At 61.0% G+C, this 57,671-nt stretch carries 47 protein-coding genes; 26 read left to right on the top strand and 21 right to left on the bottom strand.

Annotated features, from left to right (window positions below; genetic code table 11):
• Positions 1 to 17 precede the first annotated feature (17 nt).
• Entirely contained in the window at positions 18 to 614 is a 597-nt protein-coding gene (locus ASD00_RS10450; RefSeq protein ID WP_025425315.1) for a nitroreductase family protein, read from the top strand.
• A 166-nt stretch (positions 615 to 780) separates the two neighbouring features.
• Here the strand turns inward: ASD00_RS10450 and gyrB are convergent, their stop codons facing one another.
• The 5 genes from gyrB to ASD00_RS10425 form a co-directional block, all read right to left on the bottom strand.
• On the bottom strand, positions 781 to 3,216 hold the full coding sequence (gene gyrB / locus ASD00_RS10445; RefSeq protein WP_057206475.1) for a DNA topoisomerase (ATP-hydrolyzing) subunit B: 2,436 nt from the start codon (positions 3,214 to 3,216) through the stop codon (positions 781 to 783).
• Between the two features lie 135 nt (positions 3,217 to 3,351).
• A complete protein-coding gene (locus tag ASD00_RS10440; protein WP_025425313.1) occupies positions 3,352 to 3,729 on the bottom strand; it encodes a helix-turn-helix transcriptional regulator in 378 nt (125 codons plus the stop codon).
• Positions 3,726 to 4,295: a Smr/MutS family protein gene (locus tag ASD00_RS10435; protein ID WP_057206471.1), complete on the bottom strand. Its 570-nt coding sequence runs from the start codon at positions 4,293 to 4,295 to the stop codon at positions 3,726 to 3,728. Before ASD00_RS10435 ends, ASD00_RS10440 begins: the two co-directional genes overlap by 4 nt.
• On the bottom strand, positions 4,288 to 5,394 hold the full coding sequence (locus ASD00_RS10430; protein ID WP_025425311.1) for a murein transglycosylase A: 1,107 nt from the start codon (positions 5,392 to 5,394) through the stop codon (positions 4,288 to 4,290). The genes ASD00_RS10435 and ASD00_RS10430 overlap by 8 nt, the downstream gene beginning before the upstream one ends.
• A 15-nt stretch (positions 5,395 to 5,409) precedes the next feature.
• Positions 5,410 to 6,114 carry a Tim44/TimA family putative adaptor protein gene (locus ASD00_RS10425; protein WP_025425310.1) on the bottom strand — a complete coding sequence of 235 codons (705 nt, stop codon included), beginning with the start codon at positions 6,112 to 6,114 and terminating at the stop codon, positions 5,410 to 5,412.
• A gap of 130 nt (positions 6,115 to 6,244) precedes the next feature.
• On the opposite strand from ASD00_RS10425, the gene ASD00_RS10420 reads away from it, so the two are divergent.
• Both ASD00_RS10420 and secB read left to right on the top strand, forming a co-directional pair.
• The gene (locus tag ASD00_RS10420) at positions 6,245 to 6,751 is read left to right on the top strand and encodes an FxsA family protein (protein WP_025425309.1); all 507 of its coding nucleotides are present in this window, start codon (positions 6,245 to 6,247) and stop codon (positions 6,749 to 6,751) included.
• 80 nt (positions 6,752 to 6,831) lie between these two features.
• A complete protein-coding gene (gene secB / locus ASD00_RS10415) occupies positions 6,832 to 7,335 on the top strand; it encodes a protein-export chaperone SecB (protein ID WP_025425308.1) in 504 nt (167 codons plus the stop codon).
• A 57-nt stretch (positions 7,336 to 7,392) separates the two neighbouring features.
• On the opposite strand, the gene dnaQ is transcribed toward secB, so the two are convergent.
• The 5 genes from dnaQ to ASD00_RS10390 are packed head-to-tail and all read right to left on the bottom strand — an operon-like array spanning position 7,393 to position 10,994.
• Positions 7,393 to 8,100 (bottom strand): DNA polymerase III subunit epsilon, encoded by a 708-nt coding sequence (dnaQ, locus tag ASD00_RS10410; RefSeq protein WP_025425307.1) that lies wholly within the window; start codon positions 8,098 to 8,100, stop codon positions 7,393 to 7,395.
• Positions 8,093 to 8,692 carry a dephospho-CoA kinase gene (gene coaE, locus ASD00_RS10405; protein ID WP_025425306.1) on the bottom strand — a complete coding sequence of 200 codons (600 nt, stop codon included), beginning with the start codon at positions 8,690 to 8,692 and terminating at the stop codon, positions 8,093 to 8,095. Before coaE ends, dnaQ begins: the two co-directional genes overlap by 8 nt.
• Complete coding sequence (locus ASD00_RS10400) at positions 8,689 to 9,549, bottom strand: shikimate dehydrogenase (RefSeq protein ID WP_025425305.1); 861 nt, start codon at positions 9,547 to 9,549, stop codon at positions 8,689 to 8,691. Before ASD00_RS10400 ends, coaE begins: the two co-directional genes overlap by 4 nt.
• Positions 9,542 to 10,141, bottom strand: a complete 600-nt coding sequence (locus tag ASD00_RS10395; RefSeq protein WP_025425304.1) for a Maf-like protein — start codon at positions 10,139 to 10,141, stop codon at positions 9,542 to 9,544. The genes ASD00_RS10400 and ASD00_RS10395 overlap by 8 nt, the downstream gene beginning before the upstream one ends.
• Positions 10,142 to 10,172: 31 nt before the next feature.
• Positions 10,173 to 10,994, bottom strand: a complete 822-nt coding sequence (locus ASD00_RS10390; RefSeq protein WP_025425303.1) for a pyruvate, water dikinase regulatory protein — start codon at positions 10,992 to 10,994, stop codon at positions 10,173 to 10,175.
• A 406-nt stretch (positions 10,995 to 11,400) separates the two neighbouring features.
• Here ASD00_RS10390 and hemE point away from each other — a divergent pair, with 406 nt between their 5' ends.
• From hemE to ASD00_RS10350, 8 genes are all read left to right on the top strand, one after another.
• Positions 11,401 to 12,432: a uroporphyrinogen decarboxylase gene (hemE, locus tag ASD00_RS10385; protein WP_025425302.1), complete on the top strand. Its 1,032-nt coding sequence runs from the start codon at positions 11,401 to 11,403 to the stop codon at positions 12,430 to 12,432.
• Positions 12,429 to 12,971, top strand: coding sequence for a protoporphyrinogen oxidase HemJ (gene hemJ / locus ASD00_RS10380; RefSeq protein ID WP_107028047.1), 543 nt, complete (start codon positions 12,429 to 12,431; stop codon positions 12,969 to 12,971). The genes hemE and hemJ overlap by 4 nt, the downstream gene beginning before the upstream one ends.
• Positions 12,972 to 13,162: 191 nt before the next feature.
• Positions 13,163 to 14,428: a transcription termination factor Rho gene (rho, locus tag ASD00_RS10375; protein ID WP_025425300.1), complete on the top strand. Its 1,266-nt coding sequence runs from the start codon at positions 13,163 to 13,165 to the stop codon at positions 14,426 to 14,428.
• 404 nt (positions 14,429 to 14,832) lie between these two features.
• Positions 14,833 to 16,158 carry a tRNA uridine-5-carboxymethylaminomethyl(34) synthesis GTPase MnmE gene (gene mnmE, locus ASD00_RS10370; protein ID WP_025425299.1) on the top strand — a complete coding sequence of 442 codons (1,326 nt, stop codon included), beginning with the start codon at positions 14,833 to 14,835 and terminating at the stop codon, positions 16,156 to 16,158.
• Positions 16,159 to 16,253: 95 nt separating this feature from the next.
• On the top strand, positions 16,254 to 18,137 hold the full coding sequence (gene mnmG, locus ASD00_RS10365; protein ID WP_057206469.1) for a tRNA uridine-5-carboxymethylaminomethyl(34) synthesis enzyme MnmG: 1,884 nt from the start codon (positions 16,254 to 16,256) through the stop codon (positions 18,135 to 18,137).
• Entirely contained in the window at positions 18,134 to 18,775 is a 642-nt protein-coding gene (gene rsmG, locus ASD00_RS10360) for a 16S rRNA (guanine(527)-N(7))-methyltransferase RsmG (protein WP_025425297.1), read from the top strand. The genes mnmG and rsmG overlap by 4 nt, the downstream gene beginning before the upstream one ends.
• Positions 18,776 to 18,790: 15 nt before the next feature.
• Positions 18,791 to 19,585, top strand: a complete 795-nt coding sequence (locus ASD00_RS10355) for a ParA family protein (protein ID WP_025425296.1) — start codon at positions 18,791 to 18,793, stop codon at positions 19,583 to 19,585.
• A gap of 35 nt (positions 19,586 to 19,620) precedes the next feature.
• Positions 19,621 to 20,508: a ParB/RepB/Spo0J family partition protein gene (locus ASD00_RS10350; RefSeq protein ID WP_025425295.1), complete on the top strand. Its 888-nt coding sequence runs from the start codon at positions 19,621 to 19,623 to the stop codon at positions 20,506 to 20,508.
• A 153-nt stretch (positions 20,509 to 20,661) separates the two neighbouring features.
• Here the strand turns inward: ASD00_RS10350 and holA are convergent, their stop codons facing one another.
• From holA to leuS, 3 genes are all read right to left on the bottom strand, one after another.
• Positions 20,662 to 21,696, bottom strand: coding sequence for a DNA polymerase III subunit delta (gene holA, locus ASD00_RS10345; RefSeq protein ID WP_025425294.1), 1,035 nt, complete (start codon positions 21,694 to 21,696; stop codon positions 20,662 to 20,664).
• Between the two features lie 113 nt (positions 21,697 to 21,809).
• Positions 21,810 to 22,334, bottom strand: a complete 525-nt coding sequence (lptE, locus tag ASD00_RS10340; protein WP_025425293.1) for an LPS assembly lipoprotein LptE — start codon at positions 22,332 to 22,334, stop codon at positions 21,810 to 21,812.
• Positions 22,321 to 24,951: a leucine--tRNA ligase gene (gene leuS, locus ASD00_RS10335; protein ID WP_057206468.1), complete on the bottom strand. Its 2,631-nt coding sequence runs from the start codon at positions 24,949 to 24,951 to the stop codon at positions 22,321 to 22,323. The genes lptE and leuS overlap by 14 nt, the downstream gene beginning before the upstream one ends.
• Positions 24,952 to 25,175: 224 nt before the next feature.
• Here leuS and ASD00_RS10330 point away from each other — a divergent pair, with 224 nt between their 5' ends.
• Both ASD00_RS10330 and ASD00_RS10325 read left to right on the top strand, forming a co-directional pair.
• On the top strand, positions 25,176 to 25,835 hold the full coding sequence (locus ASD00_RS10330) for a YggS family pyridoxal phosphate-dependent enzyme (RefSeq protein WP_025425291.1): 660 nt from the start codon (positions 25,176 to 25,178) through the stop codon (positions 25,833 to 25,835).
• 113 nt (positions 25,836 to 25,948) lie between these two features.
• Positions 25,949 to 27,856 (top strand): AMP-binding protein, encoded by a 1,908-nt coding sequence (locus ASD00_RS10325; protein ID WP_025425290.1) that lies wholly within the window; start codon positions 25,949 to 25,951, stop codon positions 27,854 to 27,856.
• 122 nt (positions 27,857 to 27,978) lie between these two features.
• Here the strand turns inward: ASD00_RS10325 and ASD00_RS10320 are convergent, their stop codons facing one another.
• A complete protein-coding gene (locus tag ASD00_RS10320; protein ID WP_025425289.1) occupies positions 27,979 to 28,848 on the bottom strand; it encodes a LysR substrate-binding domain-containing protein in 870 nt (289 codons plus the stop codon).
• A gap of 137 nt (positions 28,849 to 28,985) precedes the next feature.
• Here ASD00_RS10320 and ASD00_RS10315 point away from each other — a divergent pair, with 137 nt between their 5' ends.
• A complete protein-coding gene (locus ASD00_RS10315; RefSeq protein WP_057206465.1) occupies positions 28,986 to 29,372 on the top strand; it encodes an ectoine synthase in 387 nt (128 codons plus the stop codon).
• Positions 29,373 to 29,435: 63 nt separating this feature from the next.
• On the opposite strand, the gene ASD00_RS10310 is transcribed toward ASD00_RS10315, so the two are convergent.
• On the bottom strand, positions 29,436 to 30,137 hold the full coding sequence (locus ASD00_RS10310) for a DUF1013 domain-containing protein (protein WP_025425287.1): 702 nt from the start codon (positions 30,135 to 30,137) through the stop codon (positions 29,436 to 29,438).
• A gap of 223 nt (positions 30,138 to 30,360) precedes the next feature.
• On the opposite strand from ASD00_RS10310, the gene acs reads away from it, so the two are divergent.
• Positions 30,361 to 32,310 carry an acetate--CoA ligase gene (acs, locus tag ASD00_RS10305; RefSeq protein ID WP_025425286.1) on the top strand — a complete coding sequence of 650 codons (1,950 nt, stop codon included), beginning with the start codon at positions 30,361 to 30,363 and terminating at the stop codon, positions 32,308 to 32,310.
• A gap of 237 nt (positions 32,311 to 32,547) precedes the next feature.
• Here the strand turns inward: acs and ASD00_RS10300 are convergent, their stop codons facing one another.
• A complete protein-coding gene (locus ASD00_RS10300; RefSeq protein WP_038575773.1) occupies positions 32,548 to 32,748 on the bottom strand; it encodes a DUF1674 domain-containing protein in 201 nt (66 codons plus the stop codon).
• 125 nt (positions 32,749 to 32,873) lie between these two features.
• Here ASD00_RS10300 and htpX point away from each other — a divergent pair, with 125 nt between their 5' ends.
• From htpX to purH, 4 genes are all read left to right on the top strand, one after another.
• Complete coding sequence (htpX, locus tag ASD00_RS10295) at positions 32,874 to 33,842, top strand: zinc metalloprotease HtpX (protein ID WP_057206463.1); 969 nt, start codon at positions 32,874 to 32,876, stop codon at positions 33,840 to 33,842.
• Complete coding sequence (locus ASD00_RS10290) at positions 33,842 to 35,254, top strand: RsmB/NOP family class I SAM-dependent RNA methyltransferase (RefSeq protein WP_025425284.1); 1,413 nt, start codon at positions 33,842 to 33,844, stop codon at positions 35,252 to 35,254. The genes htpX and ASD00_RS10290 overlap by 1 nt, the downstream gene beginning before the upstream one ends.
• A 334-nt stretch (positions 35,255 to 35,588) precedes the next feature.
• The gene (locus ASD00_RS10285; protein WP_025425283.1) at positions 35,589 to 37,274 is read left to right on the top strand and encodes a heparinase II/III family protein; all 1,686 of its coding nucleotides are present in this window, start codon (positions 35,589 to 35,591) and stop codon (positions 37,272 to 37,274) included.
• Between the two features lie 134 nt (positions 37,275 to 37,408).
• Positions 37,409 to 39,019, top strand: coding sequence for a bifunctional phosphoribosylaminoimidazolecarboxamide formyltransferase/IMP cyclohydrolase (gene purH / locus ASD00_RS10280; RefSeq protein WP_025425282.1), 1,611 nt, complete (start codon positions 37,409 to 37,411; stop codon positions 39,017 to 39,019).
• Between the two features lie 144 nt (positions 39,020 to 39,163).
• Here purH and ASD00_RS10275 read toward each other — a convergent pair whose 3' ends face one another.
• Both ASD00_RS10275 and ASD00_RS10270 read right to left on the bottom strand, forming a co-directional pair.
• Positions 39,164 to 40,597, bottom strand: coding sequence for an MFS transporter (locus ASD00_RS10275; protein WP_025425281.1), 1,434 nt, complete (start codon positions 40,595 to 40,597; stop codon positions 39,164 to 39,166).
• 239 nt (positions 40,598 to 40,836) lie between these two features.
• Positions 40,837 to 45,630: an NAD-glutamate dehydrogenase gene (locus tag ASD00_RS10270; RefSeq protein ID WP_025425280.1), complete on the bottom strand. Its 4,794-nt coding sequence runs from the start codon at positions 45,628 to 45,630 to the stop codon at positions 40,837 to 40,839.
• 282 nt (positions 45,631 to 45,912) lie between these two features.
• Here ASD00_RS10270 and pdxY point away from each other — a divergent pair, with 282 nt between their 5' ends.
• Together pdxY and ASD00_RS10260 are read left to right on the top strand one after the other, a co-directional pair.
• Positions 45,913 to 46,794: a pyridoxal kinase PdxY gene (pdxY, locus tag ASD00_RS10265; RefSeq protein WP_025425279.1), complete on the top strand. Its 882-nt coding sequence runs from the start codon at positions 45,913 to 45,915 to the stop codon at positions 46,792 to 46,794.
• A 69-nt stretch (positions 46,795 to 46,863) separates the two neighbouring features.
• Entirely contained in the window at positions 46,864 to 47,511 is a 648-nt protein-coding gene (locus tag ASD00_RS10260; protein ID WP_025425278.1) for a carbonic anhydrase, read from the top strand.
• Positions 47,512 to 47,734: 223 nt separating this feature from the next.
• Here the strand turns inward: ASD00_RS10260 and ASD00_RS10255 are convergent, their stop codons facing one another.
• Positions 47,735 to 48,556 carry a lytic transglycosylase domain-containing protein gene (locus tag ASD00_RS10255; RefSeq protein ID WP_025425277.1) on the bottom strand — a complete coding sequence of 274 codons (822 nt, stop codon included), beginning with the start codon at positions 48,554 to 48,556 and terminating at the stop codon, positions 47,735 to 47,737.
• 207 nt (positions 48,557 to 48,763) lie between these two features.
• Entirely contained in the window at positions 48,764 to 49,798 is a 1,035-nt protein-coding gene (locus tag ASD00_RS10250; protein ID WP_025425276.1) for an aspartate-semialdehyde dehydrogenase, read from the bottom strand.
• Positions 49,799 to 50,186: 388 nt separating this feature from the next.
• Here ASD00_RS10250 and ASD00_RS10245 point away from each other — a divergent pair, with 388 nt between their 5' ends.
• The 5 genes from ASD00_RS10245 to ASD00_RS10225 all read left to right on the top strand — a co-directional run bounded on the left by ASD00_RS10245 (position 50,187) and on the right by ASD00_RS10225 (position 56,516).
• Entirely contained in the window at positions 50,187 to 51,938 is a 1,752-nt protein-coding gene (locus ASD00_RS10245) for an alkaline phosphatase (protein ID WP_025425275.1), read from the top strand.
• A 109-nt stretch (positions 51,939 to 52,047) separates the two neighbouring features.
• A complete protein-coding gene (locus ASD00_RS10240) occupies positions 52,048 to 52,512 on the top strand; it encodes a hypothetical protein (RefSeq protein WP_025425274.1) in 465 nt (154 codons plus the stop codon).
• A 3-nt stretch (positions 52,513 to 52,515) separates the two neighbouring features.
• Positions 52,516 to 53,205, top strand: a complete 690-nt coding sequence (locus tag ASD00_RS10235; protein ID WP_025425273.1) for an ATP-binding cassette domain-containing protein — start codon at positions 52,516 to 52,518, stop codon at positions 53,203 to 53,205.
• Positions 53,202 to 54,455, top strand: coding sequence for an ABC transporter permease (locus ASD00_RS10230; protein WP_057206461.1), 1,254 nt, complete (start codon positions 53,202 to 53,204; stop codon positions 54,453 to 54,455). Before ASD00_RS10235 ends, ASD00_RS10230 begins: the two co-directional genes overlap by 4 nt.
• Positions 54,456 to 54,626: 171 nt before the next feature.
• Positions 54,627 to 56,516: an MFS transporter gene (locus ASD00_RS10225; protein ID WP_025425271.1), complete on the top strand. Its 1,890-nt coding sequence runs from the start codon at positions 54,627 to 54,629 to the stop codon at positions 56,514 to 56,516.
• Positions 56,517 to 56,578: 62 nt separating this feature from the next.
• Here the strand turns inward: ASD00_RS10225 and ASD00_RS10220 are convergent, their stop codons facing one another.
• Positions 56,579 to 57,268: a phosphatase PAP2 family protein gene (locus ASD00_RS10220; RefSeq protein ID WP_025425270.1), complete on the bottom strand. Its 690-nt coding sequence runs from the start codon at positions 57,266 to 57,268 to the stop codon at positions 56,579 to 56,581.
• Positions 57,269 to 57,671 lie beyond the last annotated feature (403 nt).

Below are 57,671 nucleotides of genomic sequence, written 5' to 3'. Positions count from 1 at the left end.
ATAAAAGAGGTATGTTCATGACGGAAAGCAATCACAGAACCGCCGACCACCCGATCGACACCATGTTCCTGAAACGCTGGTCGCCACGTGCGTTCACCCAGGAGGAGATCAGCGAAGAAGAACTGCTCTCACTGCTCGAAGCCGCCCGCTGGGCACCCTCGGCGAGCAACAGCCAACCCTGGCGGTTCGTCTATGCCCGCCGCGGCACCGAGCATTTCGCGCGCCTGCTGGATATTCTCAACGAGAGCAATCAGCGCTGGGCGAAGCATGCCGCAGCCCTGGTGATCGTTATCTCCAAGACGCACACGCAGGCAGCCACCGGCGAGATGCGGGCCGCCTACACCCATGCCTTCGACACCGGCGCCGCCTGGTTCAGCCTTGCGCTCCAGACAACCGCTGCCGGCTGGCACGCGCATGCAATGGCGGGCATTGATCGCGACAAGGCGATGACGAGCCTTGGCGTGCCCGCGCACTACCGGGTCGAGGCGGCGGTAGCAATCGGCCGGCTTGCCGACCCCTCGACGCTTCCGGACGATCTGCGTGAGCGGGAAAAGCCGAGCCAACGCAAGCCGCTTGCCGAACTGGCCTTCGAAGGCCGGTTCAAGGGGGAATAGAGCCTTTCCAAGAAAGGTGCGGAACGGTCTTCCGCCAGGAAGTGCGCAAAAACAAAGAGATAGAGCGTTTCTGCGTCTCAGTTTAAGCCGGAGACACTCCAGACAAAAAAGATCCCGGTGCCTTGCGGCACCGGGATCATTAGAAGTGCGGCTGATCGTATTGCGATCAGATATCGAGGTTGGCGACGCTCAGCGCGTTTTCCTGGATGAAGTCGCGGCGCGGCTCGACCTCGTCGCCCATCAGGCGCGAGAACAGGCCATCCGCGTCCGTCGCGTCGTTCACCCGAACCTGCAGCAGCGAACGCACGTTCGGATCGAGCGTCGTCTCCCAGAGCTGCTCGGCATTCATCTCGCCAAGACCCTTGTAACGCTGCATCGACAGACCCTTGCGGCCTGCTGCGAAGATTGCATCCAGAAGCGCGCGCGGGCCGCTGATATCTTGCCCACCATCGCGGCGGCGAAGCACCGGAGGCGCGGAATAGATCTCCTTGAGCTTCGATGTCAGCTGGTCGATGTGGCGGGCGTCGGACGAGCCGATCAGCGCCATATCGAGGATGGCGACTTCCTTGACGCCACGAACCATGCGTTCAAGCTTGAGACCGCCTTCGGCGGTGACCGCTCCGGTCCAGCCGCGTTCAGTCTCTTCGGCGATCACATCAAGCCTGCGCGCCACTTCGATCGCGACCTGCTCGTATTGTTCGCGCTGGCCGTTGAGTTCGACATTCAAGGCGCCGGCAATGGCTGCCTGTTCGACAATCGAACGATTGTAGCGCGAGTGAAGACCATCCATCAGGTTACGCACGCGCAACGCATCGTTGATGACTTCGCGCAGGTCCTGACCGGCGCGAACCTCACCGGAAGCAAGCTCCAGCGTAGCTTCCTCGAGGCCCATCGAGATCAGGTAATCTTCCAGCGCCTGCTCGTTTTTCAGGTACTGGGCGGACTTGCCGCGCGTCACCTTATAAAGCGGTGGCTGGGCAATATAGAGGTGGCCGCGCTCGATCAGCTCCGGCATCTGCCGGAAGAAGAAGGTGAGCAGCAGGGTGCGGATGTGGGCGCCGTCGACGTCGGCGTCCGTCATGATGATGATCTTGTGGTAGCGCAGCTTGTCGGCGTTGAACTCGTCTTTACCGATCGATGTGCCGAGCGCGGTGATCAGCGTGCCGATTTCCTGGCTCGAAAGCATCTTGTCGAAACGCGCGCGTTCGACGTTCAGGATCTTGCCACGCAGCGGCAGGATCGCCTGGTTTTCGCGCGAGCGTCCCTGCTTGGCCGAACCGCCTGCCGAATCACCCTCCACCAGGAAGACTTCGGATTTTGCCGGATCGCGTTCGGAGCAGTCCGCCAACTTGCCCGGCAGCGAGGAGATGTCGAGCGCGCCCTTGCGGCGCGTCAGTTCGCGTGCCTTGCGCGCCGCCTCGCGTGCGGCGGCCGCTTCGACGACCTTGCCGACAAGGATCTTGGCGTCGGAGGGATGCTCCTCCAGCCAGGTGCTCAAGGCTTCGTTGACGAGGCTTTCGACCACCGGACGAACTTCCGAGGAAACCAGCTTGTCCTTGGTCTGCGATGAGAACTTCGGATCCGGCACCTTGACCGAGAGAACGGCGGTCAGGCCTTCGCGGCAGTCGTCGCCGGTCAGCGTGACCTTTTCCTTCTTGGTGATACCAGAGCTTTCGCCATAGGAGGTGATCTGCCGGGTCAGCGCACCGCGGAAACCGGCCATGTGCGTGCCGCCGTCGCGTTGCGGAATGTTGTTGGTGAAGCAGAGCACGTTCTCGTGGTAGCTGTCGTTCCACCACATCGCGACTTCGACGGTGATACCGTCCTTTTCGCCGCGGATCGAAACCGGCTTCTGCACGAGCGGCTTCTTGGCCCGGTCGAGATAGGCAACGAAGGCTTCAAGGCCGCCGTCATACATCATCTCGTCCTGGCGCACGTCCGAATGGCGCTTGTCGGTCAGGACGATGCGCACGCCGGAATTCAGGAAGGCGAGTTCGCGCAGGCGATGCTCGAGCGTGCCGTAGTCGAAGTCCGTCTTGGTAAAGGTGTCTGTGCTCGGCAGGAACGTCACTTCGGTGCCGGTATCGGTGCCGGCGTCGCCGATCACCTTCAGCGGGCTGTCAGCCACGCCGTGGGTGAAGCTCATCTCATGGATCTTGCCCGCACGGCGGATCTTCAACCGCAGCATGACGGACAGCGCGTTGACCACCGAAACGCCAACGCCGTGCAGACCGCCGGAAACCTTGTAGGAATTCTGGTCGAACTTACCGCCGGCGTGGAGTTGCGTCATGATGACCTCGGCCGCCGAGACGCCCTCTTCCTTGTGGATGTCGGTCGGGATGCCGCGGCCGTTGTCGGTTACCGTCACCGAGCCGTCGGCATTGAGCGTCACCGTGACGATATCGGCGTGGCCTGCGAGAGCCTCGTCGATGGCGTTGTCGACCACCTCGTACACCATGTGATGCAGACCGGAGCCGTCGTCGGTGTCGCCGATATACATGCCCGGCCGCTTGCGTACGGCATCCAGGCCCTTCAACACCTTGATGGAGTCGGCACCATATTCGGCGGCGGCGCCGGTATCGGTTTCAGGAATATCGGTCATTCGGCTTCGGGTCTTTCCAGGTTCTTCGGACGGGGTGATTCGTTGCGAATCACGTCTCGGACGCCTCGCGGACTATAGAAAATTTGTCCACGGTTCCAAATCCCGGACCGCGCGCAGCGGCCGGAAAACAGCTGTTCATCCCCTGTCATTAGCAGGAAATGTGGCTTTTTCCAAAACATCTTCCAGGGCGCGGATCGTGTCGATGGACAAATAGCGGATTTGCCCTCTCAAGCGGTTGGCGAAGGCCGTGTATTCCGGCGCCAGCCCGGACGTATCCAGCACCACTTTCGGCGCGGAGACCTGGGCGATCTGGAACAATTCCTCGGCATCGTCCCAGATGACATTGAAATAGCCGGCGACCCTTTGCAGAAAATCGAAGCTCGGCGCGCCGCGCTTTCCATGTTCGAGCGCTGAGAGATAGGCGGCAGAGACGCCGATCGCCGCGGCCATCTGCTTCTGCGACACCCCCTTCTTGCGCCGCAACGCGCGCACCGCCACGCCAAAGGGGGTCACGTCGTGCTTCCCTTGCTGCGCGCCAGGCGGACATACAGCGCACCATCGCCGCCATGATTGCGGGCCGCGGGCTCGTAGCTCGAGATCAATGGCCGGAACTCCGGCAGCGAAAACCAGAGCGGCACGGCACGCTTCAAGGCGCCGTCGCTGCCGATCGACGTTCCCTTGCCGGTGATGACAAGAACGTGGCGCAGCCCGCGCTCATGCGCTCTCAAAAGAAAATGCAGGAGGAAGCCATGGGCCTCGCTCTGGATCATGCCGTGGAGATCGATCCGCGCTTCAAGCGCGAGGTGCCCCTTCGACAGCTTGCGCTTGACCGGCTTTTCAAGCGGATAGTGGTGTCTGCCGTTCGCGGTCTTGCTGAGGGTAATTCCCTGCTGGTCGTCGGCACCACTCGGCGAGGCCGTGGCCTGCGTCTTCTGCGGCTCGTCCTTGGGCTCGGCCGGAACATCCTCGCCGAGGAATTCCCGGAGATCGTCGAGACGGCCAGGCATGGGCCTGGTCGTGCGTGCCACCTTTCCCCAGAGGATCCGCTCTTCGGCCGAAAGCTTCTTGCCCCTAGCCATTGCCGTATCTTGCCGCGGCCGCACGAGGGATGAAGATGTAGAAATCGGCTTCGTTGCGAACCGCACCCGCAAGCTCGCCCGCCCTGTCACCGGATCCGGTGAAGATGTCGCCGCGGGCCGGGCCGACGATCGCCGATCCGGTGTCAAGCGCCAGCATCAGCCGCCGAAACGGCCGCCCGGCATCGAGACGCGTCAGGCTGTCGCTTGAGATGAAAAACGGCACGCCGAAGGTATGGATCAGCCGATCGACGGCAAGCGATCGTCCCGGCTCCAGCGAAACCTTGGCGGCAGCGACCGGCCCCAGCCGCTCGTCTTCGACGTCCGCCTCGCGGAAAAAGATGAAGGAACGATTGTGCCAAAGTACCTCGTCGATCTTATCCGGATTGGCGGCGAGCCAACCCCGGATGCTCATCATCGACACGGTGGCGGCATCGATCTCGCCGCGATCGATCAGCAGCTTTCCGATCGGGGAAAAATAATGACCGGTCTTGGCGGCATAGGTGATGCGCCGGCGCGAACCGTCGGGATAGACGAGCCGGGCAGCACCCTGGACGTGGACGAAGAACACATCGACCTTGGATCTGGCATAGGCAATCTCCAGACCGCGCCCCGCCAGAAAGCCCTCATCGATCGCGCGACGGTCGGGATATTCGCCAACCACGCCGTCATGCAGCCGGCCGAAGGCGAAATAGGGATCCATATCGGCCGGCCGGTTGGTGTCGTCGACGTCGACGAGATCGATTGGGCGCCGATAGATCGGATAGCGGAAGACTTCGTCGGGTGTCGCTCGCACGTCGATCTCGGGCTCGTAGAACGCCGTCACGAAACCGGTCTTGGCGTTTTCCGGCCTGATCCTGAAGGCGACGAACTGTTGCTCGAAGAATGCGCGGGCTGCAGCCGCGTCGGCAACATCTGCGCTTGCAGCCGAAAACGCGGGCACCAAATCATCGACAGAAATGCCCAGCGAACCGGTGCGGTAAGGCTTTGCCGTCGAGACATGGTGGTGACAGCGGCGCAGCGCGTCGATCACCGCCGTTGGATCGTCGTCCTGCCACCCCGGTAGATCGGAGAAGGTGACAGGCTCAAGTCGAAGCGTCATGGTCGCCCCTTCCGATCAGTTTTCGGATTCGGTAGCGATCAGCTTCCAATTCGGATCACGTGAACGAATGTCGCGCGAGAAAGTCCAGAGATCGTTGACTTCGGCCACCGACTCCGCGTCTCCATCGATGATGGCGCCCTGCTTGTCGTAGGTCGCCGAGATCAACTGGCTGACGATCCGGACCGTGATGTTTTCTTCGCTGTCCTTGACCTCGGCGTGGATGATGTCGGCCTTCTCGATGCCGACGAAGGTAGATTTCACCACCTCGCCCTTGCGCTCGCGCTCGGCAATCGCGGCGTCGAAGCCTTCATAGACCTCGCGCGACAACAGGTTCTTCAGCGTCTTTCGGTCGCCGTCGGCAAAAGCCATAACGATCATCTCGTAGGCCATCTTCGCCCCGTTGACGAACTCCTTCGGGTCGAAGCCGGTGTCGGCGTCGGTCAACGAACGGAGCTGATCGTTGAGCGGCGTCCCCGCCTTGGCAAAGGCGTCAATCGCGGCATAGCGGGCCGAATCGTCCTCGACATTGTCGCGGCGCGGCAGCTGGACGACCTTGCCATTGTCGGCCTTTTCAGGCCCCTGACTCATGTCTCTCGGAGAATAGGGATCAAACGGTGGCCGCTCGCTGCCGGTCCGGCGACCGAGAACGCTGCGCAACTGCAGGAAAATGACCACTGCGGCGATCAAGAAAAAAAACGTGATGAAGTCGAAAGAGCCCATTTCCACCTGAAACCGCTGTTAGAATTTCTCGTAGCTATTCCATATAGTCCGCAAGGATAGATCATTCAAACAGCGTTGTCGCACCCTTAGATCGGAGGTGACGATGCGAAGACCCTTTCAGGCACCGCTAATGCGCTCAATGTTAATTCCCCTGGTCGTTCTTGGACTGCCCCTTGCCGAGATTGCCGGCTTCGTCATCGTCGGCCGCGAAATCGGCCTGGCGATGACGCTGCTGCTCGTTCTGTCGAGCGCAATCGCCGGGGTCGTCCTCCTTCGCTTCCAGGGTTTCGCCATGATCAGGCGCATGCAGGAAGCAACGCGCACTGGCAGCGATCCCGGCCGCGAGGTCCTCGGCGGTGCCTTGATGTTCGTCGCAGCCCTGTTGTTGATCGTGCCCGGCTTCATCAGCGACATCTTCGGTCTGTTTTTATTTGTGCCGCCTGTCCGGCAGGCCGTGGCCGGCTATCTGAGGTCAAAAATGACGATTGTAACCGCTGCCTCGAGCCAGTCCTGGCGCGGACCGAGCCATTCACCGGAAGAGCGCGCCCAACCGCGCGTCATCGACCTTGGCGAAGGCGAGTTCTCAAGGACCGATGATGACGAACCAAACCCGTCCGAAGAGCGCCGGCGGCAATAGCAAAGGCCTGTGGCGCAGGGTTGTAAGCCCTATGACGAAATGCTAGATGGCCTCACCGAATTGAAGTCGAGGAAACCCTTATGACGACTGATACCGCATCCAACGGCAACGGCAGCGCGCAGCAGAGCCCGTCGCTCAACATCCTCGCCCAGTATGTCAAGGATCTCTCGTTCGAGAACCCGGGCGCACCGCGTTCGCTGCAGGCCCGTGACAATGCGCCGTCGATCAACATCAACGTCAACGTCAACGCCAATCCGCTTGCCGAGAACGATTTCGATGTCGTTCTCTCGCTGAACGCGGAAGCCAAGGACGGTGAGCGCGTTCTGTTCAACGTCGAACTTTCCTACGGCGGCGTTTTCCGTGTTGCCGGCTTCCCGCAGGAACACATGCTGCCGCTGCTGTTCATCGAATGCCCGCGCCTGCTGTTCCCGTTCGCGCGCCAGATCGTTGCCGACGCGACCCGCAACGGCGGCTTCCCGCCGCTGATGATCGACCCGATCGATTTCGCTCAGATGTTCGCCCAGCGCATGGCCGAAGAAAAGGTCCGTTCTCAGGTGTCGAACACCAACGAGACCGCCAACTGATCTTGTTCGGTCTGGATCGCAATTATTAGTAAAAAGCCCGGTCGAGCCGGGCTTTTTTCATTCCTGCAGATCGTATTTGGCCCAGATTGCCTTGGGCCCCAGCTTCGCAACCAGCGCGGCATGAGCCTCCTCATCCGCTTCGGACAATCGGTTCGGCAAAGGCCTTGGGCGCTGCGCAATGACGATCGGCGCATCGTCGTGTGCGACGGTTTGTCCCGCGACCTTGTTGCTCGACACCAGACCCAAGGCGGCCTGACGACCGCCGAGCATCTCGATATAGACTTCTGCAAGAAGCTCGGAGTCGAGAAGCGCGCCGTGCTTGGCGCGATGAGAATTGTCGATGCCGTAACGACGGCAAAGCGCATCGAGCGAGTTCGGGCCCATCGGGTGCTTCCGGCGAGCAAGCGCTAGCGTATCCGTCACCCGTTCGCCGGCAATGACCGGCAACCCGATGCGACCGAATTCGGCATTAATGAAGCCCATGTCGAAGGTGGCATTGTGCGCCACCCAGCGGGCATCGCCGAAGAAGTCGAGGATCTGCTGGGCAACATCGGCAAAAGGCGGCTTGTCCTTCAGGAAATCATCGGTGATGCCGTGAATGGCAAGCGCATCCGGATGAACCTTGCGATTGCCGGGATTGACGAAGATATGCAGCGTACGGCCGGTCGGAAACTGGTTTTCCAGCTCGACGCCACCGATTTCGATCACCCTGTCCTCGCGATTGTCGAGGCCGGTCGTTTCCGTATCGAAAATGATCTCACGCATCGGGCGCTCCATTCGTGGTGAGGTCATCGACGATCGCCCTCACCTGTTGGCGTGTGTTGTCGAAGCTGTCGCTGGTATCGATGATATAGTCGGCGCGTTCACGCTTCTGACTGTCCGGCACCTGACGCGCCAGGATCATAGCAAATTTCTCTTCAGTCATGCCGGGGCGTTTCATCGCTCGCTCTCTTTGAATCTCGGGCGCGCAGCTAACCACGACCACTTTATCGACCCGCGCCTCGGCGCCCGTCTCGAACAACAACGGAATATCGAGCACGACGAAGGGCACCTCAGCCGCAGCATTCCTGTCGAGGAACTCGCGTTCTTTCTGGCGAACGAGCGGATGCACGATGTTTTCGAGTTCGCGTAGCCTTTCCGGTGTTGCCAACAACTGGCGGGACAGTTCGGCGCGATCGATCGCCCCGTCCCTGACTGTTCCCGGAAAGGCGGCTTCGACCAGTGCGACGGCTTCGCCGCGATAAAGCGCGTGCACCACTTCATCGGCGTCGTTGACCGGCACCCCGAACTCGCGGAACATCTGCGCCGTTGTCGACTTGCCCATTGCCATCGATCCGGTCAATCCGACAATCATCATGCGTGCGTCCCCATATCATCGATGACGAGTTGCCGGAGGTTAGCGTCGACCACGGGCCGGCGGCCGAACCAGAGCTCGAAACCAGGCGCAGCCTGGTGCAGCAGCATGCCAAGTCCATCGACGATGGCGTAGCCCTGCTCCTCCGCCTGGCGAAGCAAAGGCGTCTTCAACGGGACATAGACGATATCGGTGACCACCGCACCCCTGGCCATGACGGTGAAATCGATCTGCGGTGCATCCTGTCCATCCATGCCGAGAGACGTGGTGTTGATGAAGAGGCCAGCGCCGGTCATCACCTCGTTCAATGCCTCCATCGGATGCGCATGCACGGCCGACCCGAAACGGTCGGACAACTCCTGAGCCCTCGCCACCGTGCGATTGACGACATGGATGGTGCTAATGCCCCGGTCGCGCACGGCCTGGATGACGGCGCGGCTGGCGCCACCGGCACCGAGCACAACCGCGGTCGAACATTGGTCCCAGCCGGCCGCCCGTTCGTCAAGATTGGCAACGAACCCTTGGCCATCGGTGTTGGTGGCATGGACTTCGCCGGCCTCGAGCCAAAGCGTATTGGCGGCGCCGAGTTCCAGACAGAGATCGTCAGGGCGATCTGCCAACCGATGGGCGACTTCCTTGTGCGGGATGGTGACGTTGCCGCCGCAAAAACCTGATGTGCCTTGCTTCAGCTCTGCGATGAAGGCCGAGAAATCGGCCGGCTTCACCTCGTGCGCGCGGTAGCTGCCGTCTATCCCGAGCTGTTTCAGCCAATAGCCGTGGATCAATGGCGACCTGGAATGCTTGATCGGATAACCGGTGACGAAGGCGTGGTTAACAAATGTTTCACGTGAATCACGCATCGATCGTTCCCAATTCCCGAAGTTTTGCGAGCAGCGGCAGCATCGGAAGACCGAGGATGGTGAAATAGTCACCATCGATCTTGTCGAACAGCTGGATGCCCTCACCCTCCAGCTGGTAGGCGCCGACACTGGACAGGGCCTTGCTGCCGACACGCTGCAGATGGCGATCGACGAATTCCGGCGTCAGTGTGCGCACTGACATATTTGCGGACGAGACATGGCGCCAAAGGATCTCATCGCCGCGCAAGAGGACAATCGCGCTGTTCAGGCGATGGGTCTTGCCGGAGAGCGACAACAGATGCTGTCCGGCTTCGACCATGTCCTTCGGTTTGTGATAGACACGCTGGCCGAGCGACATGGTCTGGTCGGAACCGATCACCAATGCCTCGGGAAAATGCCGGGCGACATCCCTCGCCTTGGCTTCGGCCAGCCTCATCGCGACATCTTCAGGAACTGCACCTTCTTCCTCAAGTGGTTTTTCAAGCGCCCGCTCGTCGATCTCGGCGGCGCGTGCGGTAAACACCAAGCCGGCATTTTCCAGAAGCGCGCGACGGAACGGGCTTGCTGAAGCCAGAACGAGTGAAGGTGTCATCATCGAAGTTCCCGAATTGTTCGGATTCGCTCTATCGCAGCCGCGGACGCAGGGCAACAATTGCGGCGGCGGTTTCCTCGATCGAGCGGCGGGTGACGTCGATGAGCGGCCAGTTGTTGCGCGCGCAAAGCGCGCGGGCATATTTCAGCTCCTCGGCGATCGCTGCCCTATCGGTATATTGATCGCCGTGAAAGCCTTGCGTGGTGCCAAGCACCCGATGCTGACGAACTTGGGAAATGCGGTCGGCGGTCGCAATCAGGCCGACGACCAGTGGCTTGGTTGCCGCCATCAGCCGATCGGGAAGCGGCACGCCCGGGACGATCGGAATATTGGCCGTCTTTATGCCGCGGTTGGCGAGGTAGATGGATGTCGGCGTCTTCGATGTTCGGCTGATGCCGATTAACACCACATCGGCATCATCGAAATCGGCCGGCAGCTGACCATCATCATGGTCCATGGTGAAATTCAACGCATCGATCCGCGCGAAGTAATCGGCATCCATCACGTGCTGCGCGCCGGAACGGCGTCGCGACGGCGAGCCGAGATAGGACTGAAACAGTTCGATGATCGGATCGAGCACGGAGACGCACGGCACGCCCATCTCGCGACAGCGCTGATCAATGATATCAGCCAGCTCGCGATCGACGATCGTATAAAGCACGATGCCGGGGGCGCCATCGATCGCATCGAGAACCTGCAGCAACTGCCGGCGATTCCTGATCAGCGGATAGACATGCTCGAGCGCATGCGACGCCTGGAATTGCGCCGCTGCCGCCCGCCCCGCAGCGATCAAGGTCTCCCCCGTCGAATCGGAGATCAGATGCAGGTGGAAGTAGTTTTTCTTGTTCTCCACGCAATTCTCCGGGTGCTGTTGATAAACCGGGATAAAAGAGGCTACCGGCGCCGCGACGGCCGAGGCAAGGGGAAAACTGCCGACTTATTCACAATTGGTGCGACGCCGAAGAAAGCTTCGCGGGGGATGTGGACAAGACTCACAGCAATGACAAAGTGTCACGCGTTTCGACTCATTGTCCACAGCAAATCGCTTTCTCTCAAAGACGGCAATCCTCTGATTCAAATCGGATTTTTGCACTTATCCACGAAATGCATTCATGACCGCTGCTCTGCTTCCCACTCGGATTAATCCGATCGGGTGGCCGTGGATGAACTGTGGCCATCTTTTAATCCTTGATACCCACCGACTCTAAGAAATAGAAAGAGTCTAAATATCTTTGTTTATATATTAGGAGAGACCATCCGTGGCCGAGACACGAAGGAAAGTTCTGGAGGTTTTGGAGGGGAAGACGGTCAGTCCTCCTCCCGTCTGGCTCATGCGCCAGGCCGGCCGGTACCTTCCCGAATATCGAGCAACGCGTGCCGTCGCCGGAAGTTTCCTCGATCTCTGTTACACGCCTGATCTCGCTGTCGAAGTGACGCTTCAACCGATCCGTCGTTATGCTTTTGACGCAGCCATTCTTTTTTCCGACATCCTCGTCATCCCGGACGCGCTGAAGCGCAACGTTCGCTTTGAGGAAGGCCATGGTCCGAGAATGGATCCGATCGACGTTGATGGCATCGATGCTCTGAAGGCTGACGGTATCTCCAATCACCTGAAACCGGTCTTCGAAACGGTATCGCGTTTGCGTGGGGAACTTCCGGCGGAGACGACGCTGCTCGGATTTTGCGGTGCGCCCTGGACCGTTGCGACCTACATGATCGCTGGTCAGGGAACACCGGATCAGGCCCCTGCCCGGCTGTTCGCTTACCAGAACCCGGAAGCCTTCGAACGGCTTTTGACGTTCCTGGCCGATGTGTCGGCGGACTATCTGGTCGAGCAGATCGATGCCGGCGCCGATGCGGTACAGATTTTCGACTCCTGGGCTGGCGTTCTGGGCGAAGAGGAATTCGAACGATTTGCCGTCAAGCCGGTCGCGCGAATCATCGCTTCGGTGCGGACGCGACGTCCGCAGGCCAAGATCATTGCCTTTGCCAAGGGCGCAGGGCTTCTCCTGAAGCATTATCGCCAGAAGACGGGTGCCGATGCCATCGGGCTCGATTGGACCGTCCCACTGTCCTTTGCTGTCGATTTGCAGAAGGACGGACCGGTGCAGGGTAACCTTGATCCGATGCGGGTCGTTTCCGGCGGTGCCGCCCTCGAGCAGGGCATAGATCGTATTCTCGATGCGCTCGGCAACGGACCGCTCATTTTCAACCTCGGTCACGGGATTACGCCGCAGGCCGATCCGGAGAACGTCTCGGCGCTGGTGTCGCGCGTTCGCGGAGCACGCTGATGGATGAACGCCAGAGGGATCGCGGTCCAGGCAACAGGGCGCGGGTCAGAGCAATGATTGCGCTTGGCGGTTTTGCCGCGTCGCTCATCGGGCTTTTCGTCTGGCAGCCCGACAGCCTCTATCTCTGGATCAAGGCGCTACACGTGATTGCGGTGATGTCGTGGATGGCAGCGCTGCTCTACATGCCGCGCCTGTTCATCTACCACACCGACGCAGCACCCGGTTCCGAACAGTCCGAAACCTTCAAAATGATGGAACAGCGGTTGCTGACGGTCATCATGAACCCGGCGATGATGATCTCCTGGGTGCTCGGGCTTTACCTCGCCTGGAGCGTCTACGACTTCCAGGGCGGCTGGCTTCACGCCAAGCTGCTATTCGTGGTGATGCTGACCGTCGTGCACATGCGCTTCAGCCGGGCGGTTCGGGCGTTCCAGCGGGACGAAAATCGCCGCACGGCACGCTACTGGCGGTTGATGAACGAAGCCCCGACGCTGCTGATGATCCTGATCGTCATCATGGTCGTGGTGAAGCCGTTTTGAATTTTAACGATTGCTAATTGTAATAGTTCTCGCTAATTTTCGTCAGCCCCTTGCGGCGTTTCACGTGAATCGCTATTTTCTCCCATCTCCTCTTCATGGCTTGTGACAAAGACCAGAGCCTGCCCCTCCTGCCGCAGCTCCCTTCAGAAAACACGCCGTCTTTCCATTCCCAGACGAAACATGGATCCTTCATGGCTGAAATGAAGCTACAAGAACTTAAGAACAAGACGCCGACCGATCTTCTGGCCTTTGCCGAAGAGCTCGAGGTGGAAAATGCGAGCACCATGCGCAAGCAGGAGCTGATGTTCGCAATCCTCAAGATGCTCGCCTCCCAGGATATCGAAATCATCGGTGAAGGCGTCGTCGAGGTTCTGCAGGACGGATTCGGCTTTCTGCGCTCTGCCAATGCCAACTACCTTCCCGGCCCGGACGATATCTACATCTCCCCCTCCCAGATCCGCCGCTTCTCGCTGAAGACCGGCGACACGGTCGAGGGACCGATCCGCGGACCGAAGGAAGGCGAACGCTACTTCGCGCTGCTGAAAGTCAACACCATCAATTTCGACGATCCCGAAAAGATCCGTCACAAGGTTCACTTCGACAACCTGACGCCGCTCTATCCAAACGAGCGCTTCAAGATGGAACTCGATATCCCGACGTCGAAGGACCTTTCTGCTCGGGTGATCGACCTGGTCGCGCCGCTCGGCAAGGGCCAGCGCGGTCTGATCGTCGCTCCGCCGCGCACCGGTAAGACCGTTCTCCTGCAGAACATCGCCCACTCGATCACCGCAAACCATCCGGAATGTTACCTGATCGTTCTGTTGATCGACGAACGGCCGGAAGAAGTCACCGACATGCAGCGCTCCGTGAAGGGCGAAGTGGTTTCCTCTACCTTTGACGAGCCGGCGACGCGCCACGTGCAAGTCGCCGAAATGGTGATCGAAAAGGCAAAGCGCCTGGTCGAGCACGGCCGCGACGTCGTGATCCTGCTCGATTCCATCACCCGCCTCGGTCGCGCCTATAACACCGTTGTTCCTTCATCCGGCAAGGTTCTGACCGGTGGTGTCGACGCCAACGCCCTGCAGCGCCCGAAGCGCTTCTTTGGTGCCGCCCGCAACATCGAAGAAGGTGGTTCGCTGACCATCATCGCCACGGCGCTGATCGATACCGGCAGCCGCATGGACGAAGTCATCTTCGAAGAGTTCAAGGGTACCGGCAACTCGGAAATCGTGCTCGACCGCAAGGTCGCCGACAAGCGCATCTTCCCGGCGATGGACATTCTCAAGTCCGGCACGCGTAAGGAAGACCTGCTGGTTCCACGCCAGGATCTGCAGAAGATCTTCGTTCTTCGCCGGATTCTGGCCCCGATGGGTACCACCGACGCGATCGAGTTCCTCATCGACAAGCTGAAGCAGACAAAGAACAACGGCGACTTCTTCGACTCGATGAACACCTGATACGGCCGAACGCCGATATCGTGATTGAGACCGGGCAGGTGATCTTGCCCGGTCTCTTTATTTCCAGCGATCACGTTGATTAGCCGGATTCAACGATGGACCGGCTTCCTCGGCGAGCCTTTCGATTCGCTATCGCAATGATCTTGGATCCCCTCATCCGGTGTCGCCTTCTGTCAGTTCAGTGATTCACGTGAAACACATTCGGGCGATCCCGCGGCTAAGGCTTGATCTTCTCCCGACTATTCGGCATAAGCTTGCAACCGCTCGACACCTCTGTGAACGCCGGGAACGCCGACTAACGCGTTTCATTCAGCTATCAATATGAGGCCGCCTCACCCGCCGGAACTTGTTTCCGGCGCAGGCGTGCGTAGAGCAGGAACTCTCTTTGGATCTCAGGTGACACGATGCCATCGGTGGATACGATATACGCGCTTTCCAGCGGGGCGTTGCCAGCCGGCGTAGCGGTGATCAGGATAAGCGGACCAGAAACAAACGCTGTCCTGAAGTCATTGTGTGGTGCCGTCCCTGAGCCGCGTTTGGCGTCACTGAAATCGATTCGCTCTCGCAACGGTTTCATGATCGATAGCGGCCTGATCATCTACTTCCGCGGCCCGGCCTCGTTTACAGGGGAAGACTGTGCCGAGTTGCACGTGCATGGCAGCCGTGCCGTTGTTCAAATGCTGCTGCATGAGTTGTCTGGCTTTGCGGGGCTGCGCCACGCTGAGGCCGGCGAGTTTTCACGGCGAGCCTTCCATAACGGCAAGATGGATCTTGTCGAGATTGAGGGCTTGTCGGATCTGATCGCTGCGGAGACCGAGATGCAGCGTCGTCTGGCGCTGGAGCATTCCGCCGGCGGCCAGTCTAAGGTCTATGACGATTGGGCCAAGCGTCTGACCCATGCGCGCGCGATGATCGAGGCGGAGCTCGATTTCGCCGATGAGGAGGACGTGCCGGGCTCGGTCAGTGACCGGATTTGGAAAGATATGGAATTGCTGCGTCGCGAGATCGACGCGCACATTGCCCAGGCGCCGATTGGCGAAATCATCCGGGATGGCCTGAAGATCGTCATTGCCGGCGAACCCAACGCCGGCAAGTCCAGCCTGCTCAATGCCTTGGCAAAACGTGATATCGCGATCGTGACAGAGATAGCCGGAACGACGCGCGATGTGCTTTCCGTCGACCTTTCATTAGCCGGATTCTCCGTCAAGTTGTTCGATACTGCCGGGCTGCGCGAGACCGACGAGACGGTGGAGCGTGAAGGTATTCGCCGCGCTCGCGATGTAATTGCAAACGCCGACCTTGTGCTGCTTCTTTCCGAAAACACAGAAGGTTTTAACACCCTTGACGACCTCGCTCTTACGGCTGTGCCGGTCTTGCGGGTCGCAACCAAGATCGACCGAGCCGGCAGCGATACCATTCCGGGCGCCGAGGTTTCGATTTCGACCACAACGGGTGCGGGGATGGACCAGCTCTTGAACGTCATATCGGGCTATCTACCTGATTTGTCTGGGGTTACCGCCCTCTCTATCCCCTCCAGACGCAGGCATGTTGACGCCTTGCGCCAAGCCAGCATTGCGCTTGCGGAAAGTTTGCGCCTGAACCAAGACGGCCTGGATATACGCGCTGAGCTGCTTCGTGTCGCAGGGGATGCAATCGGACGCATCACCGGGCGTGTGGATGTTGAAAACCTGTTGGATGTGATATTTTCCGAATTCTGTATCGGTAAATGATGTTCGACTAAAACAATACAACGCTAGCGAGTCATGCGAAGTGTTTCACGTGAAACGATTCGAATCCGGAACGCGTTTGATCGGAGATGATAAGAATGGTCCATTTTGACGTTATCGTCATTGGTGGAGGTCATGCCGGCTGCGAGGCTGCGGCGGCGGCCGCGCGCCTCGGTGCACGCACCGCTCTGATTACCCATAAGGCGTCGACCATTGGCGTGATGTCGTGCAACCCGGCGATTGGGGGTCTAGGCAAAGGCCACCTCGTGCGTGAGATCGATGCGCTTGATGGCTTGATGGGTCGCATCGCCGATGCGGCTGGAATTCAGTTTCGTCTGCTCAATCGGCGCAAGGGGCCGGCTGTTCGTGGCCCACGTACCCAAGCCGACCGGCGACTCTATCGCGAAGCCATGCAGCGAGAGATTGACGCCATTGAAAACCTGACCGTGATCGAAGGTGATGCTTTCGACCTTCTTGAACAGGACAGCAAGATTGCCGGCGTGGTGATGAAGGATGGCAGATCCTTTGCTGCGGCGGCGGTGGTGCTGACGACCGGGACCTTTCTAAAGGGACTGATCCATATCGGCGACCAGAAGATACCGGCGGGTCGTATTGGCGAAGAGCCGTCGCTTGGCCTCTCCGCCACCTTGGCGCGCTACGGCCTTCGTTTGGGACGGTTGAAGACGGGGACGCCAGCACGCCTGGACGGCAAGACTATTGATTGGGATCGCGTCGGACGCCAGGGGCCTGACGAAGATCCGGTGCCCTTCTCCTTCATGACCGATCGGATCGTCAACCGACAGATCGACTGCGGTGTGACCCGAACCACCGAAGCCACGCATAAGATCATTGCCGACAATATCGGCAAGTCGGCGATGTATTCCGGTCAGATCGAAGGTGTCGGTCCGCGCTACTGCCCCTCGATCGAGGATAAGATCGTTCGCTTTGGCGAACGGGACGGTCACCAGATCTTCCTTGAACCGGAAGGCCTGGACGATGATACCGTCTATCCCAACGGCATTTCGACATCCTTGCCGGCAAACGTTCAAGACGCGTTTATTCGCACAATCCCCGGCCTTGAGAGTGTCGTGATCCTCCAGCCGGGTTACGCGATCGAATACGATCACGTCGATCCGCGTGAGCTTGATGCGACGCTGGCGGTGCGCAAGATGCCGGGCTTGTTCCTCGCCGGCCAGATCAATGGCACCACGGGCTATGAAGAGGCCGGGGCACAAGGCCTGGTCGCCGGCTTGAATGCTGCCAAGGCAGCGACGGGGCGCGAAGCCGTCATCTTCAGCCGCACCGATTCCTATATCGGCGTGATGGTCGACGACCTGACCTCTCGGGGTATTACCGAACCCTATCGCATGTTCACGTCACGCGCCGAATACCGATTGTCCCTGCGTGCCGACAATGCAGACGTGCGCCTGACACCGAAGGCAATCGAAATCGGTTGCGTGTCTGAAGCGCGGCAGGCGCGCTTTGTCGAATGGAAGGCGCAGTTTGACAGCGGTCGGGCATTGCTCAAGCAATTGTCGGTGACGCCGGCAGAAGGCAACCGTCATGGACTCAAACTGAACCAGGATGGCCAGCGGCGAACGGCGTTCGAAATCCTATCCTATCCTGACCAGAGTGTTGGTGCCTTGCTGATCCTGTGGCCCGAGTTGAAAGACATTCCGTCCGCGGTGGTGGAGGCACTCGAAATCGATGCTGCCTATGCCGTCTATATGGACCGCCAGGCATCGGACATTGCTGGCATCCGCCGCGAAGAGGATTTAGCGATTCCAAGCGATTTTGACTTTTCGGCATTAGCTGGTCTATCGAATGAGCTGAAGCAGAAGTTGACGCTGCAGGCGCCGCGGAATCTGGCCCAGGCGCTGAAGGTCGATGGGATGACCCCGGCCGCGGCCTCGTTGATCTTGGCTTGGTTGAAACGAATGAGTCGTTCCGCGGAACGGGAAGAAAAGGTAAGTGCGCAATGAAAACGAGTCCCTTCGCTGGCTTGAACGGACTGCGTGTTTCACGTGAAACGAAGGAACGACTAGAGCACTTCGCAGCGCTGTTTCAGAAATGGGCGAAGTTCATCAATCTGATTGCTCCGTCGACGCTCGACGACCTGTGGCGGCGGCATATCGTCGATAGTCTACAATTGGCGCAACTTGCGCCGGGTCCGAAGACCTGGGTCGATCTCGGTAGCGGTGGTGGATTTCCCGGAGTGATTACCGCCATCTACCTCCAGGAATTTTCCGACGGCTGGGTACATTTGATCGAGAGCAACAACAAGAAAGCCGCTTTCCTGCGCGTTGCGTTGACGGAGACCGGTGCGCGCGGATCCGTTCATCCGATTCGAATCGAAGATGCCAGCTCTGTCGCACCAAAATGCGATGCGATTTCCGCCCGTGCGCTGGCGGATCTGAGCCTACTGCTCGATTATTCATCGCCTTGGCTGACGGCCGAAGGTGGCAAAACGGTCGCCTACTTCCACAAAGGGCGGGATTACCAGCGTGAGATCGACAAAGCCGTTGGCCGCTATGCGTTTGATCTGGTAAAACACCCAAGCATCGTTGAGCCAGATTCTGTTGTGCTCGAGATCGCAAATCTTTCGCGAAGAACTCAGTGATTGGCGAGCGGAAACATGTTTGGCGCAAAAAATCGGATCATCACGATAGCGAACCAGAAGGGGGGCGTCGGCAAAACGACGACGGCGATCAATCTGGCAACGGCATTGGCCGCCATCGGCGAAAAGGTTCTGATCGTTGATCTGGACCCGCAGGGCAATGCCAGCACCGGCCTCGGCATTCAGCGCCGCGATCGCCATCTCTCCTCCTATGAATTGATGGTTGGATCGCACTCGATTGGTGAGATCGTCCAGCAGACAGTTGTGCCGAATCTGGCTATCGTGCCCTCGACGATGGATCTGCTCGGCGTCGAAATGGAAATCTCCAGGGAGGTCGATCGCGCCTTTCGTCTTCGCAAGGCCTTGGAGAGCCCCGAGGCATTGGAGTATTCATACGTTCTCGTCGACTGCCCGCCATCGTTCAATCTGCTGACGATGAACGCTATGGCTGCCGCACATTCGGTACTGGTGCCGCTTCAGTGCGAATTCTTCGCGCTGGAGGGTTTGAGCCAGTTGCTGGAGACGGTTGACCAAGTGCGCCAAACGGTCAACCCGAACCTGGACATCCAGGGTATCGTGTTGACGATGTTCGATTCTCGCAACAATCTGGCACAGCAGGTGGTGAGCGATGTCCGCACCCATCTTGGGGATAAGGTCTACCACACGCTCATTCCGCGGAATGTGCGTGTATCGGAAGCACCGTCCTATGGTAAGCCGGCCATCCTTTACGATCTGAAATGCGCAGGCAGCCAAGCCTACCTTCAACTCGCATCGGAAGTAATCCAGCGCGAGCGGCAGCGCAAAGCCGCATAATTGTTTCGGTACCGGAATTTAAATCGGGTGACACTATGAACGACGACAGCTCGAAGAGAAGGCTTGGCCGGGGACTGGCTGCATTGATCGGCGAGATGGATCAGCCGATACAGGCCGGCGCCTCCCCTGCTCCGGTTAACCCCGATCGGAAAGTGCCGATCGAGTTCGTATCGCGCAACCCGCGAAACCCGCGTCGACAGTTCGACGAAGGTGAACTGCAGGACCTCGCCAGTTCCATTCGGCAGCACGGCATCGTCCAGCCGGTCGTCGCTCGCACGATCGGCACTGACCGTTACGAGATCATCGCCGGGGAACGCCGCTGGCGTGCAGCGCAGCTCGCCGGCTTTACCGAAATTCCGGTTATCATCCGCGACGTTGACGATCGCACGGCGCTCGAAATCGCGATCGTCGAGAACGTGCAGCGGTCCGACCTTAACCCGCTCGACGAAGCGCTTGGCTACGAGCAGCTGATTGCCGAACACGGCTACACCCAGAACGATCTCGGCGAGATCATCGGCAAGAGCCGCAGCCATGTCGCCAACAGCCTGCGGCTTTTGAAGCTGCCCGAGCCGGTGCGGGACATGTTGTCAGAAGGAAGCCTGTCGGCAGGCCATGCGCGCGCGCTGATCCCGACGTCGGATCCGGCAACGCTCGCCCGCAACATCGTCGCAAAGGGTCTCTCCGTTCGCGACGCTGAGCGGCTGGCGCAGAACGATATTCGCGCCCAGAACGATCCCCACTACGCCAAGGCCGCACGTCGTGACGAGAAGGACGCCGATACGTTGGCGCTGGAGCGGACACTGTCCGACAGCCTCGGGCTTGAAGTCACCGTCAGTCACAAGGCTTCAGGCGGGCACCTCAGGATTTCCTACAAGACGCTTGATCAGCTTGAAGAGATCTGCCGCCTGCTCGAGCGCCGCTAGAGTGTTTTCGATTTAAACCGAACTACAGAAACGCTCTATCTCTTTGTTTTTACGCATTTCCTGACGGAAAACCGCTTCGCACCTTTCCTGGAAAGGCTTTAAGCGCGCTTCCAATTGCCCGATAGGCTGATTTGAGCCTGCTTTTGCGGGCTCTCAGCGTCTGGCTGACTGCACGGCAATCGCCAACAGGTTCTGCAGCACCATGCTCTCCTCGAGGCTCTGGCGCGTGCGGCTCTGATAGATCGTATTTTGAAGCCGTGTCAGTTCGCGGCGGATCGCCGGCGAAGACCAATGTCTGAGGGCTGCTTCGATGATGGGCTTGCGACGAAAATGCAGGTGCCGGCCCATGGTGGCGATAACCTGGCCGGCCTGCTGGCGGCTGGCATCCATTTCGGCGCGCATCAGATCGAGCTGCTGAAACTGCCTGAGGCACCCCTGCAAAACGAGGAAGGCGGGCGTTTTTGACGTGGTTATCTTCTGCATCGCATGCAATAGACCGTCAAGGTCACCCTTCAGGACCGCATCGACAGCATCATCAACGGAAATGGCGCTGGCATCGCCGACAATGTCGGTCACATCCGATTCGTCGACGGTGCTCTTGCCACGGCAATAGAGTGCAAGCTTGCGTACTTCGTTGCGCGATGCCAGGCGGTCGCCGCCAAGCGCTTCCATCAGCCGTTCACGTGCCGCCGGAGTAATGCCGAGTTTTTCTTCGCCCAATTCCTTGTCGATCAACGCCTGCAGGCTGCGGGCGTCGTCGCTGTAGCAGGCGATAGTCGCGATCGAACGTGCCGTCTCGGCCACCTTGCGCAGCGCCGATCCCTTCTTGAGATCACCCGCTTCGACGACAACATAGCTACCGGTCGGCGGTTCGCCGGCCAAAATCTGCAGACCATCGACCAACGCCTTCTCGTTGGCGGCTCCGCGGACCCAGATGAGCCTTTCGCCACCGAAGAGGCCGATCGAATTGACCTCGTCGAGCAACCGGCCGGGGCTCTGTTGCAGATCCCCGGCATCGAGCTTGGTGATGGAAAATGGGTCGTCGAGCGCAACGCCGCTGCGCGACGCGATCGCCTCTGCCCGCTCCGAAACCAGCCCGCGGTCTGGTCCGTAGAGGACAAAGAGGCGATAAAGTGCCGCTGACTTCTGTAGGAAAGAGTCGAATTCGTGCGACTTGACTTCGCTCATTCCGTCACCGCCTAGAGCGTTTCCAGTTTAGACTGACTCCCAGAAACGCTCTATCCCTTTGTTTCAACGCAATTCCTGCCGGAAAACCGCTTCGCACTTTTCCTGGAAATGCTCTATCGGCTGAGGGCCGCGGCGATATCGGCCCGGATCAGCTCTGCCAGTTCCCTTGCAGCGCGGTTCTCGCCATCGCGGACGGCGCGGACCTTGGCAAACTCCTGGACGGGAAAGTCGACAAGCGCGACGGCCGTGCGGTTGCCTGACTTGATGGTTTCGCCCGTGCCGGCCCTGGACAGGTTATAGTCCGCTTTCACGACGATACGCCCTGCGGCTGCCCGGTCCCGTGCCTGATCAAAGAGCGTGCCCATGACGCGGGTCGTGACGTTCAGCGCCAGATGATATTGCGGGTTCGCCGGTTCTCCCTGGCCGCCGGCGGCCAGGAAGATCAATGCGTTGCGCACCTCCTGCTCAACACGGTCATCCGCATCGGAGATTTCGATCGACGCAAGCGCTGCCGATGTGCCGACCGCATCGGAATAAAGTGGCCTGACCTGGCAGCCGGCGAGCGCGGTCAACATAAGAACACCAGCCAGCATCGGGAGCGACCGGATGCTGGAGCCAGCTCTATCAGACAACGACATTGACGATCCTCTGAGGCACGACGATGATTTTCTTGGGGCTGCTGCCGTTGAGAACGGACTTGACGGCATCGAGAGCGAGAACGGCATTCTCGATCGCAGTCTGATCTGCATCGCGCGCGATTGTCAAATCCGCGCGCTTCTTGCCGTTGATCTGGACCGGCAGCGTGACTTCATTCTCAACGACGAGCGCCGCATCAAACTTCGGCCAGCCGCTTTCGGCGATCAGGCCCTTGCCGCCGATCGCCTGCCAGCATTCCTCGGCCAGGTGCGGCATCATTGGGGCGATCAGGTTGACCAGGATCGATGTTGCATCCTTTGCAGCCGCTGCCAGCGCCGCATCGGCCTTGCCGGCAGCAACCTGGGTCAAGGGGGCCGCAATCACGTTCACGAGCTCATAGATACGTGCCACGGCCTTGTTGAAGGCCAGCTTGTCGTAATCGGCTTCAACCGCGCGCAGCGTCCTGTGGGCCGCCTGTGAGAGAACGAGTCCGCTGCCTTCATGGGCTGGCGCCGCCTCGACTGTGCGAAGTGTTTCCGCCGCCTCGCCGATCAGGCGCCAGACGCGCTGAACGAAGCGATGGGCGCCTTCGACGCCAGACTCTGACCAGATGACGTCACGGTCGGGCGGCGAGTCGGACAGAACGAAGAAGCGTGCGGTATCGGCGCCGTAGGAGGCGATGATATCGTCAGGATCAACGACGTTCTTCTTCGACTTCGACATCTTCTCGATCGAGCCGATGGTGATGTCTTCGCCGGTCTCGAGCAGAACGGCGCGGCGCTGTCCGTCGACCTCGTCGATGCGGATTTCCGCCGGCGTGATCCATTCGCGCTGGGCGCCTTCGCCGCGGCTGTAGGTCTCGTGCACCACCATGCCCTGGGTGAACAGGCCCTTGAACGGTTCGTCCAGGGCAACATGGCCGGTCGCCTTCATCGCGCGGGTGAAGAAGCGCGAATAGAGCAGATGTAGGATCGCGTGTTCGATACCGCCGATATACTGGTCGACGGGCAGCCAGTGGTTGGCCGTCTTCGGATCGGTCGGGTCGTCCTCCCAAGGAGCCGTGAAGCGCGTGAAGTACCAGGACGAATCGACGAAGGTGTCCATCGTGTCGGTCTCGCGACGGGCGTCCTTGCCGCAATGCGGGCAGGCCACGTGCCGCCAGGTCGGATGGCGGTCGAGCGGGTTGCCCGGCTTGTCGAAGGTGACGTCCGGCGGCAGGATGACGGGCAGGTCGGCCTTGGGAACGGGAATGACGCCGCAGTCATCGCAATGGATGACCGGGATCGGGCAGCCCCAATAGCGCTGGCGGGAAATACCCCAGTCGCGCAGGCGGAAATTGACCTTGCGTTCGGCGCGCGGCGCGCCGGCCAACACGCACTTTTCCAGCTTCGATGCCACGGTTTCGAACGCGTCTTCCGTCGACAGGCCGTCGAGAAAACGCGAATTGATCATCACGCCGTCGCCGATATAGGCCTCGTCACCGATCGCGAAGCTTTCGGCATCGGCATCCCTCGGCATGACGACCGGAACGACTGGAAGCCCATACTTGCGGGCGAAGTCGAGGTCGCGCTGGTCGCCGGACGGGCAGCCGAAGATCGCGCCCGTGCCGTAGTCCATGAGGACGAAGTTGGCGACGTAGACCGGCAGCTCCCAGCTTTCGTCGAGTGGATGCCTGGCGCGGATGCCGGTGTCCATGCCCTTCTTTTCAGCGGTCTCGAGCGCTGCAAGTGAGGTCCCGGCGCGCCGGCACTCCTCGCAGAAGGCCTCGATTGCCGGATCCTTTGCCGCTGCCTGCCTGGCAAGCGGGTGATCGGCGGAAATCGCCAGGAAGGAGGCGCCGAACAGCGTGTCCGGACGGGTAGTGTAAACGGTCAGTTCCGTGGTGTCGGCGGCGGCGGTGCCTTCGACGATCTGCCAGCGAATGGACAGGCCCTCGGAGCGGCCGATCCAGTTCTTCTGCATCAGGCGTACTTTTTCCGGCCACTGGTCCAGCGTGTCCAGAGCGTCCAGCAGTTCCTGGCTGAAGTCGGTGATGCGGAAGAACCACTGCGTCAGCTCGCGCTGCTCGACGAGCGCGCCGGAACGCCAACCGCGGCCGTCAATGACCTGCTCGTTGGCGAGAACGGTATTGTCGACCGGGTCCCAGTTGACCTTGGACTGCTTGCGGTAAACCAGGCCCTTCTCGAGAAAATCGATAAACAGGTGCTGTTGGCGCTGGTAGTATTCAGGGTCGCAGGTCGCGAATTCGCGGTTCCAGTCAAGCGACAGTCCCATGACCTTCAGCTGCGCCTTCATCGAGGCGATGTTCTGATAGGTCCAGCTGGCCGGATGCACGCCGCGCTCCATGGCGGCGTTTTCCGCCGGCATGCCGAAGGCATCCCAACCCATGGGGTGAAGCACGTTGAAGCCCCGGGCGCGCTTGTAGCGGGCGACGACGTCGCCCATCGTGTAGTTGCGCACGTGGCCCATGTGGATGCGCCCGGACGGATAGGGGAACATCTCGAGCACGTAATATTTTTCGCGCGGATCATCGTTCTCGGTCTTGAAGACCTCGCCGTTTTCCCATTCCTGCTGCCAACGCGGCTCGGCATCACGCGGATTATATCGTTCGGTAGACATGTCTTTTAGGTGTTCCGGAAGTTCTGCGGGGCAAGGGAGCGCCCTCATGATAGTTGGGGTGACCTTCATCATGAAACCGCTTGGTGGTCAAGTTTTCGAAGGGTTTGGCGCGACACTTTGGCGGATTTGGGCCGGCTCGAGCGGCGATGGCCTTGGCAAGGCGCGCAAGTTTGCCTAATCCGCTAGTTATCGCCCGGAAGGTCGTTATGTCGGAGAATATATCCATGGAAGTTCAAGAGCGGTTACAGGATGTCGTGAGCCGGATTCACACGGCGGAAAGGGCGGCAAAGCGCCCAAAGAATGCCGTCAGCCTCGTTGCCGTTTCCAAGACATTCGACGCTGACGCGATCCGTCCGGTGATCGAGGCCGGCCAACGCGTGTTCGGCGAAAACCGCGTGCAGGAAGCACAGGGCAAATGGCCGCTGCTGAAGGGCGAAAGCCCCGATCTGGCGCTGCATCTGATCGGGCCGCTGCAGTCCAACAAGGCGGCAGAAGCCGTTGCCCTGTTTGATGTCATCGAGACCGTCGATCGCGAGAAAATTGCCCGGGCGATCTCGGCGGAAATGAAGCGCCAGGACAGGACGCTTCGTCTCTATGTCCAGGTCAACACCGGTCTGGAACCGCAGAAGGCCGGAATTGCGCCTGCAGAAACCATCGCGTTCGTGACCTTCTGCCGCGAGGAACTGGATATGGTTATCGAGGGTCTGATGTGCATTCCGCCTGTCGACGAGAACCCCGGTCCGCATTTTGCGCTGTTGGCGAAACTAGCCGGCGCGTGCATGCTCGACAGGCTGTCGATGGGCATGTCCGGAGATTTCGAAACGGCGGTCCAGTTCGGCGCGACCAGCGTGCGCGTCGGTTCGGCAATTTTCGGATCACGCTGACGGCCAAAACGTCGCATTACGCTTTCGTCGGGGTTCACCTTCGTTCTCATTAGCCTATCCTTGTGCACGAGGAGGCCGGGCATCGCCCGGCATGCATTGGGAGGAGAACGGATATGGCGAGCCGCTATTCCGAAGTGTACGGCGCGTGGAAGACGGATCCGGAGGGGTTCTGGTCTGAGGCGGCAGAGGCGATCGACTGGTTCGAGAGGCCGGAGCGCGCCTTCGAGGCTGAAGGGGGCATTTATGGCCACTGGTTTCCCGGCGGGCTGACCAACAGCTGCTACAATTGCCTGGACCGGCATGTCGAAGCCGGTCGTGGCGAGCAGATCGCCTTCATCTACGACAGCCCGGTCACGTCTAGCATCGAGCGCATCTCCTATGGAGCGTTGCTCGACGACGTCAAGGCGCTGGCCGCCGTCTACCGCAAGCTCGGCGTCGACAAAGGCGATCGCATCATCATCTATATGCCGATGATCCCGCAGGCGGCGGTGGCGATGCTTGCCGCCGCGCGCATCGGCGCGGTGCATTCGGTGGTGTTTGGCGGCTTCGCCGCCAACGAACTCGCCGTTCGCATCGACGATTGCCGGGCCAAGCTCATCGTGTCGGCCAGCTGCGGCATCGAGCCCGGTCGCACGGTCGCCTACAAGCCGCTGCTCGATGCGGCGCTGACGATCGCCGAACACAAACCGGCGCATTGCCTTGTCTATCAGCGCGAGATGCTGCAGGCGGATATGACGCCGGTGCGCGATATCGACTATGCCACAGCGCTTGCGGCGGCAAAGGATGCGGGCGACGAGGCCGGTTGCACGCCGGTGGCGTCCACCGATCCGCTTTACGTGCTCTATACCTCCGGCACCACAGGCCAGCCGAAGGGCGTGGTGCGCGACAATGGCGGCCACATGGTTGCGCTCAAATGGTCGATGCAGAATTTCTTCGGCGTTCAGCCCGGTGAGGTCTTCTGGGCGGCGTCCGACATCGGCTGGGTCGTCGGGCATTCGTTCATCGTCTATGGGCCGCTTCTCAACGGCAACACCTCGATCCTGTTCGAAGGCAAGCCCGTCGGCACGCCGGATCCCGGAACCTACTGGCGGATTATCGCGGAACACGGCGTGGCCGTCATGTTCACCGCTCCGACGGCGCTGCGCGCCATTCGCAAGGAGGATCCGGATGCGTCGCTGGTGACGAACCATGATCTTTCTCGGTTTCGTGCGTTGTTTCTGGCCGGTGAACGGGCCGACCCCGACACGATCTGCTGGGCGGAAAGGGCGCTCGGTGTGCCGATCATCGACCATTGGTGGCAGACGGAAACGGGCTGGCCTGTTGCCGGCAATCCGCTCGGACTCGGACTCCTGCCTGTCAAATACGGATCACCGGCTGTTCCGTTACCCGGCTACGATGTCCAGATCCTCGACGACGCCGGTCATCCGGTCGAAGCGGGCACGCTGGGCAACGTCGTGGTCAAACTGCCTTTGCCTCCAGGGTGTCTGCCGACACTCTGGAATGCCGACCATCGGTTTCGCGCGGCCTATCTCGAGGAGTTTCCCGGCTACTACAAGACGGCCGATGCCGGCTACCTCGACGATGACGGCTATGTCTTCATCATGGCGCGCACCGACGACATCATCAATGTCGCCGGTCACCGGTTGTCGACGGGCGCCATGGAGGAAGTGTGCGCCAGCCATCCGGATGTGGCGGAATGTGCCGTCATCGGCATCGCCGACGCGCTGAAGGGTCAGATCCCCGCCGGCTTTCTGGTCATCAACTCGAATGTTTCCCGTGAAACATCCGAGATCGAACGGGAGGTCATCAGTCTCGTGCGTGATCGCATCGGGCCGGTGGCCGCCTTCCGCGTGGCGATGTGCGTCAAGCGGCTGCCGAAAACCCGATCCGGCAAGATCCTGCGCGCGACGATCCAGAAGATCGCCGATCGCCAACCGTGGAAAATGCCGGCGACAATCGACGACCCAGCGATCCTCGATGAGATTGCCGCGGTGCTTCATTCCAAGGGTATCGGCATCTGATCGTGCATTCTACAGCGCCGCGCGTCTTATTAGACGCGCAAAGGTCGCTGTAGCACTTTGAATGGCTGCATGTTTTTATCCTTAAATCGAATAGGATTTAAGGAAACATGCAGGAGCATGCCTCAGATTCGAACGACGGAACTGAACCACGTGCTGAAGGCCGCCACCGGTTTGCTGCGCAGGTTCTTGGTGATGAGGTAGTAACTCTCGTCTTCAAGTGTGGCGATCGGCGAGAGGACGATGAGATCGCCGTGCTCGATCTCGCGGCGAAAGACTTCGACCGGGCAGAGCGCCACGCCATGGCCGGCGATCACGGCCGTCGCCAGCAGGTTGAAATCCTGGAAAACCGGACCGCGGCGCGGCGGTCGAGCCATGGGCAGGCCGGCTGTCGCAAACCATTCTTGCCACCGCGCGATCGTCTCGTCGTGAAGCAGGTCGGCGGTGGTGATTGCCTCTGGTGTGTCGAGCGCGCCTTTGCGCTCGATGTAACGAGGGCTGGCGACCGGGCGGTTCGCACGCGAAAACAGCCGGTCGCATTGCGTCCCGACGGATAGGTCCGCACCGAGCGTGATGAGCACGTCGCAACCCGTCTCCCGCAGCCTCTGCTCGGCCATCGCGTAGATTACCTTTACATCGACGTCCGGGTGCCGTTCGAGGAAATCGCTGAGCGCCGGTATCAGCCAGCGCGTGGCGATCGATGGGATGCAAGCGACGGTGATCGATGATTTGGCGTTGGCGCGCAGCATTTCTGTTTCGATCGCGATGCGCGCAAAACACGATGTCAAGGCGTCGGCCAACCGCTCGGCGTCAGGAAGGAGACCGACGCCGCGCTTTTCCCGCCGGAACAACGGCCGGCCGAACCATTCCTCGAGCAACCTTATCTGATGGCTAACTGCAGCGTGTGTGACATGCAGCTCGTCCGCGGCACGTGAAAAGCTGGCGAGCCGGGCGGCGGCCTCGAATGCGCGAAGCATGCCGAGTGGCGGAAGCATCTGCAAATTCTCCTCAACCACCTCTTGAGAAATCGTTGTTTTTCTATCGAAAAGTCCCGTGGGATAAGGATTTCAACATCACGAGAACGCATTCCGGTCTTCGTCATGTAAGAATTTCTCATAGGAGGATATAGCACATGTTCGTGCGCAGCCTGCAGGATATCGAGGCCACCGATCATTTCGTCGAATGGGGGAGCGGCACCAGCCACCGACTGCTGACGGAAAAAGATGGCATGGGTTTTACCGTTTGCCACACCGTCGTTCGCGCCAATACGGTCTCATTGCTGGAGTACCGCAACCATCTTGAGGCTTGCTACTGCATCGCCGGCCAGGGCGAGGTGGAGGATATGCAGGGCAATGTCTTTCCGATTTGTCAGGGCGACATCTACGTGCTCGATCAGCACGACAAACATTTCCTGCGGGGAGGAAAAAATGAGGATCTCATCCTCGTCAGTGTCTTCAATCCACCGCTCAAGGGGACCGAGCGCCACAATCTGAAGGACCAGTCCGGTTCGGCCTACTGAATCTGGCAAACAAAAAAGCCCGGATCGAGCGATCCGGGCTTTCGTCAGGTCATGACAAGTCGATCAATATTGATCGTCTTCGTCCTCGTCCTTGCGATCCGACTTCAGCGACTTGAGCTTGGCGAAGACGGCATCCGCATCGATTTCCTTCTCTTCTTCGCGCTCGTAGCTGAAGTTGAGCTTTTCTGTTTCCTGGGCTGCTTCGAGCGTCGCGCCGAGCTCGGCGGCTGTCGGCAGCGGACGGCCCTTGGCGGCGCGTTCGACTTCAAGGTCGAGATCGATCTGCGAGCACAGGCCAAGCGTTACCGGATCCATCGGCGTCAGGTTCGTCGAGTTCCAGTGGGTGCGCTCGCGAATCTGCTCGATCGTCGACTTCGTGGTGCCGACGAGGCGGGAAATCTGCGCGTCCTTCAGCTCGGGATGGTTGCGAACCAGCCAGAGAATGGCATTCGGGCGATCCTGGCGCTTGGAGACCGGCGTGTAGCGCGGGCCCTTGCGCTTGGAGTCGGGAACACGGACTTTCGGCTCCGAAAGCTTGAGCTTGTGGTTCGGATTTGCCTCGGCGCGGGCGATCTCGTCGCGCGACAGCTGTCCGGTTGCGATTGGATCTAGACCCTTGATGCCCTGTGCCGATTCACCGTCTGCGATCGCCTTCACTTCGAGCGGATGCAGCTTGCAAAACGTTGCAATCTGTTCGAACGACAATGCCGTATTGTCGACGAGCCAGACGGCTGTTGCCTTGGGCATAAGCAGTTGCTGAGCCATGGATATAGTCCTTTTGTCCGCCGCGCCGGTGTCGCGGGCCGTGGAGTCTACCACTGATTTCCGGGAATTGAGCGCCTCTATAGCGTCGTTGTCTCAAAATTGCAATTCTCCAGTTCCAAATGTCCTTTTGTCTAATTGCGGCGCGGCTTTGACCTGCTATGACTCGTCGCCGAGGCGGGGTCCCCGGGAGGGACCTCAGACAGGAATGCGCAGGGAGGAACGAATGTCCGCCAAGATCTATCCGGTGTTGAAGTCTGCCAAGAGCCGGACGCTGCTCGATAACGCGACCTATCTGAAGTGGTATGAGGAAAGTGTCGAGGACCCGGCCAAGTTCTGGGGCAAACACGGCAAACGGATCGACTGGTTCAAGCCCTATACCAAGGTCAAGAACACCTCTTTCAAGGGCAAGGTCTCGATCAAGTGGTACGAGGACGGCCTCACCAACGTCTCCTACAATTGCATCGACCGCCACCTGAAGACGCACGGCGAAAAGACGGCGATCATCTGGGAAGGCGACAACCCCTATATCGACAAGAAGATCACCTACAACCAGCTCTACGAGCAGGTTTGTCGGCTTGCCAACGTCCTGAAGAAGCATGGCGTCAAGAAGGGCGACCGCGTCACCATCTACATGCCGATGATCCCGGAAGCATCCTACGCGATGCTTGCCTGCGCGCGCATCGGCGCCATTCATTCGGTCGTGTTCGGCGGCTTCTCGCCGGACGCGCTCGCCGGCCGCATCGTCGACTGCGAATCCACCTTCGTCATCACCTGTGACGAGGGCGTGCGCGGTGGCAAGCCGGTGCCGCTGAAGGAAAATACCGACACCGCGATCGACATCGCCGCCAAGCAGCACGTGATCGTCAACAAGGTGCTGGTCGTGCGCCGCACCGGCGGCAAGATCGGCTGGGCGCCGGGCCGCGACCTCTGGTACCACCAGGAAACTGCGACCGTGAAGCCGCATTGCGAGCCGGCGAAGATGAAGGCGGAAGACCCGTTGTTCATCCTCTACACCTCGGGCTCGACCGGCAAGCCGAAGGGCGTGCTGCACACCACCGGCGGCTACCTCGTCTATGCCTCGATGACCCATGAATACGTGTTCGACTATCGCGACGGCGATATCTATTGGTGCACGGCGGATGTCGGCTGGGTGACCGGCCATTCCTACATCGTCTACGGACCGCTCGCCAACGCGGCGACCACCGTGATGTTCGAGGGCGTTCCGAACTTCCCCGACGCAGGCCGCTTCTGGGAAGTCATCGACAAGCACAAGGTCAACGTCTTCTACACCGCGCCGACGGCAATCCGCTCGCTGATGGGCGCCGGCGACGATTTCGTCAAGCGCGCCTCGCGCTCGTCGCTGCGCCTGCTCGGTTCGGTCGGCGAACCGATCAACCCGGAAGCCTGGGAATGGTACTACAACGTCGTTGGCGATCAGAAATCGCCGATCGTCGACACCTGGTGGCAGACGGAAACCGGCGGCATCCTGATCACGCCGCTGCCGGGCGCGACCGATCTCAAGCCCGGATCGGCGACGCGGCCCTTCTTCGGCGTCCAGCCGCAGCTGGTCGACAACGAAGGCAACGTGCTCGAAGGACCTGCCGACGGCAACCTCTGCATCACCGACAGCTGGCCCGGCCAGATGCGCACGATCTATGGCGATCATGCACGCTTCGGCCAGACCTACTTCGCCACCTACAAGGGCAAGTATTTTACGGGTGACGGCTGCCGTCGCGACGAGGATGGCTACTATTGGATCACCGGCCGCGTCGACGACGTGCTCAACGTCTCCGGACACCGGCTGGGCACGGCCGAAGTCGAATCGGCGCTTGTCTCGCACCATCTGGTGTCCGAGGCAGCCGTCGTCGGCTATCCGCACCCGATCAAGGGACAGGGCATCTACTGCTACGTCTCGCTGATGGCGGGTGAGGTCGGCAATGACGATCTGCGTCAGGCGCTGGTAAAGCACGTCCGCTCGGAAATCGGCCCGATCGCGACGCCAGACAAGATCCAGTTTGCCCCCGGCCTGCCGAAGACCCGCTCGGGCAAGATCATGCGCCGCATCCTGCGCAAGATCGCGGAAGACGATTTCGGTGCGCTTGGTGACACCTCAACGCTTGCCGATCCGGCTGTTGTGGAAGACCTGATCGCCAACCGGCAGAACAAGGCTTAACAGCAACGCACGGTAAAAAGGGCGGCTTCGAGCCGCCCTTTTTTGTATGATGTTTCGTACCGAGGCGGTGGACTGAATAGACGACTGGGTCATCGACGGGCGTTTGTGAGCCGGATTCCGATTGACGGTAAGCGGAGTTCCCGGGCGGCAGCAGGAGATCGATATGACCCACGGTTGTTTTCGGACGATCCCAAAGAAGGAAATGTTCCTTCGCTTCAAACCCGTCTGAGAGCATTCTCAGAAATCGATCGCCCTACCCTTGATTTCCCAGTCGCCGAAGCGTGCCGGGTCGGCGCCGCCGCGGCCGCCGATTTCTGTCGGCATAACCTTCTCCGCTTCAGCCTGCCGACGCTCCTCCGCTTCCTTCAGCGCGCGCATGGCCGCGGCAGGCAGCGGCTTTTTCGGGCGGTCGGGGGCATTGTCGTTGTCGTTCTGCATCTCGCCAGTATCCGGATTCGTGCATCTGTATTGAAGAACGGGGCATTTGCACCCATCATATAAGGCGCCGTTGTCCGAACGGAAACCCTGATTCACGTGAAACGTCGACGACCCGGAGCCTCTTCATGAACCTCGTTCGCACCGCCATGCTGCTTGCAGTGATGACCGCCCTGTTCATGGCGGTTGGCTTCGCCATTGGTGGACGTGGCGGCATGATGATTGCGTTCGTCATCGCCGCCGGTATGAATTTCTTCTCGTACTGGTATTCCGACCGCATGGTGCTGCGCATGTACCGTGCGCAGGAGGTCGATGAACGCAGCGCCCCGGAATATTACGGCATCGTGCGCGATCTCGCTGAGAATGCCGGCCTGCCGATGCCGCGGGTCTATGTCATCGACAACCCGCAGCCGAACGCCTTTGCAACCGGACGCAACCCGCAGAACGCCGCCGTTGCCGCCTCGACCGGACTGCTCAACGCGCTCTCCTACGACGAGGTCGCCGGCGTCATGGCGCATGAACTGGCGCACGTCCAGAACCGCGATACCCTGACAATGACGCTGACAGCCACGCTTGCCGGCGCCATTTCGATGCTGGGCAACTTCGCCTTCCTGTTTGGCGGCAATCGCGAAAACAACAACAACAACAACCCGCTCGGTTTTGTCGGGGTGCTGATTGCAATGATCGTCGCGCCGATGGCGGCCATGCTGGTGCAGATGGCGATCAGCCGTACCCGGGAATATTCCGCCGATCGCCGTGGCGCCGAAATCTGTGGCAAGCCCCTGGCTCTCGCCTCGGCGCTGCAGAAGATCGCTGGTGCTGCCCATCGGATTCACAATGACGATGCCGAGCGCAACCCGGCAACCGCGCATATGTTCATCATCAATCCGCTCTCAGGCGAGCGCATGGACAACCTGTTTTCGACCCATCCGAACACTGAAAACCGGATTGCGGCCCTGCAACAGATGGCGCAGGAGATGTCCATGGGGTCGACGCCGCCGGTTCGGGCTGATAATCCGGTGCGCAAATCGCGCTCTGTTCCCTCTACCGGTTGGGGTCGCGGTGGTTCCGAACCGCCGAAAGGTCCCTGGTCCTGATGTCTGCCGAAAACAACAACGATTCACGTCCGAAACAAAACCGCTCGCGCAAGGAGCCGGCAAAGTCGAAGAGGCCTGCGCAAGAGCAGCGCGGTCCGGAGAAGCCCGGACTGCGCACGCGACAGGCAGCGGCCAAGATTCTCGGGGCGGTCGTCGATCGCAAGACCTCGCTCGATGGCATGCTCGATCATGAGCACGGAAATCCGGCCTACCGCGAACTGAGCGAGGCCGACCGGGCGCTGGTGCGCGCCATTCTCAATTCGGCATTGCGTCATCTGCCGCGCATCCAGGCGGCAATCGGCTCGATGCTGCAGACGCCGCTTCCGGAAGGCGCGCGCGCTCTCGACCATGTGCTCGCAGTGGCTGCCGCGCAGATCCTCTATCTCGACGTTCCTGATCATTCCGCCGTCGATCTTGCCGTCGAGCAGGCGCAGGCCGATCCGCGAAACCGCCGGTTTGCCAATCTGGTCAATGCCATCCTTCGCCGCCTGTCGCGCGAGAAGGACACGATCCTGGAAAATCTGCGAACCGTTCCTGCGATGCCGGACTGGTTCTTCGACAGGCTGGTCGAGCGTTATGGACGCGAACAGGCCGATCTCATCGCCGAAGCGCAACTGACCCCAGCGGCGATCGATCTGACTGTCAAGTCGGATCCGGATGCCTGGGCCGAGCGGCTCGGCGGTACGGTGCTGCCGACAGGCTCAGTCCGCCTTGCAGAATTCTCGGGCTCTATCCCCTCCTTAGCCGGATTCTCCGATGGCGAGTGGTGGGTTCAGGATGCGGCCGCATCCATCCCTGCCCGTCTTTTCGGGTCGATTGCCGGGAAGACCGTCGTCGATCTCTGCGCGGCACCCGGTGGTAAGACGGCGCAGCTTATCCTCGCCGGTGCCGAGGTGACGGCGCTTGATCAGTCGTCGAGCCGGCTGAGGCGTCTGAAGGGCAATCTCGAGCGATTGGGCCTGGAAGCGCAGATGAAAGAGACCAACATGGCCGACTTTCGGCCGGACGAACTTTTCGATGCCGCCTTGCTCGATGCCCCCTGTTCGTCGACCGGAACGACCCGCCGTCACCCGGATGTGCTTTGGACCAAGGGTCCGGAGGACATCGAGAAGCTTGCGCTGCTTCAGGAGCGCCTGCTGCGCCACGCGCTGACGGTGGTCAAGCCGGGCGGCATCGTCGTGTTCTCCAATTGCTCGCTTGACCCACGCGAAGGCGAGGAAGTGGTCGACCGGGTGGTCGCAGCCGGCGATGATTATGAGCGGGTGCCGGTTCTGGCTGAGAATTGGCAGGGCCTTGAAGATGCGATCACCCCGCTCGGCGAAGTGCGCACCACGCCATCGATGTTCCCGCTCGATCCACCCTTTGCCGGTGGACTCGACGGATTCTACGCCGCCGTGATTCGCCGCAAATAAGTCTGGAAAAGTCGATTCGTTCTTCGGAAAGGCTCGGCCACGGGCTGTTTTGGCGCGTCATTTGACGCTTTAAGGCCATGAGCCTATCAAAGACGATAAAATTGATAAAAGTTTAATGATCTTTCCGGCACCATCCAGAGTTCACGCGGAGCGCCGCGCGTCCTTTCGGACAGAGAAGAACGCTCTGACATTTTGAAACGGCGCATCGTGCGTACCGGAGATCGAATAGGGATTTTCGGGCAACCCTGCGCGAGTGATACTGGCGCGAAGCCGATGCAGCCGTTCGTTCGTCTCGAACGGCTTGCTTCAGGATTAAGGAAATCGACGGGCGTTGATGGTGTTTTCCGGCAGGCGAAGGCTTTCTTATCTGTATGCGCGCGAAGGTTGGCGCCGCGTGTCGCGGCGACTTTCGGTCGGCCGCGTCTCGTCGCTGCGCTTTACCGGATCGACGCCCGGCCGCCTGATCGTTGCGCCGACGGACCTCAGAGCCGTCGATCCCTTCGTTGCCGAGGAGATCCTCGAGGGTCGCTTTCCGCTGGCTGGGCGGGTGCTCGACACCGAGGGCGAATCGCCCTTCGAGATCGACCTGCCGTCGCTGGAATTTGCCACCCGCCTGCATTCGTTCGGCTGGCTCAGGCATCTGCGGGCGATCCGCGAGGATGCCGGCTTCGTGCGCCTGCGGCAGATCGTTGACGACTGGATTGCCACCCACGGCCGCAATTTCGGAGGCATTGCCTGGGATGCCGACGTCATCGCCCAGCGCATCATCGCATGGCTCTCGCATTCGCCGGTGGTCCTGCGCAATGCCGAGCACGGCTTTTATCGCCGCTTCCTGAAAAGCCTGGCCTTCCAGGTTCGTTATCTCCGTCACATTGCCGAAACGGTCAGGGATGGCGAGGCTCGCCTGCGTGTGCGGATGGCGCTTGCCATGGCATCGGTTTCGATGCCGTCGACGCCGTCGGCGATCCGCAAGGCGTCGCGCCATCTCGATTTCGAGCTTGATCGGCAGATTCTCGCCGACGGCAGCCACTTTTCGCGCAGCCCGCGGGCCGGGCTTGAGTTGCTGCTCGACCTGCTGCCGCTGCGCCAGACCTATGTCAATCTGGGGCATGACGTGCCGTCGCGCCTGATCCCTTGCATCGATCGTATGTATCCGGCACTGCGCTTCTTCCGCCACCAGGGCGGCGAACTGGCGCTTTTCAACGGCGCGACCTCGGTGCTGGCGCATGAGCTTGCCTCGGTGCTGCGCTATGATGAAACCGCCGGCGAGCCATTCCGCTCGCTGCCTCTCGCGCATTACGAGCGCCTGTCGATCGAAAACACCGTGGTCATCGTCGATACCGGCCGGCCGCTTTCAGTCGACCTGTCGCGTAGCGCCCATGCCGGCTGCCTCTCGTTCGAAATGTCCTCGGGCAAGACGCGTTTCGTGATCAATTCGGGCGCGCCGAAATTTGCCGGCGAACGATTCCGCCAGATGGCACGGATGACCGCCGCCCACTCCACCGTGACCGTCAACGACACGTCCTCCTCACGCTTCTCGCAGTCACGGTTTCTGGGCCCGATCATCACCAGCGGCGTCTCGCGCGTCGTCGTCGAGCGCAAGGACGAACCGGGCCGCCAGGAATCCGTCATGGCAAACCATGACGGTTATCTCTCGTCCTTTGGGCTCCTGCACGAGCGCGACATCGGCGTGCTGAACGGCGGCCGGATGATCCGTGGGCGTGACCGGCTTTCGCGCGCCGACGGCAGCGATCCTGATGAAACGAACCTGGCCGTGGCAGTCGCCCGCTTCCATATCCACCCGGCCGTCACTATTCGCCAGAACAACGGCCGCGAGATCTATCTGACCGCGCCCGATGGTGAAATCTGGCTGTTTGCCTGCCAGGACGGCGAGCTGGCGGTCGAGGAAGACATCTTCTTTGCCGATCCCTCGGGCATTCGCGCCTCGTCGCAGCTGACGGTGACCTTCGCCGTTGCCAGGCAGCCGGAGATCCAATGGACCTTCTCGCGCACGAACTGAGGCCAACTGCGCCCCTTATTTTAGGATGTTGGCCTGCCGAGGTTTCTTCGGCCGGCAAGCTATGCTAACGGGCAGCCATCCCAATCGCCGGAGCATCCTCCCGGGCGTCCGGCGCCGCCAAAGGAGCATGGTTGATGGCTGTCGCCTCCAAGAAAATTCCCGCCCCGAACGAGGTTCCAGTCCGGACCGCTCTTCTTTCCGTGTCCGACAAGACCGGTGTCGTCGAGCTTGCCCGTGCGCTGCATGAAAAAGGCGTACGTCTGGTTTCGACCGGCGGCACCCACAAGGCACTGTCGCAGGCGGGGTTGCCAGTCAGCGACGTCGCCGAACTCACCGGCTTTCCCGAGGTTATGGATGGCCGGGTCAAAACCCTTCACCCGGGCGTGCATGGCGGCCTGCTGGCAATCCGCGACGATGCCGAGCATCAGGCGGCGATGTCGGCACATGGCATCACCGCGATCGATCTGGCGGTGATCAATCTCTATCCCTTCGAGGAGGTTCGCGCGCAGGGCGGCGATTATCCGACGACGGTCGAGAACATCGATATCGGCGGCCCGGCGATGATCCGCGCATCCGCCAAGAACCACGCCTATGTCACAATTGTCACCGATCCGGCCGACTATCCGGTCCTGCTCGAAGAACTTGCAGCAGGCGCGACGACCTATGCCTTCCGCCAGAAGATGGCGGCCAAGGCCTATGCCCGCACGGCCGCCTATGACGCAGCCATTTCCAACTGGTTTGCCGAGGCGCTCGACACGCCGATGCCGCGCCACCGCGTTCTCGGCGGCGTCTTGAAGGAGGAGATGCGCTACGGTGAGAATCCGCACCAGAAGGCGGGCTTCTACGTCACCGGCGAGAACCGTCCGGGCGTTGCCACAGCTAAGCTGCTGCAGGGCAAGCAGCTTTCCTACAACAACATCAACGACACCGATGCCGCCTTCGAACTCGTCGCCGAGTTCCTGCCGGAAAAAGCCCCGGCCGTGGCGATCATCAAGCATGCCAATCCTTGCGGCGTGGCCACGGCCCCGACGCTGGTCGAAGCTTATCGACGCGCGCTTGCCTGCGATTCCACCTCAGCTTTTGGCGGCATCATCGCGCTCAACCAGATGCTCGATGCGGAAACGGCCGAAGCGATCGTCAAGCTCTTTACCGAAGTGATCATCGCGCCTGAGGTCAGCGATGAGGCCAAGGCCGTCATCGCCCGCAAGCCGAACCTGCGGCTCTTGACCACGGGCGCCCTGCCGGATCCGCGCATCCCCGGCCTTTCCGCCAAGACCGTATCCGGCGGCCTTCTCGTCCAGACCCGCGACAACGGCATGGTCGAAGACCTGGAGCTGAAGGTGGTGACCAAGCGTGCACCGACGGCGCAGGAACTGGAAGACATGAAGTTTGCCTTCAAGGTGGCAAAACACGTCAAGTCGAACGCCGTCGTCTATGCCAAGGATGGCCAGACCGCAGGCATCGGCGCCGGGCAGATGAGCCGGGTCGATTCGGCCCGCATCGCCGCGATCAAGGCCGAAGAAGCCGCCAAGGCGCTCGGCCTCGCAACGCCGTTGACGCGCGGCTCGGCCGTCGCCTCCGAGGCTTTCCTGCCGTTTGCCGATGGCTTGCTGTCGGCGATCGCTGCCGGTGCCACGGCGGTGATCCAGCCCGGTGGTTCGATGCGCGACGAGGAAGTGATTGCCGCGGCCGACGAGCATGGCGTTGCGATGGTCTTCACCGGTATGCGCCACTTCCGCCACTAAACCGGATCGGTTGCATTTTCAGTTGCTACTGCATGTTTCCATAAATCCTATTCGATTTAAGGATAAAAACATGCAGCAATTCAAAGTGCTACAGCGACCTTTGCGCGTTAATAAGACGCACGGCGCTGTAGTAAAGTCCGAGTTTTATTCCTCAGAGCCGTCGCGTCCCCAGGACGCGGCGGCTTTCGTATGTCCGGCATTCGCCGGATAAGGCGTGCGCAGCAGGATCAGAAAACCGAGGACGAGGAAGACGACGAGCGCCATCATGCCGATGCGGGCGGAGCCGGTCATGAGCGTGATCGTGGCGACCGACGCGGGCGCAAGAAACGACGTCGCACGGCCGGAAAGTGCATAGAGACCAAAGTAGCGCCCTGCTTCGTCCAGGCTGACGCTGCGCGCCAGATAGGAGCGCGACGACGCCTGAACCGGCCCGAAGGCGATACCGACGAGCAGGCCGTAGACGATATAGGCCTTCTCGGCTGCAGTGCCGAAGATGCCGCCCGAATCGTCCGTCGGCAGGGGAAGCAGACCGAAGAAGGTGAAGCCCGGTCCTGTCGAGACGATGCCAAGCGTGGCAATGATCAGGCAGACCAGGCTGGCGATCACGATGGTCTTTGAACCGAGCCGGGCATCGAGCTTGCTTGCATAGAGGCAGCCACCGATGGCAACGACGTTGAGGATGATGCCATAGATGCCGAGTTCCATGGTTTGCCAGGCGAACATGGCGGCGGCGAAGGTGCCGCCCAGTGCCAGCAGGCCATTGACCCCATCCTGAAAGATCATGCGGGCGATGAGGAAGCGCAGGATGCCGCGCCTTTGCCTGAGTTCGCCGAGTGTGCCTTTCAGTTCGCGCAGTCCCGTTCGGGTCGCCCCTGCAAGCGACATGGTCGCCTTGGTCGCATCCGGCGTGAACAGGAACATCGGAATGATGAACACGAGGTACCAGAGCGCCGATATCGGCCCGGTGATGCGCGCGTCCTCGCCCTTTGCCGGATCGAGCCCAAACAGCGGATCGATGCCGAGAGCGGTCTTGCCGGTTTCCGGATTTCCGGCAAGAAGCGCCACGACAGCGATGAGCACGATCATCCCGCCGAGATAGCCGAGGCCCCAGGCGATGTTGGAAATGCGGCCGATGTCCTTCTCGTCCACAAGTCGCGTCATCATCGAATCATTGAACACGATCGAGAATTCGGCAGCGACGGTGGCCAGCACCATGAAGATGACGGCGTAGATGATCGGTGAGCCGGGGGCGGCAAACCAGAGCATCGCCAGCGATACGATCTTGATGATGGCGAAAAAGCCGATCCACGGCTTGCGCGGTCCGGTGGCGTCGGCGATCGAGCCGAGAACCGGGGAGAGAATGGCGATGATGATGCCGGAAATGGTGAGCGTATAGCCCCACATCGCCTGGCCGATAGCATGATCCTCAGTCAGCCGGGAAACGAAGTAGGGGCCGAAGATGAAGGTGGTGATCACCGTGAAGAACGGTTGGGCCGCCCAGTCGAACAGCATCCATCCGGCAATGCCGAGACGGGTCGTTCCCGGCTTGTCTGCAGCCCTGTCCGCCGAAATCGCCAATTACCCCTCCCGGAAATGACTGCGCCGTGCGTTCTAATGAACGCGCGGCGCAGAAAGATCGTCATATCTCGCTCATCGAGACCGGGTTGACGGAGCATCCCCGGCCCGATCTTGCGCTACTGCATGTTTCCTTAAATCCTATTCGATTTAAGGATTAAACCATGCAGCAATTCAAACTGCTACAGCGACCTTTGCGCGTCTAATAAGACGCCCGGCGCTGTAGTCCGGGGCGGACTGTGTCATTTCACCCTGCCGCGTGCAAGGTCGTTGAGCAGACCCGCGGCAACCGTGATCTTGGCAAGCGTGGTCTCGCCCTTCTCAGTCAGGAGCGTCAGCTGGCCGCCCGCGCGTGAAACGCGTTCGCGGTCGTTTTCCTGCCAGGCCTGGACGGGATTGCGCTCGCTCTTCTGCTCGCGCAGCGCCGCTGCGGTGATGTCGCGTCTGGCGCCGGCAATGTCCGAGATCGCGCGCGACAGCGCCATTGCCTCGAACTGCTCGGTTGCCGGTACGCGGTCGGCTGCCGCCAGCAGGCGGTTGATCCGCAGCGTTTCGGTGACGGCAAAATAACCCTGTGCCGTGCGGCTCAGCGTCTCGCCGGTTTCAGCTGATATCTGCATGATTTCGGGCACGAGGGTCATCAGCGCCAGTTCCAGGATCTCATCCGCCAGTTTCTCCGGCACGCCGCCCTCGACGAAGGCTGCGGTCTTTACCCGAGCTTCGTCGGCGGTTTCGCCTGAAATCGCGGTGCGCATGGTGCTGCGCAGCTTCTGCAGCCCGTCGCGCAGGCGCGTCACGGCTTCCGAAACCGAACCCGTTGCCGCATGGGTGCGCAGGGCCCGCTCCGTCACGAGCGTGAAGATGCGCCCGACTTCCTGGTAGAGCGCATTCTGGAGGGCGCCGCTGATGCGATTGTCCAGGGCATCGATCTCGTCATAGATCCGCGGCAGGTCGAAGCCATCGAGTGCCAAAACAGCCGCCTTGACGACGTCTGCCGAGAGGAAGCCGGTGGCATCCGTCAAGGTCGAGACGAAAGCGGGGCCGCCGCGATTGATGGTTTCGTTGGCCAGCACCGTCGCGATGATCTCGCGGCGCAGCCGGTGGCCGTGGATGTCGCCGGCATAAGTCTTGCGCATCTTGCCGGGGAAGTAGCGTTCCAGGGTCGCCGTGAAATACGGGTCGTCGGGAAGCTCGCTGGCGATCAGCTCGTCGAACAGCACCAGCTTCGAGTAGGACAGGAGGACGCCGATCTCCGCGCGTGTCAGCGGCTTGCCGGCCTGATAGCGCTCGGTCATGACCTGGTCGGTCGGCAGCGTCTCAACCTTGCGGTTGAGGTGGCCGTCGGCTTCGAGTCGCGTCATCAGGCGGCCGAGCGTCGTGCGGTTTCCGGTACCCTGCAGTTCGGTGAGCGAGATTGCCAGCGACTGCTCGTAGTTGTTGCGCAGTACGAGATGGCCGACTTCCTCGGTCATCGACGCCAGCAGCGTGTTGCGCTTCGGCCGGGTCAGGCGACCGTCGCGCATCGCCGAGGCCAGCGCGATCTTGATGTTGACCTCGACGTCGGACGAGTTGACGCCCGCCGAGTTGTCGATGGCGTCGGAGTTGCAGCGACCGCCATTGAGGCCGAAGCCGATACGGCCCTTCTGGGTCACGCCGAGGTTTGCGCCCTCGCCGATGACACGGGCGCGGACCTCTTCGGCGACCACACGGATCGCGTCGTTGGCGCGGTCGCCAACCTCGGCATCCGTCTCGTTGCTGCCGCGCACATAGGTGCCGATGCCGCCGAACCAGAGAAGATCGACCTGGCTCTTCAGGATCGCGTTCATGATCTCGAACGGCGTGGCCTTCTGCTTGTCGATGCAGATCGCCGCCATGGCTTCCGGTGTCAGCGTCACCGACTTTTCGGCGCGGGAAATGATCATCCCGCCTTCGGAGAGCGTCTTGCGATCATAGTCCTGCCAGCTCGAACGTGGCAGGGCGAACATGCGCTTGCGTTCGGCGAAGGAAACATCCGTATCCGGATTCGGATCGATGAAGATGTCGCGATGGTCGAAGGCCGCGAGCAGACGGATCTTTTCCGAAAGCAGCATGCCGTTGCCGAAGACGTCGCCCGACATGTCGCCGACGCCGGCGACGGTGAAGGGAGTGGTCTGGATGTCGATGTCCATCTCGCGGAAGTGCCGCTTGGCGGTCTCCCAGGCGCCACGGGCGGTGATGCCCATCTTCTTGTGGTCGTAGCCGGCCGATCCGCCTGAGGCGAACGCGTCATCGAGCCAGAAGCCTGCTTCCTGGGCCAGGCCGTTGGCCGTGTCCGAGAAGGTCGCCGTGCCCTTGTCGGCGGCAACGACGAAGTAGGGATCGTCACCGTCGCGGCGCAGCGTGTCGGCCGGCGGCACGACATCCTGGCCGACAATGTTGTCGGTGACCGACAGCATCGTGCGGATGAAGGTCTTGTAGGCTTCGGTTCCGGCCTTGAACACCTCGTCGCGGTTGCCGCCAACCGGCAGCTGCTTCGGGTAGAAGCCACCCTTGGCGCCAACGGGCACGATGACGGCGTTCTTGACCTGCTGTGCCTTCACCAGGCCCAGTACTTCGGTGCGGTAGTCCTGTGCGCGGTCGGACCAGCGAAGACCGCCACGGGCGACCTTGCCGAAACGCAGATGCACGCCTTCGACTTCGGTGCCGTAGACGAAGATTTCGCGGAACGGACGCGGCTCGGGCAAGCCTTCGAGCTGCTTGGGATCGAGCTTGACGGCAAGGACCGCACGCGGCTTTCCGTCGGCATCCTTCTGGAAGTAATTGGTGCGGAGCGTCGCCTCGATGGCGTTGACGTAGCGGCGCAGGATCCGGTCCTCGTCGAGGCTCGGTACCGCCGACAGTGCGGTCTCGATCGATGCGATCAGGGCGTTGCACTTCTTGGCACGCGGCTTCTCCTCGATCGCCGGGTCCATGCGGGTGACGAACAGCTTGAAGATATCGGCGGCAATCGCCGGATATTTGTTCAGCGTGTCGGCGATATAGCCCTGCGAATAGGTGATGCCGGCCTGGCGGAGGTAGCGGGCATAGGCACGCAGCACCGTCACTTCGCGGGCGTTCAAGCCGGCGAGCAGGATCAGCCTGTTGAAGTTATCATCCTCGATCGTGCCGTTCCAGGCGGCGAGGAAGGCTTCCTCGAGCGCCGCACCCGACTTGTCGAGATTGAGCGCATGGCCGTCGCGATGGATCAACTCCATGTCGTGCAGCACGACGCGATGCTGGTCCTCGCCATGCTTGCCGACGTTGAGGTCGTAGGTCTGCTCGCTGATGACCCGGAAGCCGAGATTTTCGAGCAGCGGCACGCGGCGCGAAAGCGATACGGGTTCGCCGGCGTGGAAGATCTTCAGCTCGGCCGTATCAGGACGATTGACCGGGCGGTTGTAGTGGTAGAACGAGATCCGGATCGGATCTTCCGCCTTGCAGGCGGCGATATCGGCGAGATCGGCATAGGCTTCGGCCGGTGCAAAGGCCGCCTGGTAGGCTTCGCCAACGCTGAGCTCGATGCCATCCTTGCGGGCAAGCAGGTCGAAGCGATCGATCCAGCGCGTGACGATGCCTCGCACGGCCTCCTCGAGCTTGGCCTGGGGGATGCGCGGCGTCTTGCCGCTGGTCCGGCCGATGATGAAGTGCACGCGCGCCAGACCGCCCTCGGGGAAGGCCGGGTAGTAGGCCGAAACACGACCGTCATAAGCCGTCTTCAGATAGTCCCCGATCTTCTCGCGAACGTCGGAATCATATTGCTCGCGCGGTACGAAGACGATGACCGAAACGAAGCGGTCGAAATGGTCGATGCGTGGCAGAACGCGGATGCGCGGACGGTCGCCGAGCTCGTTGATCTGTTCGCAGAAGGCGGCGAGCAGGCCGACGTCGATCTGGAAGAGATCGTCGCGCGGGTAGGATTCGAGCGTGTTGTCCAGCATCTTGCCGGAATGGCTCTGCGGATCGTAGCCGAAATGATCGACGATCTTCTCGATCTTGTGGCGCAGCAGCGGGATTTCCGCGGCCTGACGGGTATAGGCCGAGGAGGTGAACAGGCCGACGATGCGCAGCTCGCCGGCGACATTGCCGTCGGCATCGAAACGCTTGACGCCGATGTAGTCCATATAGGCGCGGCGGTGCACGACCGACTTCACATTGGCCTTGGTGACGATCAGGAAATCCGGGCTTTCGAGGAAGGCCAGAATCTCCGGCGTGGTCAGAACTGCGTCCTTGCCCTGGCGCAGCACGCGCACATCGGGATTGGAAAGGATGCCGAGGCCCCTGCCCTTGCCGCGCTCGACCGTCGCCTTCCCGCCCTTGCCCGAATAGGTGTATTCGCGCATGCCGAGGAAGGTGAAGTTGTTGTCCCTGAGCCAGCGAAGGAAGGCCAGCGCTTCGTCGCGGTCGCTCTTCTTGCGCGAGGCGTTGTAGTCCTCGAGTTCCTTCATCGCGTGATCGAGCAGCGTCGTCATCGCCGGCCAGTCGTGCACGGCCTGATGAACCTGTTCGAGCACATCGCGGATACGGTTGCTGAGCGATTGCGCCTCGACCGGCGTCAACTTGCTCAGGTGGATCTGGATGTGGCTGATCCGGTGTGCCGGATCGCTCGGCTCGTCCGGATCGAACGGCTTGGCGGGCTTGCCCGGTTCCTGGACCAGAATGGGATGGATCGCGAGATGGATATCGCGGTGCGTGGTCGTCACCTCGCCCATGACCGAATCAAAGAGGAACGGCATGTTGTGTTCGGTGACGGCAATGATCGAAACCTCGGTGCCGCCAGGCGCAACGCCGGCCACGGTTTCAACCGACACTTGAGGTTTGCCGCCGTCCCAGCGTGCGAGTTCGCTTCTCGCATGGGCCGCCGTCAGTGCCAGCATGTCCGCCGAATAAAGATCGAGGTCGTCGTTGCTGGCCCCGCCGAAGAGGATCTCGGGCGCCAGCGCGTCGGTGCCCAGTTTGATGGCGGCCGCCTTCGCTGCGTCGATGTGTCTGTCCCGCTTCGGATTGTATTTCACGCCCATGAAGTTTCTCCCATTCATGATAGGCTAGACCCTATCAGAACCTTGGCTAATGGCGACCGCTTTTTATGACGATTTCGGCAAAAACGAGCCGAGAATCGGAGAATCTCACGTGAAAACAGCTTAAATCCATTTAAATCGAAGGCAGATTGGCGAAAATTGCTCGAATTTCGATGAAAAAGCACGAAAACGCCAGCGGCTCGTGCGGAACCTGTCTGCCATAGCCTGTTGACATGGCGGTGACAGTCGGTGATCAGAGTTCAAATCGAAGGATTGGACTGGCCGATGCCCGAAATGCCCTCCTTGCCTGGTGCCGTCATCGTCATTTCTAGTCACGTGGTTCGCGGCACCGTCGGCAATCGGGCGGTTGTCTTTGCCTTGGAGACGCTTGGCCATCCCGTCTGGGCTCTGCCGACCGTCATTCTGCCCTGGCATCCCGGCCATGGCCATTCGACGCGCATCACGATACCGGACGCGGAATTCCAGTCGGTGATCGACGATCTGGCTCAGGCGCCCTGGGCCGGCGAGGTCCGGGCAGTCCTGTCAGGCTATCTCGGCTCGGCGAGCCAGGCAGAGGGCGTTGCCCGGCTGGTGACCGCCTTGCGCGCCCGCAATCCTGATCTCGTCTATGCCTGCGACCCGGTGATCGGTGATGCCGAAGGGCTCTACGTGCCCGAAGCGACGGCGATTACCATCCGCGACCGGCTGTTGCCGCTTGCAAGTCTCGCCACGCCCAACCGGTTCGAACTGGCCTGGCTTGCCGGCGCGACGCTCGAGACCAATGCGGCAATCCTTGACGCGGCGCTGGGGCTTGGTCCCTCGCGCATGCTGGTCACGTCGGCGATTCCGATGATGAAGGGCGGGACGGGAAATCTCTATCTCTCCGGCAACCATGCGCTGCTCGCCGAACACCGGCTGATCGAGAACCCGCCGAACGGCACGGGCGATCTGCTGGCGGCGGTGTTCCTGGCGCGGCTGCTGGAAGGCCTCTCCGAGGAGCGCGCGCTTCAGATGGCGACAGCCAGCGTGTTCGAAATTATCGCGCGCACGGTCAAGCGCGGCGCCGATGAACTGACGCTCGAACAGGATGCGTCCAGTCTCTCGACGCCGATGGCGATGGTGCAGATGCGGCGCTTGCTGCATCCGAGCCAGATGCGGCGGAAATAGAAGAAGCTGTTCACGGCACGCCGTCGGATGGCTTGGTGGATTGAACTCTCGACAGCAGCGGGGTAACCGATGGATATGCAGCGTTTTCCAGACCACCTTCTGAACGGCTATCATAACTTCATGAGTGGTCGCTTCAGCGAACAGCAGCAGCGTTACAAGACATTGGCGGATAGCGGGCAGAAGCCCAAGACCATGGTCATTGCCTGTTGTGACTCCCGGGCAGCGCCCGAGACGATCTTCGACAGCGGCCCGGGCGAGCTCTTCGTCGTGCGCAACGTCGCCAATCTCATGCCGCCCTACGAGCCGGACGGACACTACCACTCGACGTCGGCAGCTCTGGAATTTGCCGTCCAGTCTCTGCGTGTCAGCGACATCGTCGTCATGGGCCACGGACGCTGCGGCGGCATCAAGGCGGCGCTTGACCTGGACGCCGAGCCCCTGTCGCCGGGTGACTTCATCGGTCGCTGGATGCACCTCTTGAAACCGTCCGCCGAACAGATCCAGAGCAATGACGTGATGACCCAGGCCGAGCGGCAGCGCGCTCTGGAGCGGGTTTCCATCCGCAACTCGATCGCCAATCTTCGCACCTTCCCCTGCGTCCAGATTCTCGAATCGAAGGGCAAGCTCCAGCTTCACGGCGCCTGGTTCGACATTTCGACCGGCGAGCTCTGGGTGATGGATCCGAAGAGCGGCGACTTTGCCCGTCCAGGTATGTGATAGAAGCCAGAGAAAAAGCCCGGTCCTTTCGAACCGGGCTTCTTTTATTTCATAAGCTTTGATCTTTTGTTTTTGCGCTGTCGTTATCGCAAAACCGCTGCGCACCTTTGCGCAACATGCGTTAGAGCGTCTGCGGTTTAAGCGGAGTCGCAGAAACGCTCTATCTCCTTGTTTCTACGCATTTCCTGACGGAAAACCGCTTCGCACTTTTCCTGGAAATGCTCTAGTCGCCGTCAATTTCCGCGCCGATGATGGCGATCGCCTGCTGATAGACGCTGGCGGCGTTCCAGCCCTGGATCGCGCCGAAATTGGCCTGTCCCGGCTGATATCCGGCGCCCGGCTGCCAGCCGTGTCCACGCAGGAAGTTCGCGGTCGAAGCAAGCGCGTCAGCCTTCGAGCGGACCATGTCGATATGGCCGTTGCCGTCACCGTCGACGCCGTATTTCAGAACGTTTGCCGGAAGGAACTGGGTCTGTCCGATTTCGCCATGGGCAGCGCCGCGTGCAGCCGGGCTGAGATCGCCGCGCTGGACGAGCTGGAGCGCCGCATAGAGCTGGTTGGTGAAGTAGTCGGACCGGCGGCAGTCATAGGCGAGCGTCGAAACGGCTGAGAGCGTATGCTCCTTGCCCATGAAGCCGCCAAAGCCGGTTTCCATGCCCCAGATGGCGATCAGCGGGCCGGCCGGTACGCCGTAGCGCCGTTCGATGCTGTTGAAGAGCGCCGCATTCTGGGCCTTCATCTTCTTGCCGCGCGAGATGATCGTCTGACCGCCACGCTTCTGCATGAACTGGCTGAGCGAGAGCTTGAAGCTTTTCTGGCCGCGGTCGGCGCGGATCGTCGCCTTGTTGTAGGAAACGCCGGAGAGCGCCTTGTCGAGCGCCGCAGGGCTGATGCCGTTGCCGGAGGCTTCCTGCTTGAACTGCGTCATCCAGGCCGCGAAACCGCTGCCGTCGTTGCCGCACTGTGCCGCCGACGCGGTCGCCGGAAGGATCGCCGTTGAAATCAGGGCCGCAAGCCCAATCGCTACGCACTTTGCCGTGTGCATGAAATACCCCGTCATTGCCCAAATCTGGTTGCCGTTAGGAAGATGCCAGCCTTTGCCGGCTCTGTCACCCGCCCCTCATTGGCGGAAATTTCCTAACGGTTTCACGTGAATCCGATCAATTTTGCGCACGGATCCGTGAAACAGGAAACCCCGCAGGCCGATAACGGGCCAGGCGGGGTTCTTATTCGTGCTTTACCGTCTGTTTGTTCAGGCGGCCTGCTTCTTGGCGCGGATCAGACCGCGGTTGATGAGCAGCTCGGCGATCTGGATCGCGTTGAGTGCCGCACCCTTGCGCAGGTTATCGGAAACGACCCAGATGTTGAGGCCGTTTTCGACGGTTGCGTCTTCGCGGATGCGCGAGATGTAGGTCGCGTCTTCGCCGGCGCACTCGTAAGGCGTTACGTAGCCGCCGTTCTCGTGCTTGTCGACAACAAGGCAACCCGGTGCTTCGCGCAGGATATCGCGCGCCTCGTCAGCGGTGATCTCGTTTTCGAACTCGATGTTGACCGATTCCGAATGGCCGATGAAGACCGGGACGCGCACGGCCGTGCAGGTCACCTTGATCTTCGGGTCGAGCATCTTCTTGGTCTCGGCCAGAACCTTCCACTCTTCCTTGGTGTAGCCGTCTTCCATGAAGACGTCGATGTGCGGAATGACGTTGAAGGCGATGCGCTTGGTGAACTTCTTCGATTCGATCGGGTCGGCAACGAAGACCGCACGGGTCTGGTTGAAGAGTTCGTCCATGCCGTCCTTGCCGGCGCCGGAAACCGACTGGTAGGTCGAGACGACGACGCGCTTGATCTTGGCGTGGTCGTGCAGCGGCTTCAGCGCGACGACGAGCTGGGCGGTCGAGCAATTCGGATTGGCGATGATGTTCTTCTTGGTGAAGAGCGTGATCGCGTCCGGGTTCACTTCCGGCACGATCAGCGGCACTTCGGAGTCGTAACGCCAGGCCGAGGAATTGTCGATGACGACGCAACCCTGCTGGCCGATCTTCGGCGAATACTTCAGCGAAACCGCGCCGCCGGCCGACATCAGGCAGATATCGGTATCGGAGAAATCGTAGTTTTCGAGGTTCTTGACCTTGAGCGTCTTGTCGCCGAAGGAAACTTCCGTGCCCTGGGAACGGGCGGAAGCAAGGGCGACCACTTCATCGGCGGGAAAGCCGCGTTCCGAAAGGATGTTCAGCATCTCCCGGCCGACATTGCCGGTGGCGCCTGCGACTGCAATCTTGAAACCCATGATCTAAGCTCTCTTTTTTGTCTCTCCTCGTCGGGTGGAGGGGGAAACCGCGCGATCCGCCGCGAGGGTTCCTGTCCCCGGCCAAACCGGGGAGAGAGCGGAGGGCCAGAGACGTCAGACGGTTTTCGTCGTCGTTTTGGCCGTTGTTTTGAAGGAAGCTGGAAAACGCATATCCTGCCCGGCGATTTCTGCCAGGACGCTGCTGTCAGCGAAGTTGTGTTCGCGGCGAAGCATGGAATGCCTTCCTTTCCGAGGCTCGTAATAATTGTTTCTATCGGCGAGTCAAGCGTGCGATGCTTGGCGCCTGCAAACGTGATCGCAATGTCATGTCGCTGTCATCGCCGGGCGTTACGACCGCGCAATCCGACACCTCAAAGGGACGATTGCCATGCGTATGCTTCTTGCCACCCTCTTTGCCACGACGGTTCTGGCCCACGCCGCTCAGGCCGCAGACGTCTATCCCATTGATCGCGCGACAATTCTTGCCGGTTCCCCGTTCGATTTCAAGGTCGAGCTCAAGAGCGCCGTCAAGGCGGAAGACATCAAGGTGACCGTCAACGGCCAGGACTACAAGGCAGCGCTCGGTGCCGAAGCCGCCTATGTCGCGATGGAAAAGGGCAAGGAAGACAAGGAGCTCGGTTCGGCCCTGCTCCTGCGCAACGCTATAATTGGCGCACCGGGCAGCTACAAGGTCGAAGTGACGGCTGGCGGAGAGACGAAGACCGTGACCTGGCACGTCTATGCCACGGCGGAGCAGCCGAAGGTCAAGAACGTCATCTTCCTGCTTGGCGATGGCCTTTCGGTTGCGCACCGCACCGCCGCCCGCATCATGTCGAAGGGCATGACCGAGGGTAAGGCCAATGGCCGCCTCAACATGGACGACCTCGAGCGCATGGCCTTCATCGGCACGTCGGCGACCAATTCGATCGACACCGACAGCGCCAACACCATGTCGGCCTACATGACCGGCCACAAGACCGTGATCAACGCCGTGGGCGTCTATGGCGACCGCACGCCCGACAGCCTCGACGATCCACGGGTCGAGACCATTGCCGAAGCGCTGCGCCGCCAGACGCAGAAGTCGATCGGTCTCGTCACGACCTCGGAAATCGAGGACGCCACGCCGGCCGCCGTCGTCGCCCACACCCGCAACCGCAGCGACAAGGCCGAGATCGTCGGCATGATCTACGACGTCAAGCCGGAGGTCATCCTTGGCGGAGGCTCGGCCTATTTCCTCGGCAAGGAGACGCCCGGCTCCAAGCGCAAGGACAACCAGGACTACATCAAGCTTTTCCAGGAAGCCGGTTATGCGCTTGCGACCGACAAGAGCGAACTTGCCAATGCGCCCGCCGACGGCAAGCTTCTCGGTCTGTTCCACACCGGCAACATGGACGTGACGCTTGATCGCGAGTTCCTGAAGAAGGGCACGGTCGAAAAGTTCCCCGGCCAGCCAGGCCTTGTCGACATGATCAAGACCGCGCTCGACAGGCTGTCGAAGAACGAAAACGGCTTCTTCCTGATGGTCGAGGGCGCCTCGATCGACAAGATGAGCCATCCGCTCGACATGGAGCGCGCCGTCGTCGAGACCATCGAGTTCGACCAGGCGGTCGGCGTTGCCCGCGCGTTCGCGAAGAACAACCCGGATACGCTGGTTGTCGTGACCGGCGACCATACCCATGGCGTCTCACTGCTCGGCATCATCGACGACACCGTCGAGGGCAAGGAAGGCCGCGACAAGGTCAAAACAGGCGCTTCGGCGGGCTTCCCGAACTATACCGACGAGAACAAGGACGGCTTCCCCGACAAGATCGACGCGAGCCGTCGTCTGGCGATGTTCGTCTCAAACTTCCCCGACTACTACGAAACCTTCAGCCCCAAGCTGGACGGGCCGTTCGAGCCGGCGGTGAAGAACGAGAAGGACGAGTATGTCGCCAACGAAGCTTACAAGGACATGCCCGGCGCCGTGCTGCGCGTCGGCATCCTGCCGAAGGACGAAAGCACCGGCCAGCACACGGTCGACGACGTCGTGCTGCAGTCGGAAGGTCCGGGCAGCGAGGGCTTCAGAGGCTACATGGAGCAGAGCGACGTCTACCGCGTTCTCGTCGATGCGCTTGCCCTCGGCGTGAAGCAGACCAACTGATCGTTTGAAACCCGCCTCCTCCCTGAAACGGGGAGGAGGCTTCACGCTGACGTTCATTCCCGGCCACATCACGCCCATGCGCTGCCGGGGTACTCTTGGCGATAAGACGATGACCCTACCGACACCCATATCCTTGAGCCGTCGAGCTGTGCTCGGCCTGATTGCCGGCGCGGTTGTCGCGTTCGACGGGCATGCGGCCCTGGCCGACGCCAGTCTCACTTTCGATGAGCTCTACGGCAAGGTCAGTGTACTCGGCCTCGAATTCTCGACAAAGGTGAAGAGCCTTGCCGGTCAGGAAGTCCGCATGCGCGGCTTCATGGCGCCGCCGCTCAAGGCAGAGGCAGCGTTCTTCGTGCTGACGGAAGTTCCGATGGCGCTTTGCCCGTTTTGTTCGTCGGATTCCGATTGGCCGGACAATATCGTCGTCGTCTATCTCGGGGAGAAGCAGACCTTCGTGCCGCCCGGCCAGACGATCGAGGTTCGCGGGACACTGGAGGTCGGCTCCTGGACCGATCCGGAGACCGGATTCGTCAGCCTGCTGCGTCTGCGCTCGTCTCAATTTTACGCGGTCTAGGGCATGCTTGGTCTTCAACTCGCAGGCGTCGATGTCAGCTTTCCCGGACTTGCCGCACCCGCTCTTGCGATCGACAGCCTTGACGTCGCCGCCGGCAGCCGTGTGGCGCTCACAGGTGCGTCAGGATCCGGCAAAAGCACGCTGATCAGCATCCTGACCGGGCTCGAGCGGGTCGGACAGGGCCGCATCCTCTGGGGCGATGTCGATATCTGCGCGCTCTCCGAGGGCCGTCGTGACCGTTGGTGCGGCGCCAATATCGGTCTGGTCCTGCAGGACTTTCATCTTTTCCCCGGCCTCAGTGCTCTGGACAACGTTCTGCTGCCGACAAGGCTCTCCGGCGCGATGAGCCGTGATGTCGGCGCCCGTGCTGAACATCTGCTTCTGCGTGTCGGCCTCACCCGGCCGACCCAGATGATCGAAACCATGTCGCGCGGTGAAATGCAGCGGGTGGCGATCGCCCGCGCGCTTTTGCGCAAGCCGGGTGTGGTCATTGCCGACGAGCCGACCGCCAGCCTCGACAGCGACGCCGGCGAGACCGTCGGCGACCTGCTGCTCGAGCTTTCACGCGAAAGCGGCTGCACGCTGATCGTTGCGACGCACGATCTGGCGCTGACGCGGCGTATGGACCGTCGCATCCGGCTTGCCGCCGGGCGCATCGTCGAAGATGGCCTCATCGAGGAGCGCGCGGCATGATCGGTTTCATCCTTGCGGATCTGCGCCGCCTCTGGGCCGGTTCGCTCGTCGTCGTCCTCCTGGTTGCGTTGGCGACGGCGCTCGGCGTCGCCGTCACCTTGCAGGAACGGGCGCTTCGGCTCGGCAGTGCGCGTGCTGCCGACAAGTTCGACCTCGTGATCGGCGCCCCCGGCAGCGAGACCCAGCTCGTGCTTTCATCGATCTTCCTGCAACCCTCGCCGCTGCCGCTGATGGAAGGCACGGTTCTGCCGCGCCTTCTTGCCGATCCGCGCGTCGCCTCCGCAGCACCGGTCGGCTTCGGTGACAGCTTTGGCGGCTATGCCGTTGTCGGCACCTCCACCGGGTTGCTTGCGGAACTCGAACAGCTTGCCGAAGGCCGCGCCTTTGCCGCCCTTGGTGAAGCGGTTGCCGGCGCCGCCGTCGATTTGCCACTCGGTTATACGGTCAAGCCGACCCATGGACTTGCCGAACTCGGCGGCCACGCCCACACGGAACTCGCCTATCGCATTGTCGGGCGCCTCAAGCCCACGGGCACCGCCTGGGACCGTGCCATTTTGGTTCCGATGCAGGCGGTCTGGGCGCTGCATGGAATGGAAGCGGCGGAACACGATGATGCCGACGATCACGCGCATAACGAGGCCGCGTCCGGTGTCGAGGCGGATCACCCTCATATCGATGCGGACGCGGCGCTCGACGAGAATTGGAGCAAGGCCACGCCCGGCCTGCCCGCGATCCTCGTCAAACCGAAATCGATCGCCGACGCCTACAAGCTCCGGCAGGACTATCGCAGCAACTCGACACTGGCGGTTTTTCCCGGCGAGGTGCTGACGAACCTCTATGCGACACTTGGCGACGCCAAGCGGGTGCTCGTGGGAGTGACGACGGGCGCTCAGGTTCTGGTCGCAGCCGCGATCCTGCTCGTCACGATCCTGCATGTCGGCCAGCGCCGACGGCAGATCGGGGCGCTTCGTGCCTTCGGCGCGCCGCGCACGGCGGTGTTTGTCATCGTCTGGAGCGAACTGTTTGCGCTGATTGCCGCCGGTGTGCTTTCCGGTTTCGCGCTTGGCTTCGGTGCCGCAAAGTTCATAGCCGGATATCTTTCCGGTGAGAGCGGCGTTGCCATGCCTGTCATGTTCGCTGCCGGCGACGGATTTCTTGTCTCTGCCATTCTCGTCTTCGCCGCCATCCTCGCCGTCCTGCCGGCCATGATCGCCTACCGGCAATCGCCGGCGGCAGCCCTTCGCGCCTGAGGTCTCTGGCTTCTTAGACGAAAGTCATAAGCCGAAAGCATCCCTGCCTGCGGCCCTCCTTTTCTGACATCCTGTGATCAGGCGCACCACGTTCGGACGTTCAAGGGAGGAATTGTCCGAGCCAGCCAATGGGCGCTCCAATGGGCTGTTTTGGAGTGGAGGATAAACAAAATGGCAAATGTCGCGACAGCGGACGACACAAAAGCACGTCCGATGACCGGCGAGGAGAAGAAGGTCATCTTCGCCTCGTCGCTTGGTACCGTATTCGAATGGTACGATTTCTATCTCTACGGTTCGCTCGCCGTTTACATCGGCGCGACCTTCTTCAGCTCCTACCCGGAAACGACGCGAAACATCTTCGCGCTTCTGGCGTTTGCCGCGGGCTTCTTGGTTCGCCCGTTCGGCGCTCTGGTCTTCGGTCGCCTCGGCGACCTCGTCGGCCGCAAATACACCTTCCTCGTGACGATCCTGATCATGGGTCTGTCGACCTTCCTGGTCGGCATCCTGCCTGGCGCTGCCTCGATCGGCATCGCTGCGCCGATCCTGCTCATCGCTCTGCGCATGCTTCAGGGCCTGGCGCTCGGCGGTGAATATGGCGGCGCTGCAACCTACGTGGCCGAACACGCGCCGCACGGGCGTCGCGGTTACTTCACCTCGTGGATCCAGACCACGGCAACGCTCGGTCTGTTCTTGTCGCTGGTGGTGATCCTGCTCGTCCAGTACCTGGTGGGCAAAGAAGCGTTTGCAGCCTGGGGCTGGCGCGTTCCGTTCCTGGTCTCGGTCGTGCTTCTCGGCGTTTCCGTCTGGATCCGCCTGAAGATGAACGAGTCGCCGGCCTTCAAGAAGATGAAGGAAGAGGGCAAGGGTTCCAAGGCACCGTTGTCGGAAGCCTTCGGCCAGTGGAAGAACGCCAAGATCGCGCTTCTGGCACTGTTCGGCGCCGTCGTCGGCCAGGCCGTCGTCTGGTACTCCGGTCAGTTCTACGCGCTGTTCTTCCTGACGGGCGTGCTCAAGGTGGACGGCCAATCGGCCAATATCATGGTCGCCGCCTCACTGCTGATCGGTACGGGCTTCTTCGTGCTCTTCGGCTGGCTCTCCGACAAGATCGGCCGCAAGCCGATCATCATGGCCGGCCTGCTGCTTGCCATGCTCACCTACTTCCCGCTGTTCAAGGCGCTGACCTGGGCCGGTAACCCGGCGCTCGCTCAGGCCCAGGCAACGGTACGGGCGACCGTGACCGCGGCACCGGGCGACTGCAAGTTCCAGTTCAACCCGACCGGTACCGCGAAGTTCACGACCTCGTGCGACATCGCAACCGCGTTCCTGACCAAGAACTCGGTTCCCTATGACGTGGTAACGACCGCTGCGGCGGGGACTGCCGCGACTGTGGAGGTCGGCGAAACGACGATCAACAGCTATGACGCGATCGCTGCAGGCGATGGTGCCAAGGCTGCCAACGCCGGCTTCGAAAAGCAGACCAACATGGCTCTCCATGATGCCGGCTACCCGCTGGTTCGTGGTGCGGCAAAGGTTCCGGAATCCAAGCTTGACGGCTTCGTCGCCGCCAATCCGGAACTGGCGCTTGATGCCGCTGCCGTTCGCGGCGGCGAAAAGACCATGGTTCCTGCCGACAAGCTCATTGCCGACAAGCTCCTGACCAAGGACGAAGTCGGCGCCGCCACCGAAATGGCTGTCTACACGATCGCCAAGGGCGGCAGCTACGCAATGGTGGCGGATCCTGCCAACGTCAACTGGACGATGATCATCGCCGTTCTGACCGTTCTCGTCATCTACGTGACGATGGTCTACGGCCCGATTGCCGCCCTGCTGGTCGAACTGTTCCCGACCCGCATCCGCTACACCGGCATGTCCCTGCCCTACCATATCGGCAACGGTTGGTTCGGTGGCTTGCTGCCGGCCACGGCCTTCGCGATGAGCGCGGCTCAGGGCGATATCTACTACGGTCTCTGGTACCCGATCGTCTTTGCGGGCATCACCCTGGTCATCGGCATGTTGTTCCTGCCGGAAACCAAGGATCGCGACATCCACGCGATGGACTAAAGACTTCCCCGAGAGGCATCACGGCTCTCCCGACTCCGGCGCGGCTTTCCGCGCCGGCTTTTTTATGGGCGGGAGCCTGTTCGCTTTGGGATAGGCCAACCGCCCTCGTCGGCGCGGAAAAGCCAGCCGCGTTTGGCGAAGAGAAACGCCACCATCATAGATGTCCATAGGCCAAGCAGCAGCCCGGCAGCAACGTCGCTCGGATAGTGGGCGCCGACGATGACGCGCGAGACCCCGATGACCAATGCCATCACGAAAAACAACGGCCGCAGCTTCGGCAGAAGCATGGCAAAGGCGCCGAAAAAAGCACCCGCCGCCGTCGAATGACCGGATGGAAAGCTTTCGAACAGGGTGTCGCCGGTAAACGGCGTCAGGCTGTAGGCACCGAGATCCACCAGAAGCTCGGGCCTTGCCCGCCCGATCAGGAACTTCAGCACATGCACGAGCACACTGGCAGTGCCGATCGTCAGCAAGAAATAGGCAGCAAGGTTGCGGACAGTTCGGGCTTTGCGCTGAAACGGCGCCTGGCCAACGGCACGCTGCAGGATGAAGGCGACGGCAAGCACCAGACCCGAGACATAAATCATCCAGCCGAAGGTGCCGAAGTCGGTAATCAGGCGATTGAAGGCGACGATGCCCTCGGGCAGTTCCTGCGCCCGCGTCGACAGAAACGGATCGAGCGGAATGAAGGCGAGTACGAGGATCAGTGTCGTCACCAGGATCCATCCGGTTGATGCGAGCGGTCGGTTCATGTCGGCCTTTCCAAACGGTCTGCATGCGAGAATGCGGTCCCTCGCCGCCCCTCATTGCTCGCAGCATCTGCCTGCATGTGTCGGTTCGGCCGTCGAATTCAAGACTGTCGAATGCAAAACACCTCCGGATCGCTCCGGAGGTGTTCTGACAACTTGCGGGGCGCTGCCCGATCGGGCGCGCCTCTTGCTTGAACGTTTCCGCTTCAGACGATGCCGCGGAAACGTTCAAGCTTTTTGTTTTACGCATTTCCTGGCGGAAAACCGCTTCGCACTTTTCCTGGAAATGCTCGTATCAGGCAGACAGCGCCTTGAACTCGGAGAGGATGGCTTCGCCCATTTCGACGGTTCCGACCTGGCGTGCGCCTTCGGCCATGATGTCGCCGGTGCGGATGCCCTTGTCGAG

The sequence above is a fragment of the Ensifer sp. Root31 genome, assembly GCF_001424825.1.
Lineage (GTDB): Bacteria > Pseudomonadota > Alphaproteobacteria > Rhizobiales > Rhizobiaceae > Ensifer > Ensifer canadensis.
Note: the sequence above shows the minus strand (reverse complement) of the source record. Positions and strands in the feature narration are given on the sequence as shown.

Coding starts and splice junctions, on each gene's coding strand:
- ASD00_RS10450 (WP_025425315.1), top strand. CDS start 18: ATGACGGAAAGCAATCACAGAACCGCCGACCACCCGATCGACACCATG.
- gyrB (WP_057206475.1), bottom strand. CDS start 3,216: ATGACCGATATTCCTGAAACCGATACCGGCGCCGCCGCCGAATATGGT.
- ASD00_RS10435 (WP_057206471.1), bottom strand. CDS start 4,295: ATGGCTAGGGGCAAGAAGCTTTCGGCCGAAGAGCGGATCCTCTGGGGA.
- ASD00_RS10430 (WP_025425311.1), bottom strand. CDS start 5,394: ATGACGCTTCGACTTGAGCCTGTCACCTTCTCCGATCTACCGGGGTGG.
- ASD00_RS10425 (WP_025425310.1), bottom strand. CDS start 6,114: ATGGGCTCTTTCGACTTCATCACGTTTTTTTTCTTGATCGCCGCAGTG.
- ASD00_RS10420 (WP_025425309.1), top strand. CDS start 6,245: ATGCGCTCAATGTTAATTCCCCTGGTCGTTCTTGGACTGCCCCTTGCC.
- secB (WP_025425308.1), top strand. CDS start 6,832: ATGACGACTGATACCGCATCCAACGGCAACGGCAGCGCGCAGCAGAGC.
- dnaQ (WP_025425307.1), bottom strand. CDS start 8,100: ATGCGTGAGATCATTTTCGATACGGAAACGACCGGCCTCGACAATCGC.
- coaE (WP_025425306.1), bottom strand. CDS start 8,692: ATGATGATTGTCGGATTGACCGGATCGATGGCAATGGGCAAGTCGACA.
- ASD00_RS10400 (WP_025425305.1), bottom strand. CDS start 9,549: ATGCGTGATTCACGTGAAACATTTGTTAACCACGCCTTCGTCACCGGT.
- ASD00_RS10395 (WP_025425304.1), bottom strand. CDS start 10,141: ATGACACCTTCACTCGTTCTGGCTTCAGCAAGCCCGTTCCGTCGCGCG.
- rho (WP_025425300.1), top strand. CDS start 13,163: ATGGCTGAAATGAAGCTACAAGAACTTAAGAACAAGACGCCGACCGAT.
- mnmE (WP_025425299.1), top strand. CDS start 14,833: ATGCCATCGGTGGATACGATATACGCGCTTTCCAGCGGGGCGTTGCCA.
- mnmG (WP_057206469.1), top strand. CDS start 16,254: ATGGTCCATTTTGACGTTATCGTCATTGGTGGAGGTCATGCCGGCTGC.
- rsmG (WP_025425297.1), top strand. CDS start 18,134: ATGAAAACGAGTCCCTTCGCTGGCTTGAACGGACTGCGTGTTTCACGT.
- ASD00_RS10355 (WP_025425296.1), top strand. CDS start 18,791: ATGTTTGGCGCAAAAAATCGGATCATCACGATAGCGAACCAGAAGGGG.
- ASD00_RS10350 (WP_025425295.1), top strand. CDS start 19,621: ATGAACGACGACAGCTCGAAGAGAAGGCTTGGCCGGGGACTGGCTGCA.
- holA (WP_025425294.1), bottom strand. CDS start 21,696: ATGAGCGAAGTCAAGTCGCACGAATTCGACTCTTTCCTACAGAAGTCA.
- lptE (WP_025425293.1), bottom strand. CDS start 22,334: ATGTCGTTGTCTGATAGAGCTGGCTCCAGCATCCGGTCGCTCCCGATG.
- leuS (WP_057206468.1), bottom strand. CDS start 24,951: ATGTCTACCGAACGATATAATCCGCGTGATGCCGAGCCGCGTTGGCAG.
- ASD00_RS10330 (WP_025425291.1), top strand. CDS start 25,176: ATGGAAGTTCAAGAGCGGTTACAGGATGTCGTGAGCCGGATTCACACG.
- ASD00_RS10325 (WP_025425290.1), top strand. CDS start 25,949: ATGGCGAGCCGCTATTCCGAAGTGTACGGCGCGTGGAAGACGGATCCG.
- ASD00_RS10320 (WP_025425289.1), bottom strand. CDS start 28,848: ATGCTTCCGCCACTCGGCATGCTTCGCGCATTCGAGGCCGCCGCCCGG.
- ASD00_RS10315 (WP_057206465.1), top strand. CDS start 28,986: ATGTTCGTGCGCAGCCTGCAGGATATCGAGGCCACCGATCATTTCGTC.
- ASD00_RS10310 (WP_025425287.1), bottom strand. CDS start 30,137: ATGGCTCAGCAACTGCTTATGCCCAAGGCAACAGCCGTCTGGCTCGTC.
- acs (WP_025425286.1), top strand. CDS start 30,361: ATGTCCGCCAAGATCTATCCGGTGTTGAAGTCTGCCAAGAGCCGGACG.
- ASD00_RS10300 (WP_038575773.1), bottom strand. CDS start 32,748: ATGCAGAACGACAACGACAATGCCCCCGACCGCCCGAAAAAGCCGCTG.
- htpX (WP_057206463.1), top strand. CDS start 32,874: ATGAACCTCGTTCGCACCGCCATGCTGCTTGCAGTGATGACCGCCCTG.
- ASD00_RS10290 (WP_025425284.1), top strand. CDS start 33,842: ATGTCTGCCGAAAACAACAACGATTCACGTCCGAAACAAAACCGCTCG.
- ASD00_RS10285 (WP_025425283.1), top strand. CDS start 35,589: ATGGTGTTTTCCGGCAGGCGAAGGCTTTCTTATCTGTATGCGCGCGAA.
- purH (WP_025425282.1), top strand. CDS start 37,409: ATGGCTGTCGCCTCCAAGAAAATTCCCGCCCCGAACGAGGTTCCAGTC.
- ASD00_RS10270 (WP_025425280.1), bottom strand. CDS start 45,630: ATGGGCGTGAAATACAATCCGAAGCGGGACAGACACATCGACGCAGCG.
- pdxY (WP_025425279.1), top strand. CDS start 45,913: ATGCCCGAAATGCCCTCCTTGCCTGGTGCCGTCATCGTCATTTCTAGT.
- ASD00_RS10260 (WP_025425278.1), top strand. CDS start 46,864: ATGGATATGCAGCGTTTTCCAGACCACCTTCTGAACGGCTATCATAAC.
- ASD00_RS10255 (WP_025425277.1), bottom strand. CDS start 48,556: ATGCACACGGCAAAGTGCGTAGCGATTGGGCTTGCGGCCCTGATTTCA.
- ASD00_RS10250 (WP_025425276.1), bottom strand. CDS start 49,798: ATGGGTTTCAAGATTGCAGTCGCAGGCGCCACCGGCAATGTCGGCCGG.
- ASD00_RS10245 (WP_025425275.1), top strand. CDS start 50,187: ATGCGTATGCTTCTTGCCACCCTCTTTGCCACGACGGTTCTGGCCCAC.
- ASD00_RS10240 (WP_025425274.1), top strand. CDS start 52,048: ATGACCCTACCGACACCCATATCCTTGAGCCGTCGAGCTGTGCTCGGC.
- ASD00_RS10235 (WP_025425273.1), top strand. CDS start 52,516: ATGCTTGGTCTTCAACTCGCAGGCGTCGATGTCAGCTTTCCCGGACTT.
- ASD00_RS10230 (WP_057206461.1), top strand. CDS start 53,202: ATGATCGGTTTCATCCTTGCGGATCTGCGCCGCCTCTGGGCCGGTTCG.
- ASD00_RS10225 (WP_025425271.1), top strand. CDS start 54,627: ATGGCAAATGTCGCGACAGCGGACGACACAAAAGCACGTCCGATGACC.
- ASD00_RS10220 (WP_025425270.1), bottom strand. CDS start 57,268: ATGAACCGACCGCTCGCATCAACCGGATGGATCCTGGTGACGACACTG.